Genomic DNA, 55,043 nt, shown 5'->3' on the forward strand with positions numbered 1-55,043 from the left:
GATACTCGGAGCCGACCTCGACGTCCATGCGCTCGTAGTTCTCCTCCTCCGAAATCATGTGGAAGTTGAGCAGGTCCTCGAAGCCGAGGCCGACGAGCGAGGTGCGGACGGCGTCTTCGAGTCGGGAGCGCTCGTGGCGCTGGCCGACCGTCCCCACGTCGGGGTAGCGCGGTTCGAGTTCGTTGAAGCCGTAGGCGCGACCCACGTCGTCGACGAGGTCCAGCGGGTGGAGCACGTCGACGCGGTACGGCGGGATAGAGACCTCGTAGACGGTCTCCTCACCTAACTCGGCGTCCGCGTCCAGCCCGGAGCGCTCGAACAGGTCGATGACCTCGTCCATCTCCAACTCGACGCCGAGAACCGTCTCGATGCGGTCGTGGGAGACGTGTTTCGTCTCGACTTCGAAGTCGGGCTTGACGACGGTTCCACCCCCGTACTGCACCTCGACGTCCTCGATGGTCGCCCCGCGGGCGGCCAGCGCGTAGCAGATGATGTTGCACATCCGGTCGATGGTCCACTGGTCGGTGCCGGTGAGTTCGACGAGCAGGTCGCGGGAGTCCGTCGAGACCTCGGTCCGGCGGCCGTTGATGACCGGCGGGAACGAGAACAGACCGATTTCGTCGTAGATGGCCGGATAGCGGTCGTACTCGCTCACGAGGTCGGCGTACTTCCGCCCGGTGTCGTGCTGTTCGAGCACCTCGGCGGGCGTGAGTTCGTCGTTCGAGTCGAGCGCGACGAAGGTGTCGCCGTCGGGTTCGATACCCGTGTACGTGATGGAGTTGCCGGAGGCGTTCTCCGAGAGCACGTCGCCTTTCAGCATCGTCAGGTCGTGGATGCCGATGGCTCCCTTGGCGCGCTTGCGGCCCATCGTCGCGTGGAGTTTCTCCTGCAACTGGATGAGCGAGTCGAGCGCCGCGTCGTCCAGGTCGACCCCGCGGACGACCGCGCCCGTGACGTAGGGTCGCTCCTCGGGCACGTCGTCGTCGACGACGAAGGTCCAGTCGGGGTCGTTCGTGTTCGGCACCGAGACGCCGCGGGCGTCGCCGTACTGGTAGCGAAGCGAGCGGGCGACGCCTTCGACCGACAGGCGGTCGAGGCGGTCGGGACCGAACTCCAGTTGGAACGCCCCGTCGTCGGTGACGCCCTCGAACTCCAGTCCGAGCGCGAACAGGTCGTCTTTGAACTCCTCGTCGGACTTGTCTTCGTGGCCGGTCAGGCGGCGCAGTTCGTCGGGTTGAACGTCGACTACGGGCATTACTTGAGCACCTCCGTCTCGCGGAGCAGGTCGAGGTCGCACAGCGTTCCGTGCACGTCGCGGATGTCGTCGAAGCCGTACATGAGCATCAGGAGACGCTCCAGGGCGAGGCCCCACGCCATCACGTCGCACTCGACGCCGAGCGGGCGAAGCACTTCCTCGCGGAACATGCCGGAGTTACCGATTTCGATGAGTTCGCCCGTCTCGGGGTGTCGGCCGAACAGCTCGAACGACGGCTCCGTGTAGGGGTTGTAGTGCGGCTTGAACTGGATGTCCGTGATGCCGAAGTGGGAGTAGAACTCCTCGAAGGTGCCCATCAGGTCGCGCACCGAGAGGTCCTCGGCCATCACCCAGCCCTCTATCTGGTAGAACTCCAGCAGGTGCGTCGGGTCGAGCGTGTCGTTGCGGTACACCTTCTCGACCGAGAAGTACCGCTGCGGCGGCTCTAACTCGCCGACCTCGTGGCCCGAGAGGTAGCGCATCGACAGCGACGTGGTGTGGCCGCGGAGCGCGATGGCCCGCGCGAAGTCCTCGGACCACGGCGAGTGGTAGCCGTCGCCGTCCTCGCCGACGCCGTTGAGGTGGGCGTCGCGGACGCGGTCGATGAGGTCCTCGGGGATGTCCTCCATCGGCGGCACGTCGAGGGCGAAGCGGTCCCAGTGGGTGCGCGCCGGGTGGTCCTGCGGCATGAACAGACAGTCGTTAATCCAGAAGTCCGCGTCGGCGTGCGGGCCTTCCATCTCGGCGAAGCCCATGCCGGTGAGCACGTCCTTCACGCGGTCGGCGGTCTGCCGGAGGATGTGCTTCTTACCGCCGCGGGCCTCGGGCGCGTCGGCCTCGACGTTGTACTCCGTGAACTCCACGTCTTCCCACTCGCCGGAGGTGAGCAGTTCGGGCGTGAGGCGGTCGACCGTCTCCGCGGCCTCGACGCCCTCCATCAGCGCCGTGACGCCCTCGTCTGTGAGGGTGACGGCGCGGATGGTGCGCTCGTGGCGGACCACGAGCTGTCGCGATTCGAGCTGGTCGAGCACGTCGGCGTCGACGGACTCGCCCGCGGCGAGGGCCGCGAGCGCGGCGGCCTCCTCGTCGGCGTCGGGGTCGGCGTCCGCGTCGGGCGCGAGTTCGCCCGAATCGATGGTCCCGTAGCCCTTGCGCGCGAAGTTCGACAGCGCGATGTCGACCTGCGGGCCGCCGAGGGAGGACGCGCCGATGACCTGCCCCATCGGGACCGCATCGCCGTCGCCCACGTCGAGCGCGGCGCGGTAGAGCCGGACCTCGGGAAGGTCCTCCTCGGCGTACTGGACGCCCTCGTCGGTCAGTTCGACGGACTCCGCCGTGGTCTCGGTGACCGAGACGAGTCCCTCGTCGCGGAGGTCGAAGACCGCGCCCGTCACCGTCTCGGGCTTCTGGTCCGTCGCCTCCGCAAGCTGTGCAATCGTTCGTTCGTCGGTGGCGCTCGCGGCGTTCAACACCGCGACCTGTGATTCCGGAAGTCGCATCTGGTTCGTTGTGGCGTTAGCCGTCTGGTGGTCGGTTAGCAGTTTCGAAGCCTCGCCGCGCTGGCGGGGCTGACCGGCGGGGTCGGTTTCGTCCGGCGGGCGCGATGACGCCCGCACGGAGTCCGCCGACCTCAGGCGGTCAGGAAGAAAAATCCGAACCCGTCGGTGGTCGGTTCGCTCGCTCGCGTCCCGCGTTTGGGTTCGGACACCATATGCGACCGATTGTGAGTGCCGAGTAAAAGCGTTGCGCGTCCGTCCCGAGCCAGTCCGAACGCAGATACGTTCTTGGTACCGGCCGACGGAGAGACGGCGAAGACGAATGCGAGACCTGGACACGACCCTCTCGGCGATTCGCCTCGGCCACGAGGCGTCGCTCATCGTCAAACCCCCGAACCGACCGGACGACAGAGACGACGTCGAGGCCGTCCTCGTCCGGGCCTCGCCGCCCTACGAGTTCGACGACGGCGAACGGACCTACCGCGTCGTCGAAGACGAGGGCGACACCGGCTTTCGCGTCCTCGCGTCGCGCGACGTCGCCGACCCCGTTCGCGTCCTCGGCGAACTCCGCGCCGTCGTCGATATGAGCGCCTGAGACGAGCGTTCGATTTCTCTCACGCCACGTTCCGCTCGCGGAGCGTCTCGCCCGACTCGAACCGGTCGAGCGACAGCGCCGACACGTCCACCCCGCAGGCGTCCTCGCCGAGACACAGGTCGGCGACGGCCTCGCCCGTGGCGGGCGCGTGCTGGAATCCGTGGCCCGAAAAGCCCGCGGCGACGACGAGACCGGGTTCGACCTCGTCCAGAACCGCGTGGTGGTCCGGCGTCACGGCGTACAGTCCGGCCCAGCCGTTTCGAATCCGCGTCTCCGGACCGAAGTAGGCCGCGGCGTCGTCGGCCCGCTCCGTCGCCTCCACCGCCCACTCGATATCCATCGACTCGTCGAACCGGTCCGGGTCCACGTCGGGGTCCGACGCCGAGAAGTGGCCGCCGACGATGGCGGTCCCCTCCCGCTCCGGCCGGAAGTACGCACCCGTGTCGAGGTCGATAGTGAGCGGGGCGTCCGCCGGAAGGTCGCCCTCGGGCTCCACGACGGCTATCTGTCGGCGGCGCGGCGCGAGTGGGAGGTCGACGCCCGCGAGCGCCGCGACCCGACCGGACCACGCGCCCGCGGCGACGACCACGGCGTCGGCGTCGATGGGCCCGTCCGGCGTCTCGGCCCGCCAGCCGCCGACGCGAGCGAGGTCGGTCACGGGCGTCTTCGTCCGAACGTCGACGCCGGCGGCGCGGACCGCGTCCGAGTAGCCCTGAACCGCGGAGTGCGGGTCGGCGACGCCGTCGGCGGCCGAGAAGGTCGCCGCGACGAACGACTCGGCCCGGAGCTCCGGGAGGTACTCGGCGGCCTCCTCGGGCGAGAGGACGCGACTCGGCGCGCCCGCGTCGGTCTGCATGGCGACGTTCTCCCGGAACGCCGCGGCGGTCTCCTCGGTCCGGGCCAGAAAGAGGTAGCCCGACCGACGGTAGTCGATGTCGACGCCGAAGTCGTCCGCGAAGGACTCCCAGACGGGGACGCTGGCGAGCGAGAGTTCGACGTTCACGCGCGTGGAGAACTGCGTTCGGATGCCGCCCGCCGCGCGACCCGTGCTGCCGCCGCCGAGCGTCCCCGCCTCGCAGACGGTGACCTCGGCTCCGCGGTCGGCCAGCGCGTGGGCGCAGGCGAGTCCGACGACCCCGCCGCCGACGATGAGGACGTGCATGGTCCTGTCTGATTCGCCACCGACATGAGTTTGTCTGTCACACACTAGCGAGGCGCAATGTTTTCACCCGACCGCGACGAGTCGTCCGGGTATGGTCCGTATACTCTCCGCCGACGCCGTCGGCGAGTTACTGTCGCTCGCGGAGCTGTTTCCCGTCGTCGAAGAGGCGTTCGTCAAGCAGGGTCGCGACGAGGTCGAACGGCCCCCGAGACCGCACTTCCCGGTCGGCATCGACATCGACAGGGTTCGGGACGGGACCGGCGGCGAGGGTGTCGCGGGCGCGGGTGTGGAACCGGCAGGGCGGGACGGCCCGCTCGGCACCGCCCTCACCATGCCGGCGTACATCCACGGCCGCGAGGTGTACGCGACGAAGCTCGCGTCGGTCCATCCCGAGAACGTCTCGCACGGCCTTTCGACGGTGAACGCGCAGGTCGTCCTCACCGACGCGACGACCGGCCTCCCGCTCGCGCTCCTCGACGGGACGACGATTACCAGCGCCCGCACGGGCTGTATCGGCGGGCTCGCCGCGGAGTACCTCACCGCCGAACCGGTCCGACTCGGCGTCCTCGGCGCGGGCACGCAGGCCCGCTGGCAGAGCCGCGCCGTCGCCGTCGGCTCCGCGGTCGAGTCAGTCCGGGTCTACTCCCCGAGCGACTCCCGCGAGGCGTGCGCCGCCGACCTCCGCGAGGACGGCCTCCCCGCCGAAGCGGTCGACTCCCCCGAGGCGGCCGTCTCCGGGGCGAACGTCGTCGTCACCGCGACGACGAGCGAGACGCCCGTCTTCGACGGCTCGTGGCTCGAACCCGGAACCCTCGTCGTCGCCGTCGGGGCCTACACACCCGAGATGCGGGAACTCGACGCCGAGACGTTCGAGCGGGCCGCGCGGGTGTTCGCCGACGTGCCCGAGGAAGTCGCCGACATCGGCGACGTGCGCGGGGCCGACATCGACGAGTCCGACCTGATTCCGCTCTCGGCGGTGTTCGAGGGCGACGCCGGTCGCGACGACGACGACGAGATTCTGGTGGTCGAGAGCGTCGGCTCGGCGGTGCTCGACGCCGCGACCGCTGAGTACCTCTACGAGAAGTCGAACGCGCGCGGCGTGGGAGAAGAAGTGGGGTTGTGAGCGGTCGTGTGGGCGATGGGTGGCGTTACCGCCTCACTAGTGCTCGGCGGCAACCCCTCGCCGCTCTGTCTCTAAGTCGATGTCCAGCGAGTCGAGGACCTCCTCGGCCTCCTCGCGCTTTTCGTGGTGGTCTTCGAGGAACTCCCGCATCATCGTCGCCGCCTGCTCCTTGCAGCCGCCGCAGAGGCGCTCGCCGCCGACGCACTCGTCGTAGACCTCCTTGGCGAGGTCGTCGTCGTCGCCCGTCAGCAGGTAGGCGTACAGCTCGTACACCGGACACTTGTCGGCCTCGCCGCCGAGTTCGCGCTGTTCGTCGGCGGTGTCGCGGCCGCCGGTCGTCGCCGACTTCACCTTGTCGTAGCCCTCCTCGGGCGCGTCGAGAAGCGAGATGTGGCTCGCCGGAATCGACGACGACATCTTGCCGCCGGTGAGACCGGTCATGAAACGGTGGTAGATAGAGGACGGCGGGATGAATCCGTAGCCGCCGTGGTGGGCCTCGACCTCGCGGGCGAGGTCTTCGGCCTCGTCGACGCCCATGTCGAACGCGTCGATGTGCTGGTCGTACCGGCGCTTTTCGCCCTCGATGTCCTCGATGAGCGCCTCGAACGCCTCGTCGGTCGCCTGCCGCGCGAAGAAGCGAATCCGCGGGCGGAGCGGTTCCATCCCGGCGTTTTCGAGCTTCTCGACCGCCGATTCGCGGACCGACTCGGAAACGAGCACGCCGGCCGCGTCGAGGTCGGCGTCGGCGAGCCACTCGGCCGCCTCGCCGCACCGCGGCATGTCGGCGTCCTCGGCGTACGCCTCGCGGGCGTCGTGGGCGGCCGCGACGAGCGGGCGCTCGGCGTCGTCGAGTTCGAAGCTCGCGAACGCCTCGGTCACCTTGAAGAATCGCATCCGGGTGGCGAGGTCGCGGGCGAACCGGACGTGGGGGTCCTGGTCGGGGCCGACCGGGATGACCGTCGGCTTGGGGTCGTCCAACTGCGGATAGAGGATGTCGGCCATCTGCGTGACGACCGACTGCATGTGCGAGACGTTGGTCTCGCCGTCGAAGCCGTAGATGGACTGGAACTCCGAGAAGTTGGCCTTCCCGCCGAGTTCGAACGCGAGCCGCTGGAGCCGGTCGTTGTCGGACTGTCGGTAGAGTTCGCCCGCCTCGGGGTCGAACCCGAGCGCGATGAGCGACAGCAGGTAGTCGCGGCTGTGCTCGTTGATTTCGTCCCACGGGATGCCGCGGGCGGAGTGCGCCTCCATGTCGGCGATGAGGCCGTAGGCGTCGCCGCCCTGCTCTTGATGCCAGATTATCTCGTCGAAGACGAGCTTGTGGCCGATGTGGGGGTCGCCCGTCGGCATGAAGCCCGAGAGGACGGCGAAGTCGTCGCCGTTTCGCATGGCGTCGAGGACCGGTCGGTAGTCGCGGTGGCCGAAGATGACCCCGCGGCGCATCAGGTAGTGCGGGTTCGGTACCTCGTCGAGCACCTCGTCGAACTCCTCGATGCCGAACTCCTCGAACAGCTTCCGGTAGTCGGAGACGGTCGACGAGCCCCACGGGTCGAGGGCGACGTCATCTGCTCCCTCTGCTGTGCCTCCATCGGTGCGGATGCGCTCCGCGGGTTCGTCGTCTGTCATGGCGTGAGCCGACTGACCGAAAGCCAGTCTATCTCTCCGTTGTCGTCGGTCAGCGCAAAAACCATTCGCTTGCGGACACCGCCGGCGAGGCGAACGTCGAGCGAGAGGTCCCGCGGGACGAACGTGTGGTCGGGCGCGACCACGCGCACGAGGAACTCGGAGTGCGAGAGGTCAGACACCGACTCGAACTCCGTGTAGACGCGGAAGTCCGAGCCGAACTTGAAGCCGCTCTTGGGGACCGTCTTGGCCCCCCGGAGCGCGGCGTAGACCGCGAGCCGGCGGTCGAATCGGTCGCCCTCGACGTCGCGGCCGCGGGAGACCACGTCGGCCTCGTCGGTGGCGAGCGCGTCGGCGCGGGCGAGGTAGGCGGCTTCGAGGAGCGACAGTTGGAGCGGGCCGCTGTCGGCGTTTCTCCCGTAGAGTCGCTGACCGAAGAAGCCGCGCTGGTAGAGGCGGTCGACGCCGTCCCAGACGAGCGCGCGGTCCGAGAGGAGCTCCGCGTCGAGGTCGGCCGGGAGGTCCTCCGCGGCCGTGCCCTCGGGGGAGTAGCCCTCGGTGTCGAAGTAGGTCAGGTCGCCGTCCTCGTCGACGATGGCGAGCACCACGTCCCCGAGCGACGAGACGGGGATGCTCTCGCGCTCGCCGACGACGCGGACCCGGTGTTCGACCTCGCCGTCCCACGGACCTTTCCCGCGGGGGTAGACGAGGAAGTCCGCGCCCGCGGCGTCGCCGACGCCGGGCCAGCCCTCCCGGGCGGGCGAGAGGTAGAACCCGCGGTCGCGGAGGTCCTTGTAGACGACGAAGTCGAGGGTGGTCCCCGTTCGCGCGAGGAGTTCGCGCAGGCCCATCCCGTCCACGCCGTCGATGTCGTCCCGCGAGAGCAGGTGGGCGGCCTCGACGGGCGCGACCTCGAGGTCGTCGCCGCCGGTGGGTCTCCCGTAGCCGCGCGAGTCGTGGAACCGCTGTCGAGCGTCGCCCGGGAGGTGGACGACGCCGTCTTCGAGGCGTCCTTGCATACCCGAATCGGGGCGCGGCGACGACAAAGGGCCTGCGATGCCGGCGGCGCGGCCCGCGGGAGCGTCGGGGTGACCGCCAGCGTCGACTCGTCGCGGCCGCGGTTCCGGACGCGCACCGCTCGGCCGGCCGTGTCGCCAGCGGCGGGGCCACGGTCGTCGCCCCCCGTCTTGCTGCCCTGCGCGTGGGCGTCGGCTCATGCGACCTCGCAGGTGGAGTCGAGACACCGCCGGCCGCGACTCGTCTCGAATATCGGGAGGCCGCACTCGCAGTCGTCGCCGACGACGCCCGCGGGGAGGGAAAACGCCGTTTCGCACTCGGGGTAGGCGTCACAGCCGGCGAGCAGCCGGCCGCCCCGTCGGATGATGCGGAGCGGCGACCCGCAGTCCGGACAGGACCACTCGCCGTCGAAGCGGTCTCTCACATGGTCGTCAAGCGGGTCGCACCGGCGGTCGATACACACCTCGAACGGCGCGCCGCGCTCGACGCGCATCAGCGGCAGGCCGCAGTCGTCACACGTCTCGTCGAGGACGGTCGCGCCCGCCGGCAGGCGATACTCGGTCCCCGAGTCGAGGGCGACGACGGACCCGTTAGTCCTGACGAGCGGGTCGCCGGTGTCGGGGTGTGAACCGACCGGGACGCCCGCGTCGCTCGCGGGGTACTCGGCGCGGCCGGTCACGTCGTTCGACTCGACCGTGAGGGTCTGGTCGCCGGCGCGGGCCACGAGGCCGAACGACCCCGGCCCCGACTCGACGGTCAGCGAGTCGGCGCGGGTCAGCCACGCGACGGGTTGGTAGCCCCCGGCGTCGTGGACGAGGACGGTGCGGTCGGGTTTGGCCACGACGACGACCCGGCCGCGCTGGGTGCGGTCGCGGGAGCCCTCGAAGCTGACGGTGCAGTCGCCGGCGAAGACGCGTATCGAATCCATGCGGCGGAATGGCCGCCAATTGCGATTTGAACCTTCGTACGGGGGTTCATCAGCCATGCCGCGGCACGAAGCTCTTTGGTCGGTCGCGGCCGAGGGCGAACCATGGACGCGAACGTCGTGCTGTTCGACATGGACGGAGTGTTGGTCGATTCCGAACAGTACTGGCACGCCTTCGAGGACGAGTGGGTGTTCGCCGACGCCATCGAGTCCGGCGACCCCGACCACGAGGAGATAACGGGGATGAACTTCCGCGAGATATACGACTACCTCGACGCGGAGTACGGGACGACCGTCACGAAAGACGAGTTCGTCGCGGCGTACCACGAGAACTCAGAGGGCGTCTACGGCGAGCACGTCGTCCTGATGGACGGCGCGGAGGAACTGTTTTCGGACCTCCGCGCGGCGGGCAAGAAGGTCGCCATCGTCTCGTCGGCCCCGCAGGCCTGGATTTCGACCGTCCGCGAACGGTTCGACCTCGACCCGCTCGACCTCGTGCTCTCGGCCGACGACATCGACAGACCGGGGAAGCCCGAACCGCACATCTACGAGCACGCCGCCGCCGAGTTCGGCGTCGCCCCCGAGGAGTGCGTCGTCATCGAGGACTCGATAAACGGCATCGAGGCCGCCGTGCGGTCGGGCGCGTACACCATCGCCTACCGCGGCGAACAGAACGCCGACCTCGACCTCTCGCGGGCGGACGAAATCGTGAACGGACCGGCGGAGTTGCGGGCGGCGTTGCTCGGCGAGGAGTAGCCGAAAGCGACCGAGAAAACGACTGAAAAACGGCTGACGCCGCGTTTTCTGCTATTCGACCCGAACCGTCCGCGTCTCCCGAATCGGGAGCAGCGGCAGGTCGGGGAACGTGACCTCCACGACGAACTCCAGTTCGTCGTCCGTCGCGCCGAAGACGCCGACGGGGACCGTCACCTCGTCCGAGAGGTAGCACGTCTTCGCCGACATCTCCACGTCGTTGACGGTGACGCGGATGCCGACCGAGCCGCCGCCGCCGTCGTTCCGCACGCGGATGTCGTGCATGTCGCTCTCGCCGCGAGCGACCGACTCGGGGAAGTCACCCCAGTCGATGTCGGGCGCGGGGAGGTCTCTCGCGCTCTTGATGACGCGCTCGGCGACGCCCTGCGAGAGGCCCGCGCGGGTGAGTTCCTTCACGCCGGCGTCGACCACGTCGGCCGGGGTGGAGAGCCCGCCGGTGGCGAGCTTTCGCGCGCGACCGGGACCGATGCCGTCGACGGCCGTGAGCGCCGCGGCGTCGCTGCTGACGCCGTTGTCGACGCGGGCCTCGACGCGCTTTGCGAGGTTGGCGGCGCGGGCGTCCGCGAAGGTGTCGAGGAACTCGCGGAGCGCGGAGAGGAGTCGGAGCGCGTTCTGCTTGATGACCCACGCGTCGCTCCGGAGCTCGCTCGGCGTCGAGTTCGCCATGCTGGCGTGGAGGATGGCGAGCACCTTCTTCGGGCCGTCTTCGAGCGTGGTCGAGACGCCCGTCAACACCGAGTCGACGGCGTCGACCTCGGACTGACGCGCCGACACCTGCCGGAAGTCGGCCGCGCCCGCGACGGTTTCGAGGATGTCGTCGGCGGTGATGCGGTCGCGCTCGGCGAGGTCGGCGAAGCGGGAGGCGGTCCCGAGGCGGAGGTAGTACTTCGAGGTGAGTCGCCCGAGCGGTGTCGCGTCGATAGAGAGGTCGTCGTCCATCTCGACGAAGCCGCGGGAGACGAGGCGGTCGAGCACGTCGCGGACGCGCTCGCGGAGGTCCTCGAAGTCGTAGGCCGCCGGGTTCGACTGCGCCCGGCGGTAGTAGAACGTCGTCTCCAGCCACGACAGCACGTCGTCGAGGTCGCGGATGGTGCCCATGGCGATTTCGGCGTTAAGGTGCGAGTCGAGGTCCTCGGCGAGGCGCGACTCGATTTCCTTGCCCTCGCGGAGCAGGCGGCGGTACTTGTTCTGGTCCGAGCGGTCGCAGACGACCCACCCGTAGCCCACGTCGTCGTAGCCGGGGCGGCCCGCGCGGCCGAGCATCTGGAGGATGTCGAGCGGCGAGATGTCCACCTCGCCTTCGAGCGGGTCGTGGTGTTTCGTGTCGCGGATGACGACGCAGCGGGCGGGGAGGTTCACGCCCCACGCGAGCGTGGAGGTCGAAAACAGGAGCTGAATCTTGCCCTCCTTGAACCACTCCTCGACGGCCTCGCGGTCGTCCCGAGAGAGGCCGGCGTGGTGGAAGCCGACGCCGTCTAAGACGCCCTTGGCGAGCGAGTCGTTGCTCAGTTCCTTCGCCTCGTTGTGGAAGTCGTAGTCGCCGCGCGCGCCGATCGGCACGTCGCGCTTGGCGAGTTCGTCGCGGGCCTTGGCGGCCGCGCGGACGGCGTCCTGCCGCGAGGAGACGAAGACGAGCGACTGGCCGCCGTCGCGGATGTGGGGCTCCGCGAGGTCGAACGCCCGGTAGAGTCGGCGGTACTTGTCGGCGAAGGAGTTCTCGCCGTGGGTGTAGGTTTTGACGCCCGCGTGGAGGTCGACGGGGCGGTAGTCGTCGCCGAACTCGAAGGTCGTCTCGTCCGGCGCGTCGAGCCACGCCGCCACGTCGTCGATGTTGGGCATGGTCGCGGACAGCGCGACGATGCGGGGGTCGCAGATGCGTCGCATCCGCGAGACGGTGACTTCGAGGACGCCGCCGCGGGTCTCGGAGTCCAGCAGGTGGACCTCGTCGATGACGACGCAGTCCACGTCCTCGATGAAGGAGTAGCGCGCCGAGTCGTGTTTCCGGGTCGCGGAGTCGGTCTTCTCGGGCGTCATCACGAGGATGTCGGCGCGGGCGGCCCGCCGCGGGTTCAGGTCGCGCTCGCCGGTGACGACGTACACCGAGTAGCCGAGGTCCTCGAAGCGCTCCCACTCGGTCTCCTTCTCGGTGGTGAGCGCGCGGAGCGGCGCGATGAAAAGCGCCGTCCCCTCGTCGCGGAGGGTCCGACAGATGGCGAGTTCGGCGAGCGCCGTCTTCCCGCTGGCGGTGGGCGCGGAGGCGACGACGTTGTGGTCGGTGTCGAGGATGGCGGGCAGCGCCTCGCGCTGCATCCGGTTGAACTCCTCGAACCCGAAGGCGTCTGCGAACTCGGGGACCGCCTCGGCGACTTTCACTGGGCGCACCTCCGGGTGCGCGCTGGCGTCGGGGACGAGACGAAGACGAGCGTCATACACGAAGCCGAGTCGTCCGTGGGGAAAGGCGTTTCTCCATCCGGCGCGGCGGCTCGCGGGTATCGAGCGAGCGGAAAACGGAGGGACTGAGGTTGGTGGCACGTTCCGGCGGAACGCGGTGTGGTGTGGTAGAGTGGGGGGCGGAGTCGAGGACCGAAGTGCCGAGCGCTTACGCGGCGCCGGCGAGCGCGGCGATGAACGACCAGTTCGTCCCCGCGGTGGCCTCGTGCTTCTTCGATTCGGCCTTCGTCATGTTGCGGCGGTGTTTCCAGTTCATACTCGATAGAAGTCTTTACTCGAATATAAGTTTTTCAGTTAGATGATACATCTAGCACGGTCGTACATGCTGTTTGATGGAAAGTTGTGATGTATTCGGCCTGAACGTTTCGTTTCTCGCGAGAGTAGTGTTCGTTTGAACGATTCTGAACAAGGCGTGGTAGCACGGGACGTGCATGCGATGGCTAACGTCGCGGGGACGCGGTTTCGGTTGACTCGGCGGGAGATTCCATCGGCAACCCGACAGACGGCGGACCAATCCTCACGTTTTTGCCCGTCGCCTCGCAAGAACTGCCTATGCGCACGCGGCGGAAGCCAGACTGGTTGAAGATGCGACCGCCATCGGGCCGGCGTTTCACCGATATCAAATCGACGCTCCGGGACCGGAACCTCAACACCGTCTGCGAGGAGGCGAACTGCCCGAACCTCGGAGAGTGTTGGAGCGGCCGCGACGGCCCCGGGACGGCCACGTTCATGCTCATGGGCGACCGGTGCTCGCGCGGGTGTAACTTCTGCGACGTGACGACCGGCGGGATGGAGCCGCTCGACCCCGAGGAGCCGGCGAACGTCGCCGACGCGGTGGCCGAAATCGGCCTCGACTACGTCGTGTTGACCTCCGTGGACCGCGACGACCTGCCGGACCAGGGCGCGGCCCACTTCGCCGAGACCATCCGCGAAATCAAGCGCCGCGACCCCGAGGTGCTCGTCGAGGTGCTGATTCCCGACTTCCAGGGCGAACCCGAGCACGTCCGGAAGATAATCGACGCCGGGCCCGACGTCATCGCCCACAACATCGAGACCGTCGAGCGCCTCCAGTGGCCGATTCGGGACCGCCGCGCCGGCTACGAGCAGTCGCTTTCGGTGCTCCAGCAGGTGACGGACGAGTCCGACATCCACACGAAGACCTCGGTCATGCTCGGCCTCGGCGAGCACGCCCACGAGGTCTACCAGACGCTCTCCGACCTCCGCGAGGCCGACGTGGACATCGTCACCTTCGGTCAGTACCTCCAACCCTCTCGGAGCCACCTCGACGTGTTCGAGTACGTCCACCCCGACGCCTTCGAGACGTGGCGGCGCGTCGCGGAGGACGAACTGGGCTTCCTCTACTGCGCGTCCGGCCCGATGGTCCGGTCGTCGTACAAGGCCGGCGAACTGTTCGTGGACGCGCTCCTCCGCGAGGGGTCGAGCGTGGAGGAGGCGCGGCAGGCCGCGCGCGCGGCCGCCGGACAGTAAGTTCCGCCGCCATCCCACCCCGCTCCGCGCGACTCGACCGACCGGGTCCGACCCCGTTCCCGCCCCGAAACGGTCCTGCAATGCTGTCGATATTTCCGATTATTTCTCGGTGATGTGTGGGTTCACACTAATGAACGTCAGGAAGAATCGTTTAGAAGCGAAAATGTCCAATTTTACCTCGCGTGAGTTTACATAGCACGACGCGAGCCGCAATATTCCGAGCCAAAGTAAATTATATACGAAAACAATATAACGCCGGCGGGTGTCGATTTTGCCATGAACAGGAGGGTTCTCCCGTGAGCGTGCTTCAGCGCGACCCGCAGGACCAGGTACGAGTGCTCGACGAGGACGGGACCGTCGTCGGCGAGGTTCCCGACATCGACGACGAGACGCTCGTCGAGATGTACCGGTACATGCGTCTCGCCCGACACTTCGACACGCGGGCGGTGAGTCTCCAGCGGCAGGGGCGGATGGGGACGTATCCGCCGCTGTCGGGACAGGAAGGCGCACAGATAGGCAGCGCAATCGCGCTCGACGAACAGGATTGGATGGTCCCGAGCTATCGCGAACACGGCGCGTCGCTGCTCCGGGGCCTCCCGCTGAAACAGACGCTTCTGTACTGGATGGGCCACGAGAAGGGCAACGAGATGCCCGAGGGCGTGAACATCTTTCCGCCCGCGGTCCCCATCGCCTCGCAGATTCCCCACGCGACCGGCGCGGCGTGGGCGAAGAAGCTCCGCGGCGAGGACGACACGGCCGTCATCTGTTACTTCGGCGACGGCGCGACCTCCGAGGGCGACTTCCACGAGGGCCTGAACTTCGCGGGCGTCTTCGACACCCCGAACGTCTTCTTCTGTAACAACAACCAGTGGGCCATCTCGGTGCCGCGGGAGCGACAGACCGCCTCCGAGACGCTGGCGCAGAAGGCGACCGCCTACGGCATCGACGGCGTGCAGGTCGACGGGATGGACCCGCTCGCGGTCTACTCGGTGACGAAGGCGGCGCTCGACAAGGCGAAGAACCCCGCCGAGGGCGAGGGCCGGCCGACGCTCATCGAGGCGGTCCAGTACCGCTTCGGCGCGCACACGACCGCCGACGACCCGACCGTCTACCGCGACGACGAGGAAGTCGAGAAGTGGAAGGCGAAAGACCCCATCCCGCGGCTGGAGTCGTTCCTCCGCGAGACGGGCCGCATCGACGACGAGGGCGTCGAGGCCATCGAGGCGGACGTGAAACAGCGGGTCGCCGACGCCATCGAGGCGGCCGAGTCCGACCCGCGTCCGGACCCGAGCGAGATGTTCAACCACGCATACGCCGAGCGAACCCCGGAGATTCAAGCGCAGTACGAGGAGTTCGAGGCGCTCCGCGAGAAGTTCGGCGACGAAGGATTCCTCAGAGAATGAGCAGTCAGAACCTCACCATCGTGCAGGCGGTACGGGACGGTCTCTACACCGAGATGAACCTCGACGACGAGGTGCTCGTCATGGGCGAAGACGTCGGCAAGAACGGCGGCGTCTTCCGGGCCACGGAGGGCCTCTGGGACGAGTTCGGCGACGACCGCGTCATCGACACGCCGCTTGCCGAATCGGGCATCGTCGGCACGGCCGTCGGCATGGCCGCGATGGGGCTGAAGCCGGTCCCCGAGATTCAGTTCTCCGGCTTCATGTACCCCGGCTTCGACCAAATCGTGAGCCACATGTCGCGGTTCCGCAACCGCACCCGCGGCCGATACACCCTCCCCATGGTGCTCCGCGCGCCCTACGGCGGCGGCATCCGCGCCCCCGAGTCGCACTCGGAGTCCAAGGAGATGTTCTACGCGCACGAGGCCGGCCTGAAGGTCGTCATCCCCTCGACGCCGTACGACACGAAGGGACTGCTCATCTCCGCCATCCGCGACCCCGACCCGGTCATCTTCATGGAACCGAAGCTCATCTACCGGGCGTTCCGCGGCGAGGTCCCCGAAGAGGAGTACACGGTCCCCATCGGCGAGGCCGCCGTCCGCCGCGAGGGCACGGACGTGTCCGTGTTCACTTTCGGCGCGATGACGCGCCCGACGCTCGAAGCCGTCGAGAACCTCGAAGAGGAGGGCATCGACGCCGAGGTCGTGGACATCCGCACCATCTCGCCGCTCGACCGCGAGACCATCGTGGAGTCGTTCAAGAAGACCGGCCGCGCGGTGGTCGTCCACGAGGCCCCGAAGAACGGCGGTCTCGGGGCCGAAATCACGGCGACGATTCAGGAGGAGGCGCTGCTCTACCAGGAAGCGCCGGTCAAGCGCGTCGCGGGCTACGACGTGCCGTACCCGCTGTACGCGTTGGAGGACTACTACCTCCCCTCGGTCGCCCGCGTCGAAGAAGGTATTCGTGAGGCGGTGAACTTCTGAACGATGGCGCTCAAGGAATTCAAACTCCCCGACGTCGGCGAAGGCGTCGCGGAAGGCGAACTCGTAACGTGGCACGTCGCGCCGGGCGACGAGGTGACAGAAGACCAGGTGCTCGCGGAGGTCGAGACGGACAAGGCGCTCGTCGACGTGCCCTCGCCGTTCAACGGGACGGTTGAGGAGCTCCTCGCCGAGGAGGGCGAGGTCGTCCCCGTCGGCAACGTCATCATCACCATCCGGGTGGGTGGCGACGACGAGGAGGCCGCCGAGACAGCCGACGCGGACGCCGAGGAGACGGCCGAGAGCGACGACGCGCAGGCGTCGGACGACACCGGCGACGCCGACGACGACGACGGTTCCGGCGGACGCGTGTTCGCCCCCCCGAGCGTCCGACGGCTCGCCCGCGAACTCGGCGTCAGTCTCGACTCCGTCGACGGCAGCGGCCCGAGCGGCCGCGTGACCGAAGGCGACGTTCGCGCCGCCGCGGAAGACGACGGCGACGACGACGAGCCCAGCGGCCCGCGGACCGTCCAGAGCAACGGGAAGTCCGCGACCGCGAAGCGCGACGAGGGAGCGTCGGGCGCGTCCGCGTCGGCCGAGAGCGCCGACCGAGAACAGACGCTCGCCGCGCCCGCGACCCGCGCGCTGGCCAAGGAGGAAGGCGTCGATATCAACACCGTCCCCGCGACCGAGATGCGTGACGGCGAGGCGTTCGTCTCGCCCGAGGCCGTCCAAGAGTACGCGCAGGCCCAGCGCGAGGCGCAGGCCGCGGACGCCGAAGCGGTGTCCGCCGAGGCCGACGCCGGAACCGCGACCGCCGAGGCGACGAGCGAGTCGGAAGCGGCCGAGCGCGCCGAAGCCGAAACCGGCCCCGGTGCCGGCGAGCGCGTCCCCTACAAGGGCGTCCGCAAGGCCATCGGCGACCAGATGCAGCGCTCGAAGTACACCGCGCCGCACGTCACCCACCACGACGAGGTGGACGTGACGGAGCTCGTCGAACTGCGCGAACGGCTCAAGCCGGTCGCCGAGGAGCGCGGCTCGCGGCTGACCTACATGCCGTTCGTGATGAAGGCCGTCATCGCGGCGCTGAAGGACTTCCCGTACCTCAACTCGCAGCTCGACGAGGAGAACGAGGAAATCGTCCTGCGCGACGAGTACAACATCGGCGTCGCGGCCGCGACCGACGCCGGCCTGCTCGTCCCCGTCGTCCACGACGCGGACCGCAAGGGCATGCTCGAACTCGCCGACGAGATGAACGAGAAGGTCGAGAAGGCCCGAAACCGCAAGATTTCGCCCGGCGAGATGCGCGGCGGCACCTTCACCATCACCAACATCGGCGGCATTGGCGGCGAGTACGCGACGCCCATCGTCAACTACCCCGAGGTGGCGATTCTCGCGCTCGGAGCCATCAAAGACAAGCCGCGGGTCGTCGACGGTGAGGTCGTGCCGCGAAAAGTCCTCACCCTCTCGCTGTCGTTCGACCACCGCATCGTCGACGGCGCGCAGGGCGCTCGCTTCACGAACCGCGTGAAGGAACTGCTCGAAGACCCCAAGCTGTTGGTGTTAGAATAATGGTCGTCGGAGACATCGCGACCGGAACCGACCTGCTCGTCATCGGCGCGGGGCCGGGCGGCTACGTCGCCGCCATCCGCGCCGCACAGAATGGGATCGACACGACGCTCGTCGAGAAGGACGCCTATGGGGGCACCTGCCTCAACTACGGCTGTATCCCCTCGAAGGCGCTCATCACGGGCGCGAACCTCGCCCACGAGGCGGGCCACGCCGAGGAGATGGGCATCCACGCCGACCCCGTCGTCGACATGTCGCAGCTGCGCGACTGGAAGAGCGGCGTCGTGGACCAACTGACCGGCGGCGTCGAGAAGCTCTGTAAGGCCAACGGCGTCAACCTCGTCGAGGGCACCGCCCGGTTCAAAGACGAGAACGCCGTCCGCATCGCCCACGGCGGCGAGGGACAGGGCTCGGAGACCATCGAGTTCGAGCACTGCATCATCGCCACCGGCTCGCGCGTCATCCAGATACCCGGCTTCGACTTCGGCGACGAGCCGGTGTGGTCGTCGCGCGACGCCCTCGAAGCCGACACCGTCCCGGAGCGGCTGGTCGTCGTCGGCGGCGGCTACATCGGGATGGAGCTGTCCACGACGTTCGCCAAGCTCGGCGCGGACGTGACCGTCGTGGAGATGCTCGACGACATCCTGCCGGGCTACGAGTCCGACGTGGCCCGCGTCGTCCGCAAGCGCGCCGAGGACCTCGGCATCGACATGCACTTCGGCGAGGGAGCAAGCGGCTGGCGCGAGGAGGACGACGGCATCATGGTGACCACCGAGACCGAAGACGGCGAGGAAAACGAGTACCGCGCCGACAAGGTGCTCGTCGCCGTCGGGCGCTCGCCCGTCACCGACACGATGGACATCGAGAGCGCCGGTCTCGAAGCCGACGACCGCGGCTTCCTCTCGGTCGACGACCGCCGCCGAACCGACGTGGAGCACATCTACGCCGTCGGCGACGTGGTCGAGGACACGCCGATGCTCGCGCACGTCGCCTCGAAAGAGGGCATCGTCGCCGCCGAACACATCGCCGGCGAGCCGGTCGCCTTCGACAGCCAGGCCGTCCCCGCGGCGGTGTTCACCGACCCCGAAATCGGCACGGTCGGCATGACCGAGGCCGACGCCGAGGAGGCCGGCTTTTCGCCCGCCGTCGGCCAGATGCCCTTCCGGGCGTCCGGCCGCGCGCTGACGACGAACCACGCCGACGGCTTCGTCCGCATCGTCGCCGACGAGGAGTCCGGCTTCGTCCTCGGGGCGCAAATCGTCGGCCCCGAGGCCTCGGAGCTAATCGCCGAACTGGCGTTCGCCATCGAGATGGGCGCGACGCTCGAAGACGTGGCGTCGACCATCCACACCCACCCGACGCTCGCGGAAGCGGTCATGGAGGCCGCCGAGAACGCGCTCGGGCAGGCGATTCACACGCTGAATCGGTAAGCGCCGCAGAACCGGACCGGTCTTTTTTCACCCGTCGTCGAACCACCACAGCGCCAGCATCGTCCCCACGACTGCCACGGCCGCGGGAATCGACTCGTCGACGCCGAGTGTGCGGACGTCGAAGAGGACGACGCCCTCGAACAGGGCGGCGAGCGCGAGGGCCACGAAGACGAAGCCCGCCACCCAGATTTCGGGCGTGTTGACGTCGCTGATTGGCATGCGCGGTGCTACGGGCCGAAATATGATAAGTGTTAGCAAACCACAATCAGACTACTCGTCGGCGTCGAGAATCCCGTGGCTCTCGAAGAGCTTTCCGAGTCGGTCCATGGAGGCGACGACGGCGTCGCAGGCCGGTCGGACCGCGTCCTTGGGGACGAAGCCGACCGAGAGGCCGGCGACTTCGAGCATCGGGAGGTCGTTCGCGCCGTCGCCGACCGCGACCGTTCGGTCCATCGGGACGTCGTGTTCGGCCGCGTGGTTCTCCAGCGCCGTGTCCTTCGTGCCCTCGATGAGCGACCCCTCGACGTCGCCGGTGAGTCGGCCGCCCTTCACGGGCAGGCGGTTCGAGACGATGTCGTCGACCTCGACGCCCTCCTTTTCGAGCGCGCGCTCGACGCCGCGTTCGAACCCGCCGGTGAAGATGGCGACGTGGTGGCCGTAGTCGCGGAGGCGCCGGATGAGGTCGGCCGCGCCGGGGCGGAGTTCGACCTCGCCGTAGGCCTCCTCGGCGAGTTCCTCTTCGAGGCCTTCGAGGAGGCGGGCGCGCGACCGGAGGCTCTCCGCGTAGCTCATCTCGTCGTTCATGGCTCGCTCGGTGATGTCGGCCATCTCGTCGGCCGTGCCGTTCTTCTTGCCGAGGAGAACCGTCATCTCGGAGTCCGAGAGCGTGCCGTCGAAGTCGAAGGCGATGATGCGCATATCTGCCCGTCGTCGCCGCGGGGTTTCAAAGCTTCCGCGTCGGCAGTTATCGGGCGAGGGAGACAGCGACCGAGTCGGCCGCCGGAGGAAAGCAGCGTCGCGCCGCGCACAGCTATTTACCGGTCGTCTCCATGACAAGCACGTATGGACGACCTCCACGACGCCGAACACGAGAGGCTCAGCGACGTCGAAGCCGACCTCGCCGACGACTTCGGCGAGGAAGGCGATACCCCGCTCCGACGGTTCGTCCGGGGCCTGCGCGACCTCGACGAGGCCGACGTGCGCGCGGTCGGGCAGTACGACGGCGAGTCGTTCGAGTTGCTCTACCTCCGGGACGACATCGAAGCGGCGCTCGAACCGGACGCGCGCACCGAGCGCGTGAAGACGCTCGTGCTGAAGGCGCTCGGCGAACCCGTCAACGAACCCGAACTCGACGGCTACGGCGATTTGAACGCCGTCATCAGGTGGTTCGACGAGGTCGTCGTCGCCATCTACCCGCACGACGAGTGGTCGGGGGCCATCGCGACGTTCGACCGGGCGAACTCGCCGCTGGTCGACCTCGCGTCGAAGCACCTGTCGTGAGAACGTTCGCGGGGCGACCGCGGCGCGCCCCCACAGTCAGAGTCAGAGTCGAAGCGGCGTCCACGACCGCGGGCCGTCGTCGAGGCCGCGGACCCGGAACTCCGGGTCGCCGTCGGTGTCGCGCGTCTCGACGAACCCGTCGAACGGCTGCTTGAGGAGCGCGAGTTCGCGCTCGTCGACGAAGCCGGTGTCGAGCGTGAAGACGCCCGAAAAGCCCGCCGCCGAGATGCGACCCGTGATGACGTGAAGGAACTGGAACAGCCGCTTGAGGTCGACGTACATCACGAGCGTCGAGAGGACGTGCAGGCCGACGCGGGCCGCCCGACTCGCCTCGTAGTGCTGTCGGAGCGACTCCGTCAGGTGGATGCCGATGCCGGTCAGGTCGCCGGGGCTGGAGACGTACCGGAGGTTCCCCGCGTCGGCGCGGTCGCCGAGGAGGTCGGCGACGCTCGTCGTGTCGATGACCTCGAACTGCTCCGGGGGCGAGCCGCTGATGTGCGACAGTTCCTGTGCGATGCTCGGGGCGGGCTTCTTGGTCGTCACGACGACCGTCCCCACGTCGTCGCGCTCGCCGGGCGCGAGCATCGAGAGCATGAGCCGTCGCTTCCGCGTCATCGTCGGGCCGGCGATGAGCACGGACCCGGTGTCCGGAAGCGACACCTCGGGCGGTTGCGTCGCCGGCGAAGCGTTCTCGGGACGGAAGACCATCTACAGAATCTATCGGACTCGCCAAGATAATACTAGTGGGCGAGAACGTCGGGCGACCCGAACCGTGCGAGACAGTCTCAATGTCACGATATCGGCCGTTGTGACAACCCTTAACCCGCACGGGTCTGACCCTACGCGCATGAAGGTACTCGTCACGGACCCGATCGCCGACGCGGGTCTGGACCGGTTACGCGAGGCCGGTTACGAGGTAGAGACCGCGTACGATGTCGAAGGTGACGCGCTGCTCGAAGCCGTCTCCGACGCGAACGGGCTCATCGTCCGCTCCGGAACGCAGGTGACCGCCGAGGTGTTCGAGGCGGCACCCGACCTCGTCATCGTCGGACGCGCCGGCATCGGCGTCGACAACATCGACATCGACGCCGCGACCCAACACGGCGTCATCGTCGCCAACGCGCCCGAGGGGAACGTCCGCGCCGCCGCCGAACACACGGTGGCGATGGGCTTCGCCGCCGCGCGCTCGATTCCGCAGGCCCACGCCCGCCTGAAAGACGGCGAGTGGGCCAAGTCCGACTACCTCGGCAACGAGGTCAACGGCAAGACTCTCGGCGTCGTCGGCCTCGGCCGCGTCGGCCAAGAGGTCGCAAAGAAGTTCTCGTCGCTCGGGATGGACATCGTCGCCTACGACCCCTACATCGGCGAGGAGCGCGCCGACCAGCTCGGTGCCGAACTCGTCGAGTTCGACGCCTGTCTCTCCCGCGCCGACTTCCTCACCGTCCACACGCCGCTGACCCCCGAGACGGAGGGGCTCATCTCCACCGACGAACTCGAAACGATGGGCAGCGGCTACCTCGTCAACTGCGCCCGCGGCGGCGTCGTCGACGAGGCCGCCCTCGCCGAGGCCGTCGACGCCGGCGTCATCGACGGGGCCGCGGTCGACGTGTTCGCCGACGAGCCGGTCTCGCCCGACAACCCGCTTCTCTCCGTCGACGACGTGGTCGTCACGCCGCACCTCGGCGCGTCCACCTCGGCCGCACAGGAGAACGTCGCCGTCTCGACGGCCGACCAAATCGTCGCCGCGTTCCGCGACGAGCCCGTCATCAACGCGCTCAACGCGCCCTCGGTCGACGAGAGCGCCTTCCCGCGCATCCAGCCGTACATCGGCCTCGCCGAGACCGCCGGCAAAATCGCCGCCCAACTGCTCGACGGCCGCCTCAACGAAGTCGAGGTCACCTACACCGGCGACATCGCCGCCGAGGACGTCGAACTCGTCACGGCCTCCGCGCTGAAGGGCGTCTTCGCGCCGCTCGAATGGCAGGTCAACGCCGTCAACGCCCCGCAGGTCGCGAAGGAACGCGGTATCGAGGTCGTCGAGTCGAAGTCCCGCCAGTCGGACGACTTCCAGAGCCTCGTGACCGTCACCGTCCGCAACGGCGACGAGGAGATGACCGTCTCCGGGACGCTGTTCACCGGCGAGGACCCGCGCATCGTCCGCATCAACGGCTACCGTCTCGACGCCATCCCGCACGGCCAGATGCTCGTCGCCCGCAACTACGACAAGCCGGGCGTCATCGGCTTCATCGGGACCGTCCTCGGCGAGAACGACGTGAACATCGCCGGGATGTTCAACGCCCGCCGCGCGAAGGCCGGCGGCGAGGCGCTGACCGTCTACAACCTCGACGACGACGTGCCGGACAGCGTCCGCGAGAAGCTCCTCGCCGACGACCGCATCATCGACGTGGACCTCATCACGCTCTGAAGCGGACGAACCGCACCTCTTTCTGAAAGAAAAGCCGGACTACCGTCGGCCGAGCGCCGACGCGACCCGGTCGACCACGCGGTCGGCGACCGCCCGGACCGCGGCGACCGCGTTCGATTCCGAGCCCGAGCGACGGGACCGGTCGGTCCGCCGACCCGAGCGGCCGTGCGTCCGCTGCCGACCGCGACTCCGGCTCTCGGCTAACAGTCGTTCGTAGCGGTCGATTATCTCCTGTCGGTCCGCGTCGGCGCTGTCGAGACGGGCGTTGAGTCGGGCGTTGGCGCGACGGAGCGCCTCGTTCTCGCGTTGGAGGGCGTCTCGACCGCGAGCGTCGCCCGCGGGTGACTGGCGGTGACCGCGGGGTGGCGCGGACGTGGACGCGGGTGACGACGCGCGTGCGGGTGAAGACGCGGACGAGGCCGAAGACGCGGGTGCGGACGAGGCCGCGGCGGTGGACGACCCTCGCTCGGGTTCGTCCGGCGGGTACGTTCTCGACCCGGCCCCGTCCCGACTGACGGTTCCGGTCGGCATACTGCTGAGCGACATCGTGTGCCACGACGTACCACAGAATGAAAAGGATGCGTCAGACGCGCACCCGACGCGCGTCATCGTCCGCGGTCAGACGGCTCCGCCCGCCGATATTCGCGACCGCCGGCGACGGTCGGACCGGACCGGTCGCGCCTACTCGGCGAGGTGTTCGAGGACCGCTTCGGTGTCGTTCGGGACGGGTTCGGGGTCGTCACCCGCCTCGAACGCCGCGTCGGGGTCCTTCAGCAGGTGGCCCGTCGTGAGACAGACGACCTGTTCGTCCTCGGAGACGACGCCCTCGGCGCGGAGCTTTCGGAGGCCGGCGACGGAGGCAGCGGAGGCGGGTTCGACGCCGACACCCTCACCCGCGAGGTCGCGCTGCGCCTCGGTGATTTCCTCGTCGGAGACGGCGACGGCCGTGCCGTCCGTCTCGCGGATGCCGGGGAGCGCCTTCGGCGCGTTGACCGGGTTGCCGATGCGGATAGCGGTCGCGCGCGTCTCGACCTCGTCCCAGCGGCGGGTCTCGTCCCAGCCGTTCTCGATAGCCTCGACCATCGGGGCCGCGCCCTCGGCCTGCACGCCGGTCAGTTTCGGCACGTCGTCGACGTCGAGCGCGCCCGACTGGACGAGTTCCCGGAACGCCTTGTAGAGCGCGGAGGTGTTGCCCGCGTTGCCGACGGGGAGGACGATGCGGTCCGGGTAGGTACCGTAGTCCTCGTGGAACTCCTCTAAGATTTCGAGGCCGATGGTCTTCTGGCCCTCCAGGCGGAAGGGGTTCAGGGAGTTGAGGAGGTACGCCTCGCCGCGGGCGGCGAGGTCCTGTACGATGTCCAGACAGGAATCGAAGTTGCCGTCGACTTCGAGGATGCGCGCGTCGTGGAGCGACGCCTGGGCGATTTTCCCGGCGGCGACCTTGCCGGCGGGGAGGAGCACGAGCGTCTCCATCCCGCCGCGCGCGCCGTAGGCGGCGAGCGCGGCCGAGGTGTTGCCGGTCGAGGCGCAGGCGAGGCGGCCGACGCCGAGTTCCTTCGCCACGCGGACGCCGACGGTCATGCCGCGGTCCTTGAACGAGCCGGTGGGGTTCATCCCCTCGTGTTTGACGCGGAGGGTCTCGACGCCGACGTCGGCTTCGAGGCGGGGTACTTCGTGCAGCGGCGTCGCGCCCTCGGGGAGCGAGACGCCCTCCTCGAAGGGGAGCGCGGCGTTGTAGCGCCAGACGCCGCGGCCCTCGAAGTCGTCCCACGTCGGCGGGGACGCGTAGCGCACTTCGAGGAGGCCGTCGCAGTCGTCGCAGGTGTACCGAACGTCCTCGAACGGCGCGAACTGCGCGCCGCACGCGATACATTCGAGCCAGGTGCCGTCGTCGGCGACGGATGGCTCCTCGGGGGCGGGTGCCGTGAGTTCGAGGCTCATTGCTCGGGCGGTGGCACCAGAGGGACAAAAGCGGGCGGGTTTGGGCGGCACCTGCCGGGCGACGACCTCGTCGGGAACGCGGTCGGTCGGGGAGGGTTACGACTCGCCGAAGGCGTCGATGCGGGCGTGCACGTCTTCGGCCCACTCGTCGAGCGCGGCGTGCATCATCTCCTTGGCCTCGGGGAGCGGGGTCGCCGTGTACTGGTAGACGTAGCCGCCGGGGTCGAGCAGGCGGCGCTTGCGCTCGGTGAGTCCCTTGTCGAGGAGCGTCGTCAGCGAGCGGTTGACGTTGCTCCGGTCGCGGTCGAGCACCTCCGCGAGTTCGGCGACGGTGCTGCCGGGGTTGTCGAGTAGTGCGAGGTACGTCCGGCTCTCGTGGCTCTGGATGCCGAAGACGCACGCGAGGACCTGTCCGAAGTTCGGGTCCTCGGTCTCCATCAGTTCGCCCATGTCCGGTGCGTCGGCCATGCACACCTGTTCGCCGTGCGCCGGATTAAACCCTCACCTACAGGCGAGCGAGCGGTCGTCCCGGACGGGACGCCGCGGCTACTCCGATTTCGCGTAGCCCATCTTCAGCACGCAGTCCCGCATGCCGTCTTCGTCGTCGTGTTTGTGGAGCGTCGTCGGCGTGTCGCAGTAAAAGACCGTCCCGTCGTGTCGGAGCGTCACCTCGTGGATACCGCCGAGCATCTCCGCCTGGACGACGACGCGGCGGCCCTCGCGGAGCGCGTCGAGGATTTCGTCTGCGGTCAGTTCGCCGGACTCGACTCGAAGCGGCTCGGGCATACCGGAGGGTCGCGGGCGAACGGTATCAGTATTGTCGATGACGGCGGACGCCGACGACGGCGACCGCGCTCGACGAGTCGAAGCAGCGCGGGACGTGCGTCAGTTCGTCGTGGACTTGGACCGCTGTTCGTCGTCCGTCACCGGCACCTCCACGCCCTCGACGACCTCCGCGACCTCGGTCTCTTTCGGCGTGTCGATGTGCCAGCGGTCGATTTCGTCCTCGAAGTCCCGCAGCGTCTCCGACACCATCGACTTCAGTTCGTCGTCGTTGACGTTCACCTCGAAGACGAACCGCTCGTCGCCGGTGCCGCGACCGACCTGCTGGATGTTCGCGCTCACGAGTTCGTTGTCGAAGTAGTACGGTGCCAACTGGGTCATCACGTTGCGGTAGACCGTGTCCTCGACCTTCCGCAGCGCCTTCCGGCCGGCGGAGTCCGCCGCGCGGGCGACGTAGTTGATGGAGTCCTGCCACGACTCGACGGCCCCCTCGTTGTCGCCCTCCTCGACGCGCTCGTAGGACCGAGAGAGCTTCTCGCCCGCCGTCTTGAGGTCGTCGTTGGGCGTCTTGCCCGCCTTCTCGCCCTCGCCCTCGCCGACGCTGGCCTGCTGGGCCGTCTTCTCGTTGACGTCCTCGCCGAGGCGCTCGTGGGACTTCGGTCGCCACTCGTCCCAGTCGTCGAAGGCGGCGCCGTCGACGTCGGCGTCGCGGAGCGCTCGGGTGATTCGCTCCCCGTGTTCGACGACCTCGTCCCAGGTGCCGCGGCGCTTGAACCCGGAGATGCTCTCTTCCATTGTCGTTGACGGGTGTACGTGCCAGACGGTATAAACTCTACGAGGGGACAGGTTCGCACACCCATGGGAACGCCTAGCGGTCGCGGTAGACGAACCGCTCGGCGGCCGCGTCGAGGCGGGCCGACACCCGACCGAGCCACGCCGCCGGCGACGCGAGTCGGAGCGCCGACTCGTCGAGTTCGATTCGGTCGTCGCCGAGCGGGTCGCGGTCCTCGCTCGCGGTGGCGTCCACGACGGTGGTCATCGAACACCGACCGCAGGCCTCGCGGGACGAGTCTGCCATGCGCCGCGGTTCGGAACCTTCACGAATAAATCTTGGTTTTCGGACGGGTCGCGACGGGCTTATACGGTCGAACGTGTTGCTCCGTCTCATGGGATATCGCGTCGTGGACGCAACCGCCGTCGAACCCGCCGACGACCGCCCGTGCGAACTCCGCCGCATCGGCGGCGAGGGCGGCTTGGAGACCGTCGCGCTCAACCGCTTCCGGGCCGCCCCCGGCGAGCAGGTGCCGCTTTCGTACCACTACCACACCGAACAGGAAGAGGCGTTCTACGTCCTCTCGGGCACGCTGTTCGTCGAGACGCCCGACGAGACGTTCGAAGTCGGCGCTGACGGCCTGTTCGTCGCCGACCCCGAGAGCCCCCACCGGGCGTACAACCCCGAAGAAGCCGACGAGCCGGTCGAACTGCTCGCGCTCGGCTCGCCGGCCGTGTCGGGCGACGCGGTGGTCTACGACCCCGACGAGGAATGAAGCGCGCCGAGCCCGAGGACGCCGAGGGAGCCGGAACGCCGGGGGAGTCGACCGAGGCTAACGCGTCGGCTCCGGGTCCGGCCCTCGACCGCCCCGAGTGGGACGACGAGTACCTCGACCGGGTCGCCGAACGGCTCATGTACAACTACGACTTGGAGCGGGAGCACGCCGTCCGCGGCGAGCGGTTCGACCTGTTCGGCTCGATGCGCATGGAGAGCCAAAAGCAGTTCCTCCATCAGTCTATCAACTACGCCAACCACCACGCGATGGAGTACATGTTCGCGCGGCGGGTCGAGTCGGCGACGGTCGCCGAACTCGAACGGCTCGTCGAACTGGGCCACGCGCTCGCCGACGAGTGGATAGAACCCGACGAGGAACACTACGGGACGGACTTCACCTTCGTGGTCGTCGCCGACGCGGTGTCGGACGAGGTCCGGTCGTTCGTTTCCGACTTCGCGGACCGGACGCTCCTGAAGTTCGGCTACTACGGCCACTACGAGGTGAACCTCGCCGTCGTCGCGCCGACCGACGAGGACGCCGTCGCCAGCCGGAACGCCGACTCGGTCGCCGCGTTCACGCTCTGGAGCGACGGCTCGCCGGCCGTCTCCGGCGGACTGTTAGGTCGGCTTCTCGGGAAGCTTCGTCGATAAGAGAAAACGGAGTGGTCGCGCGGCCGGCGCGTCAGTCGTCGCTCGGCTGCGGACGACCGCCGCCACCGCCGCCCGAACTCCGGGCGTCTTTGATGTTGTCGTAGCCGATTTTCGCCAGCGACAGCGCGAGGTAGACGAGCACCAGCGCGAGGACGATTTGGACGGCCGCCGACACCATCGCGAAGGTGCCCGCCGAGGCCATCCACTCGGCGTTCAGGAACTTCGCGTAGAGGTTGTCGTGGAACGCGAGCCAGAGCAGACCCAGCGACGTGATCGTCGTCATGAGGGCCATCGGTAGCCCCGTGCTGAGGAGCTGCTTGGAGTCGTCCCAGTTAGCCAGCCAGACGGTCGCGGTCAGGAGCGCCAGCGCGGCGAGCAACTGGTTCGCGCCGCCGAACAGCTGCCAGAGCGTCAGCCACGAGCCGCTCGTGATGAGGATGTACGCCGGCAGCGACTGCACGAACGCGTTGCCGTAGCGGTTGGTCGCGAACTCCTCGACCGGCGTCTCGGGCGTCCCGACGATTTCCTCCATCATGTAGCGACCGAGACGCACGGCCGTGTCGGTCGACGTGAGCAGGAAGCTCACGAGCACGAGGGCCATGAACGGCCCGCCGAAGGAAGTCGGGATGCCGAAGCTCGACAGGATGACGCCGCCGCCCGCGGCGAACGTCGGCAGCGCGAGGCCGATGCCGCCGCCCACGTCGGGCGCGATGATGGCGACCGTCGCCAGCGCGACGGTGGCGAGGAGTCCCTCGCCGAGCATGCCGCCGTAGCCGATGACGCGCGCGTCGGACTCCTTGTTCAGCTGCTTCGAGGTCGTGCCCGACGAGACGAGCGAGTGGAACCCGCTGATGGTCCCGCAGGCGATAGTGATGAACAGGAGCGGGAACAGCGGCGCGCCGGAGCGGCCGATGAACCCGTAGTACGGTTCGAGGTTCGTCACGAGCGGCTGAGTCGGGTTCGTGAAGAACGTGCCCACGACGATGGCGACGAGCGCGCCGCCGACGCCCGCGTACAGCAGGAACGACGAGAGGTAGTCGCGCGGTTGCAGGAGCACCCAGACCGGGAGGGCGCTGGCGACCGCCCCGTAGACGAGGATGAGCGGCACCCACGCCGCGGTGTTCCCGTTGAACGAACTCGCACCGGGGAGCCACGCGCCGGAGCCGGAGAACAGGACGAACGTCTCGGCGGGCGCGCGGGCCGCGGGTTCGAACAGCGCAATCGGGTACTGAATCCCCGCGTAGACGCCGACGAACATCGCCACGACGAAGGCGAACGTCCCCAGCAGGAACGGGAGGTTCAGTTGGTAGAGGTAGACGCCGAACAGCACCGCGAGGACGATGTACACCAGACTCGCCGTGGCGGCCTCCGGATAGGCGTTGAACACGATGGCCACCACGAGGGCGAACACCGCGACGACGAGGACGATGGTGAGAAACGCGAACCACAACAGCATGTTCTTGCCGCGCTCGCCGACGTACTCGCCGATGATGTAGCCGATGGACTTCCCGTCGTGTCGCAGACTGCTCGACAGCGACACGAAGTCGTGAACGCTCCCGAGAAGCGGGTTGCCGATGGCGATCCACGCGAGCGCGGGGACCCAGCCCCACACCACGCCCGCCGTAATCGGACCGACAATCGGCGCGCCGCCTGCGATGCTCGAATAGTGATGCCCCAGTAACACCGGCTTTTTCGCCGGAACGTATTCTTGACCGTCTTCGTACTTGTGCGCTGGCGTCTCACGACTGTCGTCGAGTTCGACGAACTGCGCGAGATATCGGGAGTAACCGAGATACCCGACGGTAAACAACGCGAGTACCGTGACGACCAACCAAATGACTTGTACCATGGTACGCTGCCCCACTCGGTGACACGAAAATGCTCACCTTAACGTTAACGATAGATAGGAATGTATCGTGTTCGAACGACACGTTCAATCGGCGGAGTAGCCGAAAATTCTCACCGCGCGGTCGGTTTGCCGGCTCACTGAACGTCGGGTGCGGTGTCGACGTCGAGTTCGGCGGCAACCTCGCCGAGGAAGTCGCCTTTGACCTCGGCGACCCGCGTCTCGACCGCGGCGACGAGCGGCGGTGAAAAATTCTCGCGGAGGTCGTCGAGGCGCGCTCGCTCTGTCTTGACTCGCTCGCGCAAGAACGTCGCGCCCCGCCCGGACTCCTCGGGGTCGGGTTCGGGCGTGAGGCGGTTGACCGCGAGGCCGCGCACGTCGAGGCCGTAGTCGTCGAGTTGGTCGATGGCGCGCTCGGTCTCCCGGAGCGAGAGTTCGTCGGGGTTCACGACGAGGAAGAACGCGGCGTCGTCCCGAAGCGTCTCCTTGGCGAACGAGAAGTCGTCGCGGCGCTGTTCGAGGCGGGCGATGATGGGGTCGCCGTCCATCATCCGCCGGGGTTCGTTGTTGCCGATGGCCGCGCGCTCGAACAGTTTGACCGACTCCTTTCGCTTGTGGAGGAGCCGCTGAATCCAGCCGTCGAGGTACTCCGGCAGCGAGAGCAGTCGGAGCGTCCCGCCGGTCGGCGAGGTGTCGAAGACGACCCGGTCGTAGTCGTCCGCGGAGCGCATCACGTCGATGAAGCGGTCGAACAGCGCCGACTCGTACGCGCCGGGCGTCTGGTGGGCCATCTCTATCTGCCGGTCGATTTCGTTGACCATCGCGGGGCTGACCTGGTCGCCCATCGCCCGCTTGGTCTCCATGAGGTGCTCGCGGACCTCGGTCTCGGGGTCGATTTCCATCGCGTCGAGGTTGGGCTCACCGGCGACGGCCGCGGGCTCGTCGGTGAACGACTGGTCGAACACGTCGCTCGTGCTGTGGGCCGGGTCGGTCGAGACGAGGAGCGTCCGGACGCCGTCGCGGGCGCACTTGACCGCGTAGGCGCTCGACATCGTCGTCTTGCCCACGCCGCCTTTGCCGCCGAAGAAGACGAATTTGCGCATGTTAGAAGTGGTACTGGTGACCCTTGCGTTCGAGGAGCGACCCGCGGTCCCACATCCGCCGCTCCCACGCCTCGAACTCGTCTTCGAGGTACGGAAGCAGTTCGGCGGTGTAGTACGAGATCGGCGAGGGGATGCCGAACGCGTCGGGGAAGCACGCGAGCATGAACGCGTCCTCGTCGTCCTCGGCCTGCTTTTCTATCTTCTCGTAGGCGGGGTGCGAAATCATCCCGTGGTAGAGGCCGCGGAGCCACTCTTCGACGAGTTCGCGAAAGGATTCGATGCGCGCGGCGAGCGTCATCAGTTTACACACTCACCCGCTTTCGGACAAAAGGGTATCGTTCACGAACGTCCGCATGGGTTACCTGCGCTTTCATATGTGCGGCCCCGGTAGGCCCGCCCATGAACGCGGGGGAGACGATTCCGGTGACGGTGCTCGGCGGGAGCCTCGGGGCGGGCAAGACGACGCTTCTCAACCACCTGTTGACACACGCCGGCGACCGGGACATCGCCGTGCTCGTCAACGACATGGGTTCCGTGAACGTCGACGCCGAACTCGTCGCCGAGGAGTCCGACCTCGCGGTCGGCGACGGCGTGACCGAACTCTCGAACGGCTGTATCTGCTGCGAGCTACAGGACGACCTCGAAACCGCGGTCGTCCGCCTCGCGCGCGAGCGGTCGTTCGACCACCTCGTCGTCGAGGCCTCGGGCGTCTCGGAGCCCGGCCCGGTCGCCCGGCTGTTCGTCGCCTCGCGGGCGGCCGCCCGCTACGACGTGGCCGGCCTCGCGACGGTCGTCGACGCCAGACTCTTCGCGGACACCTTCGGCGACGGCGACCCCGACCGGACCGTGGCCGAGGAGGGAGACGGCTCGGTGCGCCCCCTCTCGGACCTCCTCGTCGAGCAGGTCGAGAGCGCCGACCTCGTCGTCCTCAACAAGCGCGACCTCGTCTCCGACGCGGAACTCGCCGCGGTCCGCGACGCGGTCGAGGCGCTCCGTCCCGGCGCGACCGTGGTGGAGACGACCCGCGGCGACGTGGACGTGGACCTGCTCCTCTCTGACCTCCACGACCCCGACGCGCCCGTCGGCTGGCGGGCGGCGTTGGAGAGTGACACGGGAGGAGACGAGAGCGACCGAGACGGCCACGGCGGCCACGACGACCACGACCACGGCGACCACAGCGACCACGACCACGGCGACCACAACGACCACGACCACGGCGACACCACACACGCGGAAGCGACCTACGGCGTCACCTCGTTCGTCTACCGCCGCCGGGCGCCGCTCGACCCCGAGGGTGCGGCCGCTGTCCTCGGTGACCTCCCCGACTCGGTCGTCCGGGCGAAAGGCTCGCTGTGGGTCGCCGGGGCCGAGGACGTACACTTCACCTACAGTCAGGCCGGCCCGTCGGCGTACGTCGCCGCCGCCGGCCCGTGGGTCGCCTCGCGCCCCGAGTTCGAACAGGACACCTACCGCCGCAATCACCCCGAACTCGACTGGCACGACGACCACGGCGACAGGCGGACCGAACTGGTGTTCATCGGCCGCGGGATGGACGAAGACGCGCTCGCGGCCGCGCTCGACGCCCACCTGCTCGACCCCGGCGCGTCCGCGGACGCCGGCGACTTCCCGACCGACCCCGGCGAGGAAGTCGCGCTCGCGGAGCCGACCCGGGAGCGCGAGTCGGTGCCGACCACGGGCGCGGCCTCGGAGGGCGGGCGATGAGCGGTGAAGCCGAAGGGGCCGGGAGCGACGACGAGGGGCGCGGAGCCGACGAGATAGAGTGGGGCGAGGGCGACCCGCGGGTGCTGTTCGTCATGAACCTCGTCCTCTCGACGGCGTTCGCGGCGGTCGTCGTCTACGGCCTGTCGTACCTCGACCTCGCGGCCTTCTCGGTCGTCAACGTCGCGTCCGCGGCGCTCGTGCTCACGGCGGTTACGTACCTCGTGACGAACTGAAACCGCGGGATGCGCCGCCGAACCATTCTACGCGTGAACTACCCGCAGGGCACCGCTGGCGGCCGATAGCCGCATTTATGTCCTTCGGGAAACCGCCTTCTCAGTAAGATGCCCATCGAAGACCGAGACGACGCGTACCTCATCACGCACGCGCTGGCGAAGGACACGCTCTCGCGCCTCCGGGACGTGGAGACGACGCAGGTCGCCTTCCGGAAAGGCCTCGTCAAACTCGGCCGCATCTGTGGCTACGAGATAATCGACGGCGCGATGGAGACCGAGTACGTCACCATCCAGACCCCGCTGGCCGAGACGACCGGCGAGCGCGTGAAAGGGCTCGACAACGTCGTCATCATCAACGTGCTCCGCGCCGCGACGCCGTTCGTGGAGGGACTGCTCAAGGCGTTCCCGCGGGCGAAGCAGGGCGTCATCTCCGCCGGCCGCGACGAGGAGGCGGGGATGGACGACGACGGCGGCTTCCCCATCACCATCGACTACGTGAAGCTCCCCGAAATCACGGAGAAAGACACGGTCATCGTGGCCGACCCGATGCTCGCGACCGGTTCGACGATGTGCTCGGTCCTCGACCACATCCTCGAGAACGCGGGCGTCGACCCCGAGAAGCTGTTCGTCCTCTCTGCCGTCTCCGCGCCCGACGGTCTGCTCCGCGTCGACAGCGAGTTCCCCGAGGTCGACCTGCTGACGGTCTCCATCGACGACTACCTCGACGACGACGGCTACATCGTCCCCGGGCTGGGCGACGCCGGCGACCGCGCGTTCCGCACGACGTAGCTCGGTCTCCTCGCACCGCGGCTCGCGGGCGGGACGTCCCGGCCGCCGACCCGAATTCGGGTAACGACTAAGTTACCGCCCGCGCACCTCCGACGCATGGACGAACCTCGCGCCACCGGAGGAACCCGACGATGAGCGACCCGTGCGACGGCTGCGGGCGGGCGGTCGAAGACGCCCTCGCCCGCGCGGTCCAGTTGCAGGTCGACGGCTCGACCGTGGACGACCAGCGACTCTGTCCGACCTGTTTCGCCGACTGGATAACCCGGTACGAAGAACAGATGTCGCCCAAGCAGTCGTCGGACGACTCGACGGACTCCGAGATAATCGTCGACTGACGACCGCGGGCGCGAGCGCACTCCCCTGAACGCCGTCCGAACCCCCTCTTTTCGGGTCGAAAGTCGCCCGCCGGCGGCCGACTGTAGTTCGAGTCGAACGTCCCGAACCGTACCCCCGTAGACTACTGTGAGAGACGTTTGCACGGGGTGCGTCGGGGTCGGCACCCAACTCGCCGAACCCCTTCGTTTCGGGTCGAAGTCCGCCGCGAACTCCGGAGTCGGACGGAACAGAGAAACGAGAAACCGACAGCGGTGGGCACGCGGGTCGAAGTGAAATCAGAACCGCGGAGGATTGTATTTCTCCCCAGAAGGGCGAGTTCAGGTATGTGTATCGTTGGCGAATTAATATTCTAACATTGATAAGAATTTACTACAATTAGTGTGTAAATAGAGATATGTTGGCCGTTGACATGAACAGCCATAAATACGTATCGTGACGAATAGTGATGTATGACTCGGAAGCTTGACCGCCGACAGTTTATCGCTGCGACAGGTGCCGTCGGTCTGGCCGGCCTCGCCGGCTGTTCCGGTGGCGGCGGCGAAGAGACGACGACGACGACCGAATCCGGTGGCGAAGATACCACCACCGCCGAGGAGACGACGACCGAATCCGGCGGTAACGGCGGCACCGAGAGCCGACTCTCGTGGCACGCCGGCGGGACGGGCGGCACGTACTACCCCCTCTCGAACGAGTTCAAGTCCGTCATCGAGGGACAGACCGACTTCACGATTCAGGTGCAGTCCACCGGCGCGTCCGTCGAGAACGTCGGCAGCCTCGCCCGCGGCGACGCGGACTTCGCGCTGATTCAGAACGACGTCGCCTACTTCGCCCGCAACGGCGAGGGCATCGAGGCGTTCCAGGGTAGCCCCGTCGAGAACCTCCGCGGCGTCGCCACGCTCTACCCCGAGACGATTCACGTCGTCACGCTCGCCGACACGGGCATCGAGACGCCGTCCGACCTCTCCGGTGCGACCATCAACACCGGCGACCTCGGCTCCGGGACGCAGGTCAACGCGACCCAGATTCTCGAAGCCCTCGGCATCTCGGACTACAGCGAGCAGAACACCGGCTTCTCGCAGGCCTCCGACCAGCTGAAGAACGGCGACATCGACGCCGCGTTCGTCGTCGGCGGCTGGCCGGTCGGCGCTATCGAGGAACTCGCCGCGACCGAGGACGTGCGCATCGTCCCCATCGAGGGCGAGAACCGCACGGCCGTCAAGGACGCCGCGCCGTTCTACGCCGACGACGAGGTTCCGTCGGGCACCTACGGACTGGAGAACCCCGCCCCGACCGTCTCCGTTCAGGCGATGATTGCGACCAACGCCGAACAGCCCGAATCGACCGTCGAATCGGTCACCAGCGCCATCTTCGAGAACGTCGACGAACTCACCATCAAGACGGACTTCATCTCCAAGGAGAGCGCGCAGGACGGCATGTCCATCGAGCTCCACCCCGGCGCGCAGGCCTACTTCGGCTGAGCCCGGGCGCTTCGCTTCGCTTTCGAACAGCGGTTTCCTACCCATCTTTCGATGCTTGATTCGACTCCCACACGTCTCCTCGTCGTAGTCGCGGTGCTGGCGGTCGCCGTCGGCGGGAGCGCCGCCGTTCCGGCCGGACAGGTGCTCGTCGTCGAAGACGCCGAGACCGGCGAGCGACTACAGACGATGCCGGTCGAAGAGAACACGACCGTCGCGCTCGAATACACCCACAGCGTCGAGAAGACGCGCGTCCTCGACGCCTACGCGGTTCAGGACGGCGAACTCGTCATGACCAAGATGGAGTTCAAGTCCTACGGCGCGGGGCTGCCCGCTCGGGCGAACGTGACGACCGAAAACGGCTCGTTCGTCTTCGACCCCGAGGGGAGCTACGAGGACCTGTACGTCAAGCCCGGCCGCATCGCCGGCCACAAGCTACACGTCGGTGACCGGACCTACGACCTCGTGGCGCTCTCCGACGCGCGCTCGGTCCGCCTGTACGTCACGCACCGCTCCGTCCTCGACGCCGCCCTCCACTGACCAACGATGAACCGAACACACGACGAGGGTCGACCCGACGACCCCGACGACGAAGACGCCTCCCGGTCCGTCCCGGAGACCGACGCGCTGGCGGCCGACCCGCCGATTCGAACCGACGGCGGCGAGTCGCCCGCTGACGACGACCGCGAGGCAGCGAGTACCGACGAAGAACTATCCGAAGAAGAGGCACAGGAGATGCTGGAGGGCATCGACCGGAAGCGGACGCTCTCGGGGTGGGCGGCGATTCTCACGTCGCTCGTCGCCATCTCCTTTTCCGTCTTCCAGTCGTGGCTGGCCGCCCGCGGCTTCGAGTTCGCCGCGACGATACCGCTCGTCGGCGAGGTGTCGCTCGGTTCGCTCCAACTCCTGCAGGTGAACTCGATTCACGTCGCCTTCGCGCTCGTGCTGGCGTTCGTCCTCTTCCCGGCGACGACCGGCCACGGTCGGTTCGCCGCGGCACTCAGTCGCGTCGTTCCGACCCTCGCGTCGAACCTCGGTGAGGACCACCCGGTCACCCGCGGTGCCGCGGGAATCCGCCGGTTCGTCCGATGGCTCGCGATCGACCCGGAGCGCGAGCGCGTGACGCCGCTCGACCTGCTGTTTATCGTGCTCGCCGTCGCCACGGCGGCCTACATGGTGTTCGAGTGGTCCGAGATTCAGCGGCTCCGCGTGTTCGGCCTCGAAGCCGGCCGGACGGTCGCCGAGTACCTCGGCGCGCCGTTCGTCTCGCTGTCCGAGACGCTCGGCCCGCTCGGCTTCCTCGCCGACGCGGTCGTCGCGGCCATCGGCGTCCTCCCCTTCGCGGACGTGTCCTACCCGTTCTTCCTCGGCGCGGTCGGCGTCCTCCTCGTCCTGGAGGCGACCCGCCGCTCGCTCGGGTTCTACCTGATGGTCATCGTCGCCTCGTTCATCGTCTACGCGAGGTTCGGCTACCTCATCTCGCCGTCGATGCCGCTGGTCGGCGTCCTCTCCATCCCCGAGGGGTCGTGGGCGAACATCATCCAGAACCTCTGGTACAACACCGAAAACGGCGTCTTCGGCATCCCGGTCACTGTCTCCGTGCAGTTCATCTACATCTTCATCCTGTTCGGGGCGTTCCTGGAGATGTCGGGGGCCGGCCAGTGGTTCATCGACCTCGCGTACGCCGCGACCGGGACCCGCAAGGGCGGCCCGGCGAAGGCGTCCATCCTCGCGTCCGGCTTCATGGGAACCATTTCGGGCTCTTCCATCGCCAACACGGTGACGACCGGCGCGTTCACCATCCCGCTGATGAAGCGCTCCGGCTACCGCTCCGAGTTCGCCGGGGCCGTCGAGGCCTCCGCGTCCTCCGGCGGGCAGATTCTCCCGCCGGTGATGGGCGCGGCGGCGTTCCTCATGATCGAGTTCATCGGCGTCCCCTTCTCCGACATCATCATCGCGGCGGCCATCCCCGCCGTGGTGTTCTTCTTCGGCGTGTGGGTGATGGTCCACCTCGAAGCGACGCGGGCCGGCATCGGTGGCCTCGACCGCTCCGAGGTCGTCGACCTCGGAAAGCACCTCGTCCGCGGGTGGTTCTACCTCATCCCGCTCGTGTTGCTCATGTACTACCTGCTGGTCGAGCGCCTGACGGTCGCGCGCTCGGCGTGGTTCACGCTCATCGCCATCATGGCGCTCCTGTCCGTCGTCGCGGCGTACAGCGAGCGGACCCGCGTGCCCCTCTTGGGCGCTATCGCGGCGGCGTTCGTCGCGCAACTCGGGTCGTACGTCACCACCGGCGTCGGCGTCATCGACGCGGTCACGGGTGGAAGCGGCGAACCGCTCGGCGCGACCGCCGCGCTCTTCGCCGCCGCGGGCGACCTCGGCATCATCGCCATCTTCGTCAGCCTCGTCGTGATGCTCGTCCGACCGGCGCTCGACTCGCCGCTGTTGGAGTTCGACGACGCGGTCGACGAGGCGGCCGACAACGTCGCCAACGCCGTCTCGCGGCCGTCGCTGTCCGACCTGAACGTCTTCCGCTACGTGACGTTCATCGGGAAGTCGATGGACTCCGGCGCGCGCACCTCGACCGAGGTCGTCGTCGCCGTCGCCGCCGCGGGCATCATCCCCGGCGTCGTCAGCGCGACCGGCCTCGGCCCGAACCTGACCGCGCTCATCAAGGCGGTCGCCGGCGGCTCTATCGTCCTCCTGTTGCTTTTCACCGCCATCGCCTCCATCATCCTCGGCATGGGCATGCCGACGACGGTGACGTACATCATCCTCGTCTCGCTGCTCGGGCCGGCTATCGCGCAGTCCTCCGACATCCCGCTGCTCGCGGCCCACCTGTTCATCCTCTACTTCGGGGTGATAGCGGACATCACACCGCCGGTGGCGGTCGCGGCGTACGCCGCCTCGGGCATCGCCCGGTCCAATCCGTTCCGGACCGGGACGAAGGCGTTCTCGCTGTCGCTCAACAAGGCCATCGTACCGTTCGCCTTCGCCCTCACCCCGGGCATCCTGCTCCTCCGCGGACGGGGCGAGTCCGCGGCGGTCATCACGTTCGCCGACGTGGCCGAGGTCGGCTACTTCGTTCCCGAGGTGGTCATCCCGGTCGCGGGCGTCTTCATCGGCGTCATCGGACTCGGCGCGACCGTCATCGGCTACCTCTACGGCCGCGTATCGCAGGCCGAACGCGCCCTGTTCGCCCTCTCGGCGTTCCTGCTCATGGCCCCGATGCTCCTGTTGAACGCCGCGTTCGACCTCGGGAGCTTCCTCGGACTCGTCGGGACCGTCCCGGACACGGTCGCCGTCGACCTCGCCATGCGCGCGGTCGGTGGGGTGCTGTTCGGCGCGCTCGCCGTGAAGAACCGCCGCGAGACGCGCGAGCGGGCCGCACCGACGCCGCCGGAACAGGTAGAACCGACCGACTGAACCGAAAAGAACCCCGCGACCGCGCTACTCGATGTCCGCGCGGCCGCTGGTCGCGCTTCTGATGCGGTCGCGGAGGTCCGCCCCGTCCTCGACGGGAACGCGGACCTCGAACGACACGTCGGCCTCGTAGGCGGCCTCGAACTCGACGCCCGCGCTCTCTAGGAGCCCGCGGACGCTCCCCGAGTCGTCGTACTCGACGGTCGCGGTGAATCGCTCGTGAGGAATCTCCTCGACGACGCCAGCCGCGTCGAGCGCCTCCTTGACGGCCCGGGAGTACGCGCGGGCGAGGCCGCCGACGCCGAGGTTGGTGCCGCCGTAGTAGCGCGTCACGACGGCGGCGACGTTGCGCACGTCCTGCTGGACGAGAACGTTGAGCGCCGGTTTTCCCGACGAGCCGCTCGGCTCGCCGTCGTCGCTCTGGTACTCGCGGAGCATGACGTTCCCCCCGCCGGGAACCGACGACGAGGCCGACCCGGCGGGCACCCGGTAGGCGGGGACGTTGTGGGTGGCGTCGGGGTGGCGCTCCTCGATTTCGGCGACGAACGCCTCCGCCTCCTCGACCGTCTCCGCGGGGGAGACGTAGCCGATGAACTCCGAGCCGTTGACCTCGAAGCGGGCGTCGGCCCGGCCGGCGACGGTTCGATAGGCGTCGGTCATGCCACCGAGTTGGCGTCGCGGCGTGGAAAAGCGTTCGCACCGGGGCGTCGTCGGCCCGGCCCGGACGGCATGGGGTCGGCGAGGGCCGGCCGAGGGCGACGGGTGTTCGGGCGGGAGACGACGCGCGACTGCTACTGTCCGCAGGCGTCCGCGTACGACGTACACCCGTTTTGGATGCAGACGCCGCAGAGGTGGCGCGTCTCGGAAATCGGCTCACCACAGCACATGCAACTGCGCATGGACACCATGCGAACAGCTACCACGTGAAGTTACAAGAATCTTATTGCTGCGTTGACAGAACATTCGCGAGCCGACGGGCCGGCTCAGGCGATGATGATGCGGCGGACGAATTCGAGGTTCGACAGGTCGTTGAGCAGGTCGCCGGGAATCGGCTCGTCGGTGATGATGTAGAGCTTCGGGTCGTCGGTGAACTCGGGGTCCTCGCTTATCGTCTGGCGAATCGAGATGCCCGCGTCGGCGAGCTTCGAGGTGACGGTGGCGACGATGCCGGGCTCGTCGGCGTCGGCCACCTCGACGGTGAGCACGGAGAGGTTGAGCACCGGCGCGAGGTCCATCAGACTCGGAATCGACGAGATGTTCTGGAAGATTCGCCGAAGCTCCTCGTCGGCGAGGATGGCGTCGGTGGTCGAGTCGACGACTCGCCTGTCCACGTCGGCCTCGCGGGCGATGCCGGTGTTCGGTATCTCGATGCCGCCCGAGACGACCCGTCCCTGGTCGTTGACGGAAAAGCCCCGCTCCAGGAGGAGCCGGATGACGGCCTGCTGGCTCGGGCTGCCCTCGAACTTCTCCATAATCTCGTCGAACATTCGTTGGTCGGGGGATTTGCGGGCGGGTGCATTAAGTGGTACGTCGCCGACGGCGGCTGACTGGAGGCGTCGCGCGGGCGTCGGGTGGACGACGCCGCGGGCAGGCGACCGACGCCGCGGCCGGGGAGTGGGTTTAACCGTCGGCGCGGATACCCGTCGTGCATGCGCGAGCTACGCACCTGCGATTTCTGTGGGACCGACGCCGTCGGCGTGTTCGAGGTACTGCCGCCGGAGTTGACGCCGGCCGACGACCAGCGCCGCGTCGTCCTCTGCGAACACTGCGAGGAGACGCTGAGCGAGGTCATCGCGCCGCTTCTCTCCCGACTCGGCGTCGACGCCGGCGTCGACGTACCCGACGACGCGCGGGCCGAGACGGGCGCGTCCGCGGCACCGGAGCGGACCGCGAGCGGGTCGGGCGGCGAGGCCGCCTCGGTCGACGTGAACGCGGTCGACCCCGCGCCGACGCCGCCGGAGCCGGCCGATCACGACTCGCCCGACGAGGCCGACGACCACGGGGTCTCGGGAGACGACGCGGACGACGACGGCGACACCGAAACCGAGACCGAAACCGAGGAGTCCGACGGTGCCGCCCGGGAGACCGACGAGACCGACGACGAAGCCGAAGCGACCGACGGGGAGGCCGAGTCGGACGCCGACGGTGAGGCTGGAACCAGCGGCGGGTCGCCCGACCGGAGCGAGGAGCCGCCGAAGTTCCGAAAGGTCATTCGCATCCTCCAGAACCGCGAGTTCCCCGTCGAGCGGGCGGAAGTCGAGGCGCTGGCGTCCGGCGCGTACGACCTCGAGGACGACGAGGTCGCCGATATCTTCGACTACGCGGTCGAACGCGGTCTGCTCGTCGACGACTCGGGGACGCTCCGGCGACCCTGAGAGTCGAGTGCGGGAGGTCGGGGAGAACGGGGCGGACTGGCGACTACAGTTTTCCTTTGGTACTCGGCGTGTCGGAGCGCCGCGGGTCCACGCGGGTCGCGTCGTCGAGCGAGCGTGCGAGCGCCTTGAACAGCGCCTCGACCTCGTGGTGGGCGTTGTCGCCCTCGACGCCCGCGTGGAGCGTGAGTCCGGCGTTCATCGACAGCGACATCGCGAAGTGTTCGGCCATGTGGCTGGTGAACTCGCCGACGTAGGGCTGTGAGAACTCCCCGGAGAACTCGAAGAAGGGGCGGCCCGACACGTCCACGACGACGGAGGCGACGGCCTCGTCGAGCGGGACCTTGCGGTCGGCGTAGCGGACGATGCCGCGCTTGTCGCCGAGCGCCTCGGTGAACGCCTCGCCGAGGACGATGGCCACGTCCTCGACGGTGTGGTGGTCGTCGATGTGGAGGTCGCCGTCGCACTGGACGGTCAGGTCGAACAGGCCGTGTTTGGCGAAGGCCTCCAGCATGTGGTCGAAGAACCCGATACCGGTGTCGACGACCGCGTCGCCGTCGCCGTCGATGGACAGCGTCACGTCGATGGTCGTCTCGGACGTCTCGCGGGAGACGGCCGCGCGTCGGTCGGCGTCGCTCATGTCGCGTTCGAAGCGGGCCGCGCATATAGGGATTCTCGTCGTGCGGAGGCGACCGCAGCCCGCCGCAGCGTCAGACGCGCGTCTGACGGACGTTCATGGTTTCGGACGTGTACCGTGGGGTATGCAGCGAAAGGGAGCGCTGGTGGTGGGCTACACCATCTGCGTCGGGGGACTCCTGCTCACCGCCCGGTCCGGGGTGGCTGTCGCGCTCGGCGTCGCACTGGTGACGCTCGCGGTCGGCGCGGCGGTTCTCGGCGGAGGCGTCCTGAGTGGGCGATAACCGACCGATGCGACTGGAATCGAGTCGTCCGGAGGCGAGCGCCTGATGCGGCGCGGAGCGACCGCCAGCCCGAAACGCGACGTGGTGACTGTCAGTATGCTCGTCCTCTCGGGGCCGTTCCTCGCGACCTCGCGTCCCGAGACCGCGATTATCGGCGCGCTGTTCGTCGCCGTCGGCGTCTACGGGACCGTCGAGAGCCTCGCCGCGGCCGTTCTCGCGTATCTGGACGGATAGCGCCTCGGTGCGGCGCGTCTCGTCGGCGACTACGCCTCCATCGCCTCTTCGAGCGTGAACCGCCCCTCGTAGAGCGCGGTGCCGACGACGGTCGCCGCCGCGCCCGCCTCGCGGAGCGCGCGGACGTCGTCGAGCGAGGCGACGCCGCCGGAGGCGACGACGGGGATGTCGACCGCGTCGACGACCGCCGAGGTCGTCTCGAGGTGGACGCCTTCGAGCTGTCCCTCGACGTCCACGTCGGTGAAGAGGATGGCCGCCGCGCCGAGTTCCTCGTACCGGGCGGCCGCCTCGGCGGGGTCCAGGCCGGTGCCCTCGGTCCAGCCGGAGACGACGACCTCGCCGTCTTTCGCGTCGAGGCTGACCATCACGCCGTCGGGGTAGTCCTCGGCGAGTTCGGCGACGATGTCGGGGTTCTCGACGGCCGCGGTGCCGAGGATGACGCGGTCGACGCCGCGGTCCAGCAGGTCGCGGGCGTCGTCGGCGGTGCGGATGCCGCCGCCGAGTTGGAGCGGCACGTCGACCGCGTCGAGGACGGCGTCGACCGCCGGGGCGTTCTTCCGCTCGCCCTCGAACGCGCCGTCGAGGTCCACGAGGTGGAGCGTCTCCGCGCCGGCGTCGACCCAGCGGCGGGCGGCCTCGACCGGGTCGCCGTAGGTCTTCTCGGTGCCGCGTTCGCCCTGTACGAGTTGGACGACCTCGCCGTCTTGCATGTCGACCGCGGGGACGACTTCGAACTCCGGGAACATACGCCACCGTGGGCGAGCGACGTGCGTAAACGCACCGGATACGGCGACCGAGATACCGAATACGACGACCCGGGTGCGACACCCCGGAGTGGGCGACGCGAATCGGGCGACGAACGGACCGAGCGAGCCACCAGTTCGGAACGGCTTTGTCGCGCCGGGGTGCACACACACTCAATGAAACTCTTCGGTTCCAGCGGCACCCGCGGCGTGGTGGGTGAGAGCCTCACACCGGAGTTCGTCCTCCGCGTCGCCAAGGCCGCCGGCACGGTCTGGAACGCAGACCGGGTCGCCATCGCACGCGACACCCGAACGACGGGTGAGATGTTCGTCAACGCCGCCGAGTCCGGGCTGGCGAGCGTCGGCGTCGACGTGGACGACCTCGGCGTCGTCCCCACCCCCGCCGCGGTCCGGTACTGCGAGAACCAGGGCGTTCCGGGCGTCGTCATCACGGCCTCGCACAACCCCCCGGAGTTCAACGGCGTCAAACTCGTCGGCGACGACGGCGTCGAACTCGCCGTCGAGGAGTTAGAGCGCATCGAAGACCACATCCTCGCCGAGGAGTTCGACGTGGCCGAGTGGGACGCCGTCGGGAAGACCCGGCGCGTCGAGACGGCGAACGACGACTACCGCGAGGACCTCCTCGCCAGCGTCGACCGCGAGAAAATCGCCGACGCGAACCTCACAGTCGCGCTCGACCCCGGCCACGGCGCCGGGTCGCTCGTCACGCCCGACTTCCTCCGCGAACTCGGCTGCGAGGTCCGCACGGTCAACGCCCAGCCAGACGGCCACTTCCCCGGCCGCCAGTCCGAGCCGGTTCCCGAGAACCTCAGCGACCTCGAACGACTCGTCCGCGCGACCGACGCCGACGTGGGAATCGCCCACGACGGCGACGCCGACCGGGCCGTCTTCGTGAACGAGCGCGGCGAGTGCATCTCCGGCGAGGCGTCGCTGGCCGCCCTCGCGGCCGCCGCCCTCGAACCGGGCGACGCGACCGTCTCCGCGGTGAACGTCTCCCAGCGCCTCGTCGACGTCTGCGAGGAGGTCGGAGCCGACCTCGAACTCACGCCCATCGGCGCGACGAACCTCATCACCCGCATCCGCGAACTCTGGCGCGAGGGTCGGAACGTCCCCATCGCGGGCGAGGGTAACGGGGGAGTGTTCTACCCCAACTACCGCCTCGTCCGCGACGGCGCGTACATCGCGGCGAAGTTCCTCGAACTCGTCGCCGAGCGCCCGCCGAGCGAACTCGTCGCGCCCTACGAGGACTACTACAACGTCCGCATCAACCTCGAATACGACGAGGAAGCCGAGTTGACGGCGATGCTCAACGCCGCCGCCGACTACGCGGAATCCGCCGACGCGACGCCGAACACGACCGACGGCTATCGCCTCGACTACGGCGACGCGTGGGTGCTCGTCCGCCCCTCGGGAACCGAGCCGAAAGTCCGCGTCTACGCCGAGGGTCGCTCCGAGGAACGCGCGACCGAACTCGCCGAGGACGCCGCCGACGCGCTTCGAACCGCGGTTGCGACGCTGTAACTCGGCGATAGCACCGGGGAGAAGGAGTCTCTTTTCGCGCGCCACTCACAGGCTAATCGCCGCGAACAGGAGCGCCAGCGCGCCGAACACCAACAGCATGAAGCCGCGTTCGAGGTCGTCGCCGCCGAGTTCGTCGTCCGGCGGGTCCTCGCGGGTCGGGTCGAGGACGAACTCCGGGTCGTCGGAGCGGGCGACCCGACGGGCGGCCGCGGCGCTCTTGAGCAGCCGGCCGCCGAGGGCGAAACAGCCCAGCCCCACGACGATGGCGACCACGGAAACCGGATTGACGTTCAGCATCGGCCGGCGACCGCGGTCATCGGTCGGTCGACCCGTCGGTCGCGGTCGTGGCGACGGTCGGCGGAGCGGTCGCGCCCGTCATCGCTCGGCTCGCATCGGTCACTCGTCGCCGTAGACCGCGTCGGGGTCGAAGACGCGCTCGCCGACGTTCTCGCCCTCGACGGTGCGGTAGAAACACGACCGGTGGCCGGTGTGGCACGCGCCGACGTTCTGGTCGACGAGGTACAGCAGGGTGTCGGCGTCGCAGTCGACGCGGACCTCCCGAATCTCCTGTGTGTGGCCGCTCGAAGCCCCTTTCTCCCAGAGTTCGTCGCGGCTCCGCGAGTAGTAGTGCGCCCGGCCCGTCTCGACGGTTCGGTCGAGCGCCTCGGGCGAGACGTACGCCAGCATGAGCACCTCTCCGGAGTCGGCGTCCTGCGCCACGGCGGGGACGAGGCCGTCCTCGCCGAAGTCGACATCGACGGTCATGATTCGGGTCACGCGGTGGCCGGGGTTATCTCTTGTGCGTCGCCGCGCGGAAACGACGCCCGACTCTCCCCCGCGTGCTCAGACGATACCGAGCGCACCGAGGACGCCGAAGAGGATGTCGCCGTAGACGAACGCAACGACGAGACCGACGAACATGGGGACGAGAAACGGGATGCCCGGCGAAATCCACACCGACTCGCGAGTCGTCACGAGTTCCAGTCCGCCGCGGAGTTTCTCGGGCGAGGTGCCGTAGGCGGTGCCCTCGATGCTGTCGAGGAAGCGGGCCGCGCCCCACGGGTCGTCGAACGACGCGTCCGCGTCGGCTGCGGCGGCGTCGCCTCCAGCGCCGGCGTCCGTATCGCCGTCTACCGCATCCTCGTCGTCGAGGTCGGGCGACGCGCCGCCGTCGGTTGCCGCGCGGTGGACCGCGCCGTCCGTCGGGTCGAACGTCTCGCCGATGCTGTCGGGGTCGCGGAGGGCGTCCGGGTCCGAACGCAGGTCCGCGAGCGTGAGGCCGCGCCAGCGGAGGTACATCCGGAGCGCGTCGAGGTCCAGTCCGTTCCGCGTGATTCCCTCGGGCGACTCGAACAGGCGGCCGTGGGCCGCCGAGAGCGACCCCACGGAGACGCGACGGCCGACGAACGAGATGGGGAACTCGAACTCGCCGTCGGCGAGGTTCCTGGCGGCGAGGAACAGCGGGTAGGCGAGGCCGACGATGACCGTGTTCGTGAGAATCGTCATCGAGAAGACGCCGAGGCGGGTGGCGGCGAGCGGGAACTCCGTCCCGGCGACGACGTAACTGGGGAACGTCGGGAGCAGGACGGCGAACACCATGAGCGCCTTCGCGTCCGCGCCGCCGAAGCCGCCGAGCCGCCAGAACAGGTACGAAAGCGGGACGACGAAACAGACGCTCACGCCGACGCGAATCAGGTACAGCCGGTCGAGCACCGTCTCCGGCGGCAGGTGGCCGAGGAGTTCCCACGCGAGCAGGACGAGCCCCAGCGCCGCGAGCGGATACCAGACGACGTTGGGGACGCGCCGCGTGCGGACGTCGCGTACCGCGGTCCACGCGAGGACGGGGAGCACCACCAACCGCAGGAGGTCGGGGAGCGTTCCGATACCGAACATACCCGCAGACTGGGGGCAGGGGAGTTAGGTGTTCGGGACGGGTATCAATCCTGAAACCGACCCCGGCGGCGGGTCAGAACAACGCGAGTTCGACGAAGCCGACGAGCCGAATCGAAAGCGAGAACAGTGCCATCGCGGCCGCGGGAACCCACGCCGACTTCGAGCGGCCGAAGCCGAGGGCGGCCACGCCGAACGCGAGCGCCCACAGGGCGTGTTCGACGCTGCCGGGAACGTCGGCGAAGACGGTTCCGAGCGCGGCCACGGCGAGCAGTCCGAAGGCGAACGCGGGAGCGAGCGTCGGGCGCGAGAGGGGTCGAATCGACCGCTCGACCGCGCTTCGATACGTCACGCCGACCGCGACACAGCCGCAGACGGCGGCGACGAGGAGAAGCGAGACGACGCCGACCCGCCAGGGTTTCGGGAAGACGACGAGCGTGAAGGCGGCGTCGCGGAGCACCGAACGAAAGAACGTCACGAGCGCGGCCGTCGCAGCGACGGCGCGCGCGGACGAGAGTCCGACCCGCGACGAGGCGAGGTCGAACACCGCCGCGACGAGAATCCCGAACCCGAGGCCGGCGAGTGCCGCGTCTTCGGCGGTCCGAACCGCCGCCGTCGCGACCGACGCTTCCGGGTGGTACGTCCACCCGAGGAGCGCGGCGAGCGAGGCGTCGAACCCGGCCGCGAAGAGAACGCTCGTCGCGACGACGGCGAGCGCGGGAGCGAGAACCGTCGCCGCCGCGTCGGCCAGTCGGGAGCGCCCGGGAAGCCCGAACGAAAGCGAGACGCCGCGATGGCGCGCGTAGACCAGCGTCGGAACCGCGAGGCCGGCGACGTTCGGCGACGCGAGCGTGCCGACTATCGGGACGCCGCGGAGCCTGAGCGCGACCCAGTAGCTGGCCGCGCTCGCCACCGTGAGACAGGCGAGAAAGAGCCCGAGTCGACCGAGTTCAGTCGCTTCGCTCGGGAGCGAATCGTCGGGGCGGAGTTCGCGGACGACGGTCGTGGCTCTCGACACGGGTGGAGCGACCGGTCGGCGGGACAAATCGCTGTCGGCCTCTCGGCTCGGACGGGGGCGGAAACGGTGTACCCGTCGGTCACGGGTGCGACGCGTCGAAAGAAATGTTCGGGATAGCGCCTTAGATGACGCGGTTCTGCAGGTAGTCGAGGTGCTTCGCGTTGTAGACGATCTTGACCTCGTCCTCGACCGGCGAACCGATGCAGGTGAGACGGACGTTCTTGTCGTTGACCTCCTCGTCGGAGAGAATCTGCTGCATGTCCATCTCGATTTCGCCCTCCTTCAGGATGGACGCACAGTTCGCACAGGCACCTGCGCGGCAGCTGAAGGGCCAGTCGTAGCCCTGGGCCTCGGCGGCTTCCAGGATGTACTCGCCCTGGTTGACTTCCATCTCACCGTAGTCTTCGGCGTCGAGACCGGCGTCCGCGGCCTGCTCGAAGAGGTCGTCGTCGTCGAGGTCCCAGCCGTTGTCGTCGAGAACTTCGTAGTTGAGGTAGGTTACCGTGGGCATCGACAGAGGATTCGAAGGCCACCCCATTAGACTTTGCTGTTCCGTGCGCCGAATTCGACCCGCGCCGCGGCGGCGGCCGCCCGTTTGTTACATTGTTGACCGTGATAGTTCCGGATTGACGGACGCGGCGATTGAACGCTTCAGATAACGCCAGCGGAGAACAGCGCGTACGACGCGAGGGCCGAAAGCGAGGGCGTGAGCATCCAGAAGAAGATGACCCGCCCGGTCGTTCCGGGGTCGAACAGGTCCTGCGCGGAGAGTTCGTCGGGCGCTTCCTCGCCCATCTTCGGCACCTCGTCCTCGCGCTCGACGGTGAGTGCGTTGACCGATACCTGCGGGGCCTCGCCGCCGCTCAGGGCCTCGCCGAGAGTGACGGTTCGGGTCGCCCGTCCCCAGCCGAGGCCGACGATGCACATCGTCGCGCTCACGGCGAGGCTGGCGGGGATACCGATGGCCGACAGGAAGGAGATGAGCGACGCGCTCACCGTCTCGACGATGAGCGCCGCGAGGATGGGCAACTGCGTGAGGTCGTTGCCGACGGTGTCGAGCGTCCGACGGGCGATGGTGAACGCGCCGAGCCCGATGGCGCCGCCGGCGACGAGGATGCCCGTGTTCATCTCGAGCGCGCCGTTGCCGACGAGCGGGGCGACCGCGTTGGCGACGTTCGACGCGCCCGCGGAGAACGCCATGTAACAGGCGACGACGACGACGAGGACGGTGCTTCCGAACTCGCGGTACGTCGTGTTCGGCCCGAGTCGCGGTCGCGGAACGCCGCCGTCGCGGTCGAGCCTGACGAGGGCACCGGGGCTCTGGTCGAGTTTGAGCCACGCGTCGAGATACGGGTAGATGTACCGACCGATGACCGCGCAGATCCAGAAGGCGATGACGGGCGCGACGATCCACCACGAGATGATTTCGAGCATCACGCCGGAGTCGAGCGACCCGTTGGCGAGGCCGAGGCCCGCGATGGCCCCGACCGCCGTCATCGACGTGGAGGCGGGGACGCCGAAGGTGTTAGAGACCAACAGCGCGAGGCCGACGAAAAAGAGGACGGCGACGCTCGCCGCGAGGGTGAACTCGCTTTGCGGGACGATTTCGCCGCCCATCTTGGCGACGACCTCCCTCCCGAGCGTCCACCCGCCGAGGAGCGCGAACCCCGTCATCAGGGCCGCTGCGGCGAGTTTGCCGAGCACACCGCTCCCGACCGCGGGACCGAAGGCGACCCCCGTGGACGAGCCGCCGATGTTGAACCCGACGAACACTGCCACCAGGAGACCGACGAAGAGGAGTGCTTCTACCACGGAGGTACCTACTGGCGCGGGAATAAAAGGAACGGCGGTCGGTGGTCGGCCAGTTCGCCGACGCGGCGGCCGGAAACGACTCGCCCGAGGGGAGCGCGCTCAGTTCAGTTCGACGCGGCGCGAATCGCCTGGTCGAGGTCGTCGATGATGTCGTCGACGTCCTCGATGCCGACCGACAGGCGGACCATGTCGGGCGTGACGCCCGCGGCGGCCTGTTCGTCTTCCGTGAGCTGCTGGTGGGTGGTGGACGACGGGTGGATGACGAGCGTCTTCGCGTCGCCGACGTTGGCGAGGAGCGACGCGAGTTCGACGTTGTTGACGGTGCCCTTGGCCGCCTCGTAGCCGTCGGTGAGGCCGAAGGTAATCATGCCGCCGTAGCCGCCGTCGAGGTACTTCGAGGCCTCCTCGTGGGTCTCGTGGGATTCGAGGCCGGGGTAGTTCACCCACGACACCTTCTCGTGGTCGTCGAGGAACTCCGCGACGGCCTGCGCGTTCTCGCAGTGCGCGCGCATCCGAAGCGGGAGCGATTCGAGCTTTTCGAGCGTCTGCCACGCGTCGAACGGCGACTGGGAGTTGCCGAGGTCGCGCAGGCCGCGGGCGATGCCGGCGTAGGTGAAGCCGGCGGGGCCGAACGTCTCGTCGAAGTTGACGCCGTGGTACGCCGGGTTCGGCTTCGCGATTTCGGGGTAGTCGTCGGCGTACTCGTCCCACGGGAAGGTGCCGCCGTCGATGAGGATGCCGCCGATGGTCGTTCCGGCCCCGTGAATCCACTTCGTCGTGGACTGCCAGACGAGGTCCGCGCCGTGCTCGATGGGGTTACAGAGGTACGGCGTGGCGAACGTGTTGTCCACGAACAGCGGCGTCCCGTGGTCGTGGGCGACCTCGGCGATGGCCTCGATGTCCGGCGTCACGAGCGCCGGGTTGCCGATGGTCTCGAGGTGGACGAACGCGGTGTCGTCGTCGATGGCTTCCTCGTAGGCGTCAACGTCGAGGGTGTCGACGAACCGGGTCGTGACGCCGCGGCGCTCGACGGTGTGGGTGAGGTAGGTGTAGGTCCCGCCGTACAGCGACGACGCGGAGACGATGTTGTCGCCGGCAGAGGCGAGCAGGAAGGTGGCGAGGTCGAACGCGGCCATCCCGGACGAGGTCGCGACCGCGCCCACGCCGCCTTCGAGCGACGCGAGGCGCTCCTGCAGCATCCCGACGGTCGGGTTCATCAGCCGCGAGTAGATGTGTCCCGGCTTTTCGAGGGCGAACTGCGCGGCGGCGTCGGCGGCGTCCTCGAAGACGTACGAGGTGGTCTGGTACAGCGGCGGGGCGCGCGCGCCCGTCGCGGAATCGGGGCTCTGTCCGGCGTGGAGACTCCGAGTGTGGAAGCCCGGGCTGTCGTCGTCGCTCATACCCGAACGTCGAATCGAACGGGGGTAAAGCGGGGTGTCGGTCGCAATTCCCGCCGGCTTCTGCGACGCGGGACCGACGCGAAAGAGGAAGACTGCCGGGCAGCAGGCGGGACGACGGCCGGACCGTCAGCGCGAGAACAAAGAGGAGTGAACCGGTGCGAAGTCCTTCTCCTCGTCGGGTTCGCCGCCGTCGGTCGCGGTGTCGGTCACGGCGCGGCCCGCGACGCCCTCGTCGACGAAGTCGCCGAGCGGCGGCCCGACCTTCTCGGGTTCGACGAGGAAGGCGTCGTGGCCGTGGTCGGACTCGACGACGTGGTGGGCGACCGGCGCGTCGACGCGGCGGAACGCGCCCGCCAGCGACTCCGACTGCTCGGTCGTGAAGTGCCAGTCGCCGGTGAAGGAGACGAGGAGCGACTCGCCCTCGAAGGCGGCGAGGGCGGCCGCGTCGGACTCGTAACCCTCCGAGAGGTCGAAGTCGTCCATGGCGCGCGTGAGGTACAGGTACGAGTTGGCGTCGAAGCGCTCGGCGAACTTCTCGGCCTGGTAGTCGAGGTAGGACTCGACCTCGCGGTACGGGAAGAACGCGGCCGCGGGGTCCGACGGGAAGGCGTCGCCGCGGTCGCCGCGGCCCGCGGAGCGCCGGCCGAACTTGCGCTCCATCGAGTCCTTCGAGAGGTACATCAGGTGGCCGAGTTGGCGGGCGAGTCCGAGGCCCGCGTCGGGCGAGGCGCGGTCCTCGCCGTAGTAGTCGCCGCCGTTCCAGTTCGGGTCCGAGGTGATGGCACGGCGGGCGACGGCGTCGATGCCGAGACACTGCGAATCGAGGCGGGCCGCCGAGGCGACGACGGCGAGGCGCTCCACGTCGTCGGGGAACTGCACGGCCCAGTCGAGGGCGTTCATGCCGCCGACGGAGCCGCCGACGACGGCGTGGAGGCGGCCGACGCCGAGGTGGTCGAGCAGGCGGCGCTGGGCGCGGGTCCAGTCGTGGACGGTGACCGGCGGGAAGTCCGTGCCCCACGGCTCGCCGTCGGGACCCTCGCTCGCCGGGCCGCTCGTGCCGTAACACGACCCCGGGACGTTCACGCAGATGACGTAGTAGTCGTTGGTGTCGAGCGCCTTGCCCGGTCCGACGATGTCGCCCCACCACGCGCGGGCCTGCCCGGAGACGCCCGACTCGGTGCCGTGGCCGGCGACGTGCTGGCTCCCGGTGAGACCGTGACAGACGAGGACCGCGTTCTGCCCGTCGAACTCGCCGTAGGCCTCGTAGGCGACCTGCAGGTCGGGCAGTATCTCGCCCGACTCGAACTCGTGTTCGCCGATGTCGACCACGTCGGATTCGACCCGGCGACCGGGCGTGGTTCGCGTGCGGCTCATGGCTCCTCCGACCCCCCGTCGGCCTGCTGACGCAGGGCGTGTTCGATTGCCTGGTCGAGGTCGGCGATGATGTCGGCGGCGTCCTCGATGCCGACCGACAGTCGGAGCATGTCGGGCGCGACGCCCGCGGCGCGCTGTTCGTCCATCGAGAGCTGGGCGTGCGTGGTCGACGCGGGGTGGATGAGAAGCGTCTTCGCGTCGCCGATGTTGGCGAGGAAGCTCACGAGGTCGACCGACTCGCAGACGGTCTTGGCGGCTCCGTAGGCCGCCTCGTCGTCCGCGCCGTCGAGGCCGAAGGTGACCATGCCGGCGTAGCCGCCCTGCAGGTACTCCGAGGCGAGGTCGTGGGTCTCGTGGTCCTCGAAGCCGGGGTAGGTGACCCACGCGACGCCGTCGCGGTCGCGGAGGAACTCGGCGACCTGCCGGGCGTTCTCGCAGTGGGCGCGCATCCGGAGCGCGAGCGTCTCGACGCCCTGAAGCGTCTGCCAGGCGTCGAACGGCGACTGGCAACTGCCGGTGCTCCGGACGGCGCGCTGGCGGACGGTCTCGGCGAAGGCGCGCTCGCCGAACCGCTCGACGAAATCGACGCCGAAGGCGGGGTTCTCGCCGGAGAGCTCGTCGTAGTCGGCCGCGTCCCACGGGAAGGTGCCGCCGTCGACGACGACGCCGCCGACGGTCGTGCCGGAGCCGTGGAGCCACTTCGTCGTCGACTCCCAGACGATGTCCGCGCCGTGTTCGATGGGGCGACAGAGCGCGGGCGTGGCGAACGTGTTGTCAACGACGAGCGGGACGCGGTTCTCGTGGGCGACCTCGGCGATGGCCTCGAAGTCCGGCGTCTTCAGCGAGGGGTTCGCCACCGTCTCGACGTGGACGAAGGCGGTGTCGTCGTCGATGGCCGCTTCGTAGGCGTCCACGTCGAGCGTCTCGACGGTCCGGGATTCGACGCCGCGCCTGACGGCGGTCTTCGAGAAGTACGAGGCCGTGCCGCCGTACATGTCCTCCGAGAGGACGACGTTGTCGCCGACCGACGCGAGGACGGTCGTGAGCGCGTCGAGCGCGCCCATCCCGGAGGCGGTGGCGACCGCGTCGACGCCCGATTCGAGGGCGGCGAGGCGGCGTTCGAGGATGCGGGTCGTCGGGTTGGAGATGCGGGAGTAGACGTCGCCGTCGGCTTCGAGGGCGTACAGGTCCGCGGCGTGGTCCGCGTCGTCGAAGACGTACGACGTGGTCTGATAGAGCGGCGGGGCGCGGGCCCCTGTCGCCGGGTCCGGGTCCTGTCCGGCGTGGAGGCCGAGCGTGCGGAAGCCTCGATTCATGTATGAGGTGCATAATCTTCGACAGAGGAATAACCGTCAGTTACGGCAAGCGTTGCCCGTGGTTGCGGTCGGGGAGCGGCGGCCGGTCCGGAGGAGAGCGCGGGGGAACGAGACGGTCCGCGTCGGAGAGTAACTTGCATACCTCGGCGGCGCGAGGAAGGATGTAACGCATGAAGTGTCTCCGGGCCCACTTCGACGCCGACGAGAACCCGTTCGGGAGCCCGTACGACGTGTTCGCGGTCGACGGCCGACACCCGCGCGGGGAGCTTCGCGACCTGCGGCTCCGGCCCGACGGAACCGTGGTCGAACTCTGCGTCCTCGAAGACGCGCCGCCGGACATCGAGGCGCGGCTGGCCGACCACCCCGATATCGTCGATTTCGACGCGGGCGAGACGGCCGACGGCGGCGTCGTCTGCCACGTTCATCTCGTCCCCGACGACGACGTGCGCCGGCTCCTCGAACTCGTGGACGAACACGACCTGCTTCTCGACACGCCGATTCGGCTCACCCGCGAGGGCGTCGTCGTCAACGTCCTCGGGAGCCACGCGCAGCTCTCGGGCGCGGTCGCGTCGCTGCCCGACTCGCTCACCGACGCGTTCTGCGTGGACGGCCTCTCGGACTACGAACCGGTCCGCGGCGGCGTCCGCGCGGACCTCACCGCCCGCCAGCGCGAAGTCCTCGAGGCCGCCGTCGAGCGCGGCTACTACGACATCCCGCGTCGGGTGTCGGTCGAGGAACTCGCCGCCGAACTCGGCTGCTCGCAGAGCACCGTCTCGGAACACCTCCGGAAGGTCGAATCGCGCGTGATGAACCGGCTCGGGTGACGGCCGCCGGCGTCGCGTCGCCGACTTGGTTGACCACGATATAAAGGGCCGGCCGGCATCGGCAGTAGCGCCATCCCGGTTCCGCCCGTAGCTTCATCCATGTCAGAAGCGACGCAAGGCGGTCGAGAACGACCGCCGAGTCCCCCGTCGAAGCCCGTGGTCCACCACACCCTTCGGTACGCGGACGACCCGCTCGCGTTCGTCACCGAGGTCGCCCGCGAGTACGGTCCGGTCGCCGAGTACGACATCGGCGGCATCTCGTTTTACCAGCTGAGCGACCCCGAACTCGTCGAGCACGTCCTCGTACAGGAGAACCAGCGGTATATCAAAGGCGAGCTGTTTCAGGAATCGCTCGGGACGGTCCTCGGCGACGGCCTGCTCACGAGCGAGGGCGAGTTCTGGCGGCAGCAGCGCCACCTGATGCAGCCGGCGTTCCTCCCGCAGATGCTCCGGCGCTACAGCGAGGTGATGGTCGACTACACGGAGCGCATGCTGTCGTCGTGGGAGGACGGCGAGACACGCGACATCCACGAGGAC

The 55,043-nt window shown here is 68.5% G+C and carries 57 protein-coding genes (2 of these 57 cut by a window edge); 25 read left to right on the forward strand and 32 right to left on the reverse strand.

Annotation, left to right across the window (positions count from 1 at the left end; all coding sequences use genetic code 11):
- Together pheT and pheS are read right to left on the reverse strand one after the other, a co-directional pair.
- Positions 1–1,255 carry the 5' portion of a phenylalanine--tRNA ligase subunit beta gene (pheT, locus tag ABY42_RS14635; RefSeq protein WP_050459843.1) on the reverse strand. The gene continues 458 nt to the left of window position 1, outside the view, so only the first 1,255 of its 1,713 coding nucleotides appear in the window; its start codon is at positions 1,253–1,255; its stop codon lies beyond the left edge, outside the window.
- A complete protein-coding gene (pheS, locus tag ABY42_RS14640) occupies positions 1,255–2,754 on the reverse strand; it encodes a phenylalanine--tRNA ligase subunit alpha (RefSeq protein WP_004974214.1) in 1,500 nt (499 codons plus the stop codon). The genes pheT and pheS overlap by 1 nt, the downstream gene beginning before the upstream one ends.
- 319 nt (positions 2,755–3,073) lie before the next feature.
- Here pheS and ABY42_RS14645 point away from each other — a divergent pair, with 319 nt between their 5' ends.
- A complete protein-coding gene (locus ABY42_RS14645) occupies positions 3,074–3,346 on the forward strand; it encodes a hypothetical protein (protein WP_004974211.1) in 273 nt (90 codons plus the stop codon).
- Positions 3,347–3,365: 19 nt separating this feature from the next.
- Here ABY42_RS14645 and ABY42_RS14650 read toward each other — a convergent pair whose 3' ends face one another.
- Positions 3,366–4,508, reverse strand: a complete 1,143-nt coding sequence (locus ABY42_RS14650) for an NAD(P)/FAD-dependent oxidoreductase (protein WP_050459844.1) — start codon at positions 4,506–4,508, stop codon at positions 3,366–3,368.
- A gap of 91 nt (positions 4,509–4,599) precedes the next feature.
- Here ABY42_RS14650 and ABY42_RS14655 point away from each other — a divergent pair, with 91 nt between their 5' ends.
- Complete coding sequence (locus ABY42_RS14655; RefSeq protein ID WP_050459845.1) at positions 4,600–5,631, forward strand: ornithine cyclodeaminase family protein; 1,032 nt, start codon at positions 4,600–4,602, stop codon at positions 5,629–5,631.
- 36 nt (positions 5,632–5,667) lie between these two features.
- Here the strand turns inward: ABY42_RS14655 and ABY42_RS14660 are convergent, their stop codons facing one another.
- The 3 genes from ABY42_RS14660 to ABY42_RS14670 all read right to left on the reverse strand — a co-directional run bounded on the left by ABY42_RS14660 (position 5,668) and on the right by ABY42_RS14670 (position 9,199).
- Positions 5,668–7,257 carry a tryptophan--tRNA ligase gene (locus ABY42_RS14660; protein ID WP_050459846.1) on the reverse strand — a complete coding sequence of 530 codons (1,590 nt, stop codon included), beginning with the start codon at positions 7,255–7,257 and terminating at the stop codon, positions 5,668–5,670.
- On the reverse strand, positions 7,254–8,273 hold the full coding sequence (endA, locus tag ABY42_RS14665; RefSeq protein ID WP_004974201.1) for a tRNA-intron lyase: 1,020 nt from the start codon (positions 8,271–8,273) through the stop codon (positions 7,254–7,256). The genes ABY42_RS14660 and endA overlap by 4 nt, the downstream gene beginning before the upstream one ends.
- Positions 8,274–8,467: 194 nt before the next feature.
- The gene (locus ABY42_RS14670) at positions 8,468–9,199 is read right to left on the reverse strand and encodes an Sjogren's syndrome/scleroderma autoantigen 1 family protein (RefSeq protein ID WP_050459847.1); all 732 of its coding nucleotides are present in this window, start codon (positions 9,197–9,199) and stop codon (positions 8,468–8,470) included.
- Positions 9,200–9,301: 102 nt separating this feature from the next.
- Here ABY42_RS14670 and ABY42_RS14675 point away from each other — a divergent pair, with 102 nt between their 5' ends.
- Positions 9,302–9,952: an HAD family hydrolase gene (locus tag ABY42_RS14675; protein WP_004974198.1), complete on the forward strand. Its 651-nt coding sequence runs from the start codon at positions 9,302–9,304 to the stop codon at positions 9,950–9,952.
- A 51-nt stretch (positions 9,953–10,003) separates the two neighbouring features.
- Here ABY42_RS14675 and ABY42_RS14680 read toward each other — a convergent pair whose 3' ends face one another.
- Complete coding sequence (locus tag ABY42_RS14680; protein WP_050459848.1) at positions 10,004–12,343, reverse strand: DEAD/DEAH box helicase; 2,340 nt, start codon at positions 12,341–12,343, stop codon at positions 10,004–10,006.
- 630 nt (positions 12,344–12,973) lie between these two features.
- On the opposite strand from ABY42_RS14680, the gene lipA reads away from it, so the two are divergent.
- The 5 genes from lipA to lpdA all read left to right on the forward strand — a co-directional run bounded on the left by lipA (position 12,974) and on the right by lpdA (position 19,288).
- The gene (gene lipA / locus ABY42_RS14685; RefSeq protein WP_049905034.1) at positions 12,974–13,909 is read left to right on the forward strand and encodes a lipoyl synthase; all 936 of its coding nucleotides are present in this window, start codon (positions 12,974–12,976) and stop codon (positions 13,907–13,909) included.
- A gap of 296 nt (positions 13,910–14,205) precedes the next feature.
- A complete protein-coding gene (pdhA, locus tag ABY42_RS14690; RefSeq protein ID WP_004974193.1) occupies positions 14,206–15,312 on the forward strand; it encodes a pyruvate dehydrogenase (acetyl-transferring) E1 component subunit alpha in 1,107 nt (368 codons plus the stop codon).
- Complete coding sequence (locus tag ABY42_RS14695; protein WP_050459849.1) at positions 15,309–16,292, forward strand: alpha-ketoacid dehydrogenase subunit beta; 984 nt, start codon at positions 15,309–15,311, stop codon at positions 16,290–16,292. The genes pdhA and ABY42_RS14695 overlap by 4 nt, the downstream gene beginning before the upstream one ends.
- Positions 16,293–16,295: 3 nt before the next feature.
- On the forward strand, positions 16,296–17,861 hold the full coding sequence (locus tag ABY42_RS14700; protein ID WP_050459850.1) for a 2-oxo acid dehydrogenase subunit E2: 1,566 nt from the start codon (positions 16,296–16,298) through the stop codon (positions 17,859–17,861).
- A complete protein-coding gene (gene lpdA / locus ABY42_RS14705) occupies positions 17,861–19,288 on the forward strand; it encodes a dihydrolipoyl dehydrogenase (protein ID WP_004974186.1) in 1,428 nt (475 codons plus the stop codon). The genes ABY42_RS14700 and lpdA overlap by 1 nt, the downstream gene beginning before the upstream one ends.
- A gap of 27 nt (positions 19,289–19,315) precedes the next feature.
- Here lpdA and ABY42_RS14710 read toward each other — a convergent pair whose 3' ends face one another.
- Positions 19,316–19,507: a hypothetical protein gene (locus tag ABY42_RS14710; protein WP_004974182.1), complete on the reverse strand. Its 192-nt coding sequence runs from the start codon at positions 19,505–19,507 to the stop codon at positions 19,316–19,318.
- Positions 19,508–19,558: 51 nt separating this feature from the next.
- Entirely contained in the window at positions 19,559–20,206 is a 648-nt protein-coding gene (gene serB, locus ABY42_RS14715) for a phosphoserine phosphatase SerB (protein ID WP_004968687.1), read from the reverse strand.
- A 144-nt stretch (positions 20,207–20,350) separates the two neighbouring features.
- Here serB and ABY42_RS14720 point away from each other — a divergent pair, with 144 nt between their 5' ends.
- On the forward strand, positions 20,351–20,788 hold the full coding sequence (locus tag ABY42_RS14720; protein WP_004974180.1) for a hypothetical protein: 438 nt from the start codon (positions 20,351–20,353) through the stop codon (positions 20,786–20,788).
- A 42-nt stretch (positions 20,789–20,830) separates the two neighbouring features.
- Here ABY42_RS14720 and ABY42_RS14725 read toward each other — a convergent pair whose 3' ends face one another.
- The gene (locus ABY42_RS14725; RefSeq protein WP_008090878.1) at positions 20,831–21,496 is read right to left on the reverse strand and encodes a DUF7504 family protein; all 666 of its coding nucleotides are present in this window, start codon (positions 21,494–21,496) and stop codon (positions 20,831–20,833) included.
- A gap of 139 nt (positions 21,497–21,635) precedes the next feature.
- On the opposite strand from ABY42_RS14725, the gene serA reads away from it, so the two are divergent.
- Entirely contained in the window at positions 21,636–23,213 is a 1,578-nt protein-coding gene (gene serA, locus ABY42_RS14730) for a phosphoglycerate dehydrogenase (RefSeq protein WP_004974170.1), read from the forward strand.
- Between the two features lie 39 nt (positions 23,214–23,252).
- Here serA and ABY42_RS14735 read toward each other — a convergent pair whose 3' ends face one another.
- From ABY42_RS14735 to ABY42_RS14760, 6 genes are all read right to left on the reverse strand, one after another.
- The gene (locus ABY42_RS14735; RefSeq protein WP_050459851.1) at positions 23,253–23,759 is read right to left on the reverse strand and encodes a hypothetical protein; all 507 of its coding nucleotides are present in this window, start codon (positions 23,757–23,759) and stop codon (positions 23,253–23,255) included.
- 135 nt (positions 23,760–23,894) lie between these two features.
- Entirely contained in the window at positions 23,895–25,154 is a 1,260-nt protein-coding gene (thrC, locus tag ABY42_RS14740) for a threonine synthase (protein ID WP_004974165.1), read from the reverse strand.
- Between the two features lie 96 nt (positions 25,155–25,250).
- Positions 25,251–25,622, reverse strand: coding sequence for a helix-turn-helix domain-containing protein (locus ABY42_RS14745; RefSeq protein ID WP_004044838.1), 372 nt, complete (start codon positions 25,620–25,622; stop codon positions 25,251–25,253).
- A gap of 78 nt (positions 25,623–25,700) precedes the next feature.
- Complete coding sequence (locus tag ABY42_RS14750) at positions 25,701–25,940, reverse strand: hypothetical protein (protein ID WP_004974161.1); 240 nt, start codon at positions 25,938–25,940, stop codon at positions 25,701–25,703.
- 99 nt (positions 25,941–26,039) lie between these two features.
- A complete protein-coding gene (locus tag ABY42_RS14755) occupies positions 26,040–26,732 on the reverse strand; it encodes a DUF5828 family protein (RefSeq protein ID WP_004974159.1) in 693 nt (230 codons plus the stop codon).
- Between the two features lie 73 nt (positions 26,733–26,805).
- Complete coding sequence (locus ABY42_RS14760) at positions 26,806–27,015, reverse strand: hypothetical protein (RefSeq protein ID WP_004974158.1); 210 nt, start codon at positions 27,013–27,015, stop codon at positions 26,806–26,808.
- Positions 27,016–27,103: 88 nt separating this feature from the next.
- On the opposite strand from ABY42_RS14760, the gene ABY42_RS14765 reads away from it, so the two are divergent.
- Positions 27,104–27,484 carry a cupin domain-containing protein gene (locus ABY42_RS14765; RefSeq protein ID WP_004974156.1) on the forward strand — a complete coding sequence of 127 codons (381 nt, stop codon included), beginning with the start codon at positions 27,104–27,106 and terminating at the stop codon, positions 27,482–27,484.
- The gene (locus tag ABY42_RS14770) at positions 27,481–28,134 is read left to right on the forward strand and encodes a hypothetical protein (protein WP_050459852.1); all 654 of its coding nucleotides are present in this window, start codon (positions 27,481–27,483) and stop codon (positions 28,132–28,134) included. Before ABY42_RS14765 ends, ABY42_RS14770 begins: the two co-directional genes overlap by 4 nt.
- A gap of 31 nt (positions 28,135–28,165) precedes the next feature.
- Here ABY42_RS14770 and ABY42_RS14775 read toward each other — a convergent pair whose 3' ends face one another.
- The 3 genes from ABY42_RS14775 to ABY42_RS14785 form a co-directional block, all read right to left on the reverse strand.
- On the reverse strand, positions 28,166–29,983 hold the full coding sequence (locus ABY42_RS14775) for a carbon starvation CstA family protein (protein ID WP_050459853.1): 1,818 nt from the start codon (positions 29,981–29,983) through the stop codon (positions 28,166–28,168).
- Positions 29,984–30,117: 134 nt separating this feature from the next.
- A complete protein-coding gene (locus ABY42_RS14780; protein WP_004974149.1) occupies positions 30,118–31,083 on the reverse strand; it encodes an ArsA family ATPase in 966 nt (321 codons plus the stop codon).
- A 1-nt stretch (position 31,084) separates the two neighbouring features.
- Positions 31,085–31,381 carry a hypothetical protein gene (locus ABY42_RS14785; RefSeq protein ID WP_004968702.1) on the reverse strand — a complete coding sequence of 99 codons (297 nt, stop codon included), beginning with the start codon at positions 31,379–31,381 and terminating at the stop codon, positions 31,085–31,087.
- 101 nt (positions 31,382–31,482) lie between these two features.
- On the opposite strand from ABY42_RS14785, the gene ABY42_RS14790 reads away from it, so the two are divergent.
- The 7 genes from ABY42_RS14790 to ABY42_RS14820 all read left to right on the forward strand — a co-directional run bounded on the left by ABY42_RS14790 (position 31,483) and on the right by ABY42_RS14820 (position 39,064).
- A complete protein-coding gene (locus ABY42_RS14790) occupies positions 31,483–32,805 on the forward strand; it encodes a CobW family GTP-binding protein (RefSeq protein ID WP_050459854.1) in 1,323 nt (440 codons plus the stop codon).
- Positions 32,802–33,038, forward strand: a complete 237-nt coding sequence (locus tag ABY42_RS14795) for a hypothetical protein (protein WP_004974147.1) — start codon at positions 32,802–32,804, stop codon at positions 33,036–33,038. Before ABY42_RS14790 ends, ABY42_RS14795 begins: the two co-directional genes overlap by 4 nt.
- A 108-nt stretch (positions 33,039–33,146) precedes the next feature.
- Complete coding sequence (gene upp, locus ABY42_RS14800; protein WP_008090895.1) at positions 33,147–33,827, forward strand: uracil phosphoribosyltransferase; 681 nt, start codon at positions 33,147–33,149, stop codon at positions 33,825–33,827.
- 131 nt (positions 33,828–33,958) lie between these two features.
- The gene (locus ABY42_RS14805) at positions 33,959–34,162 is read left to right on the forward strand and encodes a DUF7569 family protein (protein WP_004974143.1); all 204 of its coding nucleotides are present in this window, start codon (positions 33,959–33,961) and stop codon (positions 34,160–34,162) included.
- 450 nt (positions 34,163–34,612) lie between these two features.
- Positions 34,613–35,641 carry a TAXI family TRAP transporter solute-binding subunit gene (locus ABY42_RS14810; protein ID WP_004974141.1) on the forward strand — a complete coding sequence of 343 codons (1,029 nt, stop codon included), beginning with the start codon at positions 34,613–34,615 and terminating at the stop codon, positions 35,639–35,641.
- A gap of 51 nt (positions 35,642–35,692) precedes the next feature.
- Positions 35,693–36,178, forward strand: coding sequence for a DUF1850 domain-containing protein (locus ABY42_RS14815; protein ID WP_049905033.1), 486 nt, complete (start codon positions 35,693–35,695; stop codon positions 36,176–36,178).
- A 6-nt stretch (positions 36,179–36,184) separates the two neighbouring features.
- Complete coding sequence (locus tag ABY42_RS14820) at positions 36,185–39,064, forward strand: TRAP transporter permease (protein ID WP_050459855.1); 2,880 nt, start codon at positions 36,185–36,187, stop codon at positions 39,062–39,064.
- A gap of 24 nt (positions 39,065–39,088) precedes the next feature.
- On the opposite strand, the gene ABY42_RS14825 is transcribed toward ABY42_RS14820, so the two are convergent.
- Both ABY42_RS14825 and ABY42_RS14830 read right to left on the reverse strand, forming a co-directional pair.
- Positions 39,089–39,721, reverse strand: coding sequence for an IMPACT family protein (locus ABY42_RS14825; protein WP_004974131.1), 633 nt, complete (start codon positions 39,719–39,721; stop codon positions 39,089–39,091).
- A 323-nt stretch (positions 39,722–40,044) separates the two neighbouring features.
- Complete coding sequence (locus ABY42_RS14830; protein WP_004974129.1) at positions 40,045–40,548, reverse strand: ACT domain-containing protein; 504 nt, start codon at positions 40,546–40,548, stop codon at positions 40,045–40,047.
- Between the two features lie 162 nt (positions 40,549–40,710).
- Between ABY42_RS14830 and ABY42_RS14835 the strand changes: the two genes are divergently transcribed.
- Positions 40,711–41,436 (forward strand): prolipoprotein diacylglyceryl transferase, encoded by a 726-nt coding sequence (locus tag ABY42_RS14835; protein ID WP_050459856.1) that lies wholly within the window; start codon positions 40,711–40,713, stop codon positions 41,434–41,436.
- Positions 41,437–41,479: 43 nt separating this feature from the next.
- Here ABY42_RS14835 and hisB read toward each other — a convergent pair whose 3' ends face one another.
- The gene (hisB, locus tag ABY42_RS14840) at positions 41,480–42,073 is read right to left on the reverse strand and encodes an imidazoleglycerol-phosphate dehydratase HisB (RefSeq protein ID WP_004974124.1); all 594 of its coding nucleotides are present in this window, start codon (positions 42,071–42,073) and stop codon (positions 41,480–41,482) included.
- Between the two features lie 121 nt (positions 42,074–42,194).
- On the opposite strand from hisB, the gene ABY42_RS19985 reads away from it, so the two are divergent.
- Together ABY42_RS19985 and ABY42_RS14850 are read left to right on the forward strand one after the other, a co-directional pair.
- On the forward strand, positions 42,195–42,353 hold the full coding sequence (locus tag ABY42_RS19985) for a hypothetical protein (protein ID WP_231608289.1): 159 nt from the start codon (positions 42,195–42,197) through the stop codon (positions 42,351–42,353).
- 45 nt (positions 42,354–42,398) lie between these two features.
- A complete protein-coding gene (locus tag ABY42_RS14850; RefSeq protein WP_004974121.1) occupies positions 42,399–42,587 on the forward strand; it encodes a hypothetical protein in 189 nt (62 codons plus the stop codon).
- Positions 42,588–42,616: 29 nt separating this feature from the next.
- On the opposite strand, the gene hisA is transcribed toward ABY42_RS14850, so the two are convergent.
- Entirely contained in the window at positions 42,617–43,333 is a 717-nt protein-coding gene (gene hisA / locus ABY42_RS14855; RefSeq protein ID WP_050459857.1) for a 1-(5-phosphoribosyl)-5-[(5-phosphoribosylamino)methylideneamino]imidazole-4-carboxamide isomerase, read from the reverse strand.
- 174 nt (positions 43,334–43,507) lie between these two features.
- Here hisA and glmM point away from each other — a divergent pair, with 174 nt between their 5' ends.
- Positions 43,508–44,872 carry a phosphoglucosamine mutase gene (glmM, locus tag ABY42_RS14860; protein WP_004974119.1) on the forward strand — a complete coding sequence of 455 codons (1,365 nt, stop codon included), beginning with the start codon at positions 43,508–43,510 and terminating at the stop codon, positions 44,870–44,872.
- Positions 44,873–44,917: 45 nt separating this feature from the next.
- Here the strand turns inward: glmM and ABY42_RS14865 are convergent, their stop codons facing one another.
- From ABY42_RS14865 to ABY42_RS14905, 9 genes are all read right to left on the reverse strand, one after another.
- Positions 44,918–45,169 carry a hypothetical protein gene (locus tag ABY42_RS14865; protein ID WP_004974117.1) on the reverse strand — a complete coding sequence of 84 codons (252 nt, stop codon included), beginning with the start codon at positions 45,167–45,169 and terminating at the stop codon, positions 44,918–44,920.
- Positions 45,170–45,268: 99 nt separating this feature from the next.
- Entirely contained in the window at positions 45,269–45,637 is a 369-nt protein-coding gene (hisI, locus tag ABY42_RS14870) for a phosphoribosyl-AMP cyclohydrolase (RefSeq protein WP_050459858.1), read from the reverse strand.
- 78 nt (positions 45,638–45,715) lie between these two features.
- The gene (locus tag ABY42_RS14875; RefSeq protein ID WP_050459859.1) at positions 45,716–46,765 is read right to left on the reverse strand and encodes an A24 family peptidase; all 1,050 of its coding nucleotides are present in this window, start codon (positions 46,763–46,765) and stop codon (positions 45,716–45,718) included.
- Positions 46,766–46,838: 73 nt separating this feature from the next.
- Complete coding sequence (locus tag ABY42_RS14880; RefSeq protein ID WP_050459860.1) at positions 46,839–47,780, reverse strand: hypothetical protein; 942 nt, start codon at positions 47,778–47,780, stop codon at positions 46,839–46,841.
- 121 nt (positions 47,781–47,901) lie between these two features.
- The gene (gene fer, locus ABY42_RS14885) at positions 47,902–48,291 is read right to left on the reverse strand and encodes a ferredoxin Fer (RefSeq protein ID WP_004974109.1); all 390 of its coding nucleotides are present in this window, start codon (positions 48,289–48,291) and stop codon (positions 47,902–47,904) included.
- Positions 48,292–48,431: 140 nt separating this feature from the next.
- Positions 48,432–49,553 carry an inorganic phosphate transporter gene (locus tag ABY42_RS14890; RefSeq protein ID WP_193493500.1) on the reverse strand — a complete coding sequence of 374 codons (1,122 nt, stop codon included), beginning with the start codon at positions 49,551–49,553 and terminating at the stop codon, positions 48,432–48,434.
- A gap of 143 nt (positions 49,554–49,696) precedes the next feature.
- Positions 49,697–50,992 (reverse strand): O-acetylhomoserine aminocarboxypropyltransferase/cysteine synthase family protein, encoded by a 1,296-nt coding sequence (locus ABY42_RS14895; protein WP_050459862.1) that lies wholly within the window; start codon positions 50,990–50,992, stop codon positions 49,697–49,699.
- A 126-nt stretch (positions 50,993–51,118) separates the two neighbouring features.
- The gene (metX, locus tag ABY42_RS14900) at positions 51,119–52,366 is read right to left on the reverse strand and encodes a homoserine O-acetyltransferase MetX (protein WP_004974103.1); all 1,248 of its coding nucleotides are present in this window, start codon (positions 52,364–52,366) and stop codon (positions 51,119–51,121) included.
- Complete coding sequence (locus ABY42_RS14905) at positions 52,363–53,682, reverse strand: O-acetylhomoserine aminocarboxypropyltransferase/cysteine synthase family protein (protein WP_050459863.1); 1,320 nt, start codon at positions 53,680–53,682, stop codon at positions 52,363–52,365. The genes metX and ABY42_RS14905 overlap by 4 nt, the downstream gene beginning before the upstream one ends.
- 170 nt (positions 53,683–53,852) lie before the next feature.
- Between ABY42_RS14905 and ABY42_RS14910 the strand changes: the two genes are divergently transcribed.
- Positions 53,853–54,506: a helix-turn-helix domain-containing protein gene (locus ABY42_RS14910; RefSeq protein WP_004974100.1), complete on the forward strand. Its 654-nt coding sequence runs from the start codon at positions 53,853–53,855 to the stop codon at positions 54,504–54,506.
- 99 nt (positions 54,507–54,605) lie between these two features.
- Positions 54,606–55,043: the 5' end (the start) of a cytochrome P450 gene (locus ABY42_RS14915; RefSeq protein ID WP_050459864.1), read on the forward strand. It continues 915 nt past the right edge of the window; the window shows 438 of its 1,353 coding nt (coding positions 1–438); its start codon is at positions 54,606–54,608; its stop codon lies beyond the right edge, outside the window.

Origin of the sequence: Haloferax gibbonsii, assembly GCF_001190965.1 — an archaeon.
Lineage (GTDB): Archaea > Halobacteriota > Halobacteria > Halobacteriales > Haloferacaceae > Haloferax > Haloferax gibbonsii.

Coding starts and splice junctions, on each gene's coding strand:
- ABY42_RS14875 (WP_050459859.1), bottom strand. CDS start 46,765: ATGTTCGGTATCGGAACGCTCCCCGACCTCCTGCGGTTGGTGGTGCTC.
- ABY42_RS14650 (WP_050459844.1), bottom strand. CDS start 4,508: ATGCACGTCCTCATCGTCGGCGGCGGGGTCGTCGGACTCGCCTGCGCC.
- endA (WP_004974201.1), bottom strand. CDS start 8,273: ATGCAAGGACGCCTCGAAGACGGCGTCGTCCACCTCCCGGGCGACGCT.
- ABY42_RS14750 (WP_004974161.1), bottom strand. CDS start 25,940: ATGCCCGAGCCGCTTCGAGTCGAGTCCGGCGAACTGACCGCAGACGAA.
- serB (WP_004968687.1), bottom strand. CDS start 20,206: ATGCGCATCATCGCCTTCGACTTCGACGGCACGCTCTCGGACTCCGAG.
- ABY42_RS14735 (WP_050459851.1), bottom strand. CDS start 23,759: ATGTCGCTCAGCAGTATGCCGACCGGAACCGTCAGTCGGGACGGGGCC.
- ABY42_RS14655 (WP_050459845.1), top strand. CDS start 4,600: ATGGTCCGTATACTCTCCGCCGACGCCGTCGGCGAGTTACTGTCGCTC.
- hisI (WP_050459858.1), bottom strand. CDS start 45,637: ATGACCGTCGATGTCGACTTCGGCGAGGACGGCCTCGTCCCCGCCGTG.
- ABY42_RS14790 (WP_050459854.1), top strand. CDS start 31,483: ATGAACGCGGGGGAGACGATTCCGGTGACGGTGCTCGGCGGGAGCCTC.
- ABY42_RS14910 (WP_004974100.1), top strand. CDS start 53,853: ATGAAGTGTCTCCGGGCCCACTTCGACGCCGACGAGAACCCGTTCGGG.
- ABY42_RS14805 (WP_004974143.1), top strand. CDS start 33,959: ATGAGCGACCCGTGCGACGGCTGCGGGCGGGCGGTCGAAGACGCCCTC.
- ABY42_RS14700 (WP_050459850.1), top strand. CDS start 16,296: ATGGCGCTCAAGGAATTCAAACTCCCCGACGTCGGCGAAGGCGTCGCG.
- ABY42_RS14905 (WP_050459863.1), bottom strand. CDS start 53,682: ATGAATCGAGGCTTCCGCACGCTCGGCCTCCACGCCGGACAGGACCCG.
- ABY42_RS14660 (WP_050459846.1), bottom strand. CDS start 7,257: ATGACAGACGACGAACCCGCGGAGCGCATCCGCACCGATGGAGGCACA.
- ABY42_RS14770 (WP_050459852.1), top strand. CDS start 27,481: ATGAAGCGCGCCGAGCCCGAGGACGCCGAGGGAGCCGGAACGCCGGGG.
- upp (WP_008090895.1), top strand. CDS start 33,147: ATGCCCATCGAAGACCGAGACGACGCGTACCTCATCACGCACGCGCTG.
- ABY42_RS14810 (WP_004974141.1), top strand. CDS start 34,613: ATGACTCGGAAGCTTGACCGCCGACAGTTTATCGCTGCGACAGGTGCC.
- ABY42_RS14850 (WP_004974121.1), top strand. CDS start 42,399: ATGCGGCGCGGAGCGACCGCCAGCCCGAAACGCGACGTGGTGACTGTC.
- ABY42_RS14895 (WP_050459862.1), bottom strand. CDS start 50,992: ATGAGCGACGACGACAGCCCGGGCTTCCACACTCGGAGTCTCCACGCC.
- hisB (WP_004974124.1), bottom strand. CDS start 42,073: ATGAGCGACGCCGACCGACGCGCGGCCGTCTCCCGCGAGACGTCCGAG.
- ABY42_RS14775 (WP_050459853.1), bottom strand. CDS start 29,983: ATGGTACAAGTCATTTGGTTGGTCGTCACGGTACTCGCGTTGTTTACC.
- ABY42_RS14745 (WP_004044838.1), bottom strand. CDS start 25,622: ATGGCCGACGCACCGGACATGGGCGAACTGATGGAGACCGAGGACCCG.
- thrC (WP_004974165.1), bottom strand. CDS start 25,154: ATGAGCCTCGAACTCACGGCACCCGCCCCCGAGGAGCCATCCGTCGCC.
- lipA (WP_049905034.1), top strand. CDS start 12,974: ATGCGCACGCGGCGGAAGCCAGACTGGTTGAAGATGCGACCGCCATCG.
- ABY42_RS14830 (WP_004974129.1), bottom strand. CDS start 40,548: ATGTTCGACGAGATTATGGAGAAGTTCGAGGGCAGCCCGAGCCAGCAG.
- ABY42_RS14760 (WP_004974158.1), bottom strand. CDS start 27,015: ATGGCAGACTCGTCCCGCGAGGCCTGCGGTCGGTGTTCGATGACCACC.
- pheS (WP_004974214.1), bottom strand. CDS start 2,754: ATGCGACTTCCGGAATCACAGGTCGCGGTGTTGAACGCCGCGAGCGCC.
- glmM (WP_004974119.1), top strand. CDS start 43,508: ATGAAACTCTTCGGTTCCAGCGGCACCCGCGGCGTGGTGGGTGAGAGC.
- ABY42_RS14785 (WP_004968702.1), bottom strand. CDS start 31,381: ATGACGCTCGCCGCGCGCATCGAATCCTTTCGCGAACTCGTCGAAGAG.
- ABY42_RS14865 (WP_004974117.1), bottom strand. CDS start 45,169: ATGCTGAACGTCAATCCGGTTTCCGTGGTCGCCATCGTCGTGGGGCTG.
- metX (WP_004974103.1), bottom strand. CDS start 52,366: ATGAGCCGCACGCGAACCACGCCCGGTCGCCGGGTCGAATCCGACGTG.
- ABY42_RS14820 (WP_050459855.1), top strand. CDS start 36,185: ATGAACCGAACACACGACGAGGGTCGACCCGACGACCCCGACGACGAA.
- lpdA (WP_004974186.1), top strand. CDS start 17,861: ATGGTCGTCGGAGACATCGCGACCGGAACCGACCTGCTCGTCATCGGC.
- ABY42_RS14720 (WP_004974180.1), top strand. CDS start 20,351: ATGGACGACCTCCACGACGCCGAACACGAGAGGCTCAGCGACGTCGAA.
- serA (WP_004974170.1), top strand. CDS start 21,636: ATGAAGGTACTCGTCACGGACCCGATCGCCGACGCGGGTCTGGACCGG.
- ABY42_RS14675 (WP_004974198.1), top strand. CDS start 9,302: ATGGACGCGAACGTCGTGCTGTTCGACATGGACGGAGTGTTGGTCGAT.
- ABY42_RS14815 (WP_049905033.1), top strand. CDS start 35,693: ATGCTTGATTCGACTCCCACACGTCTCCTCGTCGTAGTCGCGGTGCTG.
- ABY42_RS14825 (WP_004974131.1), bottom strand. CDS start 39,721: ATGACCGACGCCTATCGAACCGTCGCCGGCCGGGCCGACGCCCGCTTC.
- hisA (WP_050459857.1), bottom strand. CDS start 43,333: ATGTTCCCGGAGTTCGAAGTCGTCCCCGCGGTCGACATGCAAGACGGC.
- ABY42_RS14725 (WP_008090878.1), bottom strand. CDS start 21,496: ATGGTCTTCCGTCCCGAGAACGCTTCGCCGGCGACGCAACCGCCCGAG.
- ABY42_RS14835 (WP_050459856.1), top strand. CDS start 40,711: ATGCGCGAGCTACGCACCTGCGATTTCTGTGGGACCGACGCCGTCGGC.
- ABY42_RS14695 (WP_050459849.1), top strand. CDS start 15,309: ATGAGCAGTCAGAACCTCACCATCGTGCAGGCGGTACGGGACGGTCTC.
- ABY42_RS19985 (WP_231608289.1), top strand. CDS start 42,195: ATGCAGCGAAAGGGAGCGCTGGTGGTGGGCTACACCATCTGCGTCGGG.
- ABY42_RS14645 (WP_004974211.1), top strand. CDS start 3,074: ATGCGAGACCTGGACACGACCCTCTCGGCGATTCGCCTCGGCCACGAG.
- ABY42_RS14765 (WP_004974156.1), top strand. CDS start 27,104: ATGGGATATCGCGTCGTGGACGCAACCGCCGTCGAACCCGCCGACGAC.
- ABY42_RS14755 (WP_004974159.1), bottom strand. CDS start 26,732: ATGGAAGAGAGCATCTCCGGGTTCAAGCGCCGCGGCACCTGGGACGAG.
- fer (WP_004974109.1), bottom strand. CDS start 48,291: ATGCCCACGGTAACCTACCTCAACTACGAAGTTCTCGACGACAACGGC.
- ABY42_RS14710 (WP_004974182.1), bottom strand. CDS start 19,507: ATGCCAATCAGCGACGTCAACACGCCCGAAATCTGGGTGGCGGGCTTC.
- ABY42_RS14795 (WP_004974147.1), top strand. CDS start 32,802: ATGAGCGGTGAAGCCGAAGGGGCCGGGAGCGACGACGAGGGGCGCGGA.
- ABY42_RS14670 (WP_050459847.1), bottom strand. CDS start 9,199: ATGGATTCGATACGCGTCTTCGCCGGCGACTGCACCGTCAGCTTCGAG.
- ABY42_RS14780 (WP_004974149.1), bottom strand. CDS start 31,083: ATGCGCAAATTCGTCTTCTTCGGCGGCAAAGGCGGCGTGGGCAAGACG.